A 57,671-nucleotide genomic window follows, 5' to 3' on the forward strand; every position below is an offset into this window, starting at 1 on the left:
GGTATTTTGCGGACGCACCCAGCCCACCACCGGATAACGCTCCAGCATTTGCGGCATATTGAAACGTACCGCCAGCTCCAGATCACGCAAGCTGCGATAGCAAAACACCTGATCAACTTCCTGCTGCAACAGGCGACGGAATTCTTTAAATTTTTCCCGCAGTTCAGGTTTGGCATCCTGCAAGCTGGCATCACGTGAATCCGGATCTTCGTGCATAAACACAATCATCGGTTTCTGCTTGGTGACCGCGTAAATATATTCCAGATGCATATAGCCCACACCCGATACCGACTGCTCGCCATACTGGCTGCCCAGTAACAGCACCACATAGTCGCAGTCATCAATCTGACGACGAGCAAATGCCGTACTCAATGGCGTACGCTGCTCCAAGCCCCAGGAAAAGAAGCCCATTCCCACCAAGGTCTGTGTCAATACCATGCGTTCCGGCTGCATCTCTGAACCGGACGTAGAGATAAATACCTGATAGCGTTTATCGAGCATTGGCTCTCCTTCCTTCCCTCAATAGCTGAAGCGCCCAATGGGCATCAGTATTGTTCCCCAATCAAAAAAATAAGTCATGCTGAAGCAATCATGTTGCTTTCTTTATGGAGCCTGGCTTAGCGAGGCAGATTGGAAATTTTCCAGCGGATCTGCTCAGGCATCAGACGCCCGACAATCGGTTGTAAATGTTCAGCATTTTGACCGCTGACATAACAATGAATCTGCACCTGATCGGCTCGGCTCTGTTCAAATAATAACTCATTTTTCGTTAAAATGCGGGAAGTTTGACGCGCAACGGCAGTTCCTGAGTCAATTAATGTCAATTTCTGACCAAAAATAGACTGAATCGCAGTTTTTAAGAAGGGATAATGGGTACACCCCAGCACCAGATGATCTGCGCCAGCATCCACCACCGGCTGTAACAGTTCGCTTAAAGTGCTTAAACAGGCCGCGCTCATTTGTGCTCCGCTTTCCACAAAAGGCACCAGCTCAAGCGAGGTTAAAGGAATCACTTTGACCTCGGCCGGCAAGGCAAAACGCTGAATCACGTCTTTAATTAGCTGGCCACGAAAGGTCGCCGGTGTCGCCAGCACAGCCACGGTTTTGGTTTTGCTCTGCAGTACCGCCGGTTTTAAGGCTGGGACCAAACCAACAATCGGGAAATCTTCCCCATAATGCGCACGCAGATAATCCAGACTAAAAGCCGAAGCAGTATTGCAGGCCACCACTGCAATTTTACAGCCCTGCCGATACAGCCACTCGATAGCCTGAGCGGTCAGTTCGCGAATCTCCTGATCATCACGCGGACCATAAGGCACATGCGCCGTGTCGGCATAATAAACAATCTGTTCATTGGGCAAATGCTGGGCAATTTCTAGCCCCACCGACAAGCCGCCAATGCCTGAATCAAAAATCCCGATTGGCGCATCCGCCTGCGCTCTGGTCATAGGATGCAACAAAGGAGCAAGGGGATGAATGGCAGTCATGGCGGCGGAATGAGCAGTTTGAAATAGGATGGCTCAAGCTTAAACCTCAGGTGCCTAATTGCAATAGCAAATCACCACTTTTCAGGCTTAAAATTGCATCGCCTTCGGCATTTTCCTGCAAGCTGCCCAGCTCGATCAGATGAAAAAAAGCCGCACGCTGGATCAGGGCATTCAGACCAAAACGCACATGTACATAGGGACGCAACTCCCCTTCATATTCACGCATAAAGATCGGATGCTGCTCATCGACAATCACCAGGTCCTGGGTAGTAGTGGTCAGTTGCAGATAGGTCTTGCCTTCAATATCAACTTGATCTACCTGATTGACAAATAAAGGCTCATCTTCCACCTCAATTTCAATCTGCTCGACCGGGGTTTTTAAATAGAACGTGTGACCTTCTTTCCAGAGTACGGTAGAAAACAGCTCAATTAATGACTGGCGCTTCACCAATTGACCTTCGTGCCACCATTCTCCATTGGCTTTTACCGTTAAATCCATTTTGCCACAATGCTTTGGATGCCAGTGCTCCAAAGGGGGAATTGACCTTTTGTGACCGGGCTGTGCATCTTTTAAGTATTGTGCAATGCCCATTAAATTTTTATCATCAGAAAATGCTACTTTTTTCGTCGGATTTGGTTCATTGTGCTCATTGTTCATCATTGAATACCCTGCTGACGGAAAAATAATATGATTCAGCCAATTGGCTAGACCAAGGTTTAAAACTATACTAGCCCACAATATAAAAGACACGATAGCAAATTTGTGTCTAGGAACTAAGAACACTCATGGCAGCACCGGATTCTGAGATGACGGTTGCCACCTTCTAGTATTATGAGGAGTCCTACATGGAACACATCGAACGTGAATCGATGGAGTTTGACGTAGTTATCGTAGGTGCTGGCCCTGCGGGTCTGTCTGCGGCGATTAAAATCCGTCAACTTGCAATTGAAAATAACCTGAATGATCTGTCCGTTTGTGTCGTAGAAAAAGGCTCCGAAGTCGGTGCGCACATCTTGTCAGGTGCGGTGCTGGAACCACGTGCCATCAATGAGCTGTTCCCGAACTGGAAAGAAGAAGGTGCACCTTTAAATGTACCGGTGACAGAAGACAAAACTTTCTTCCTGCTGTCTGAAACCACTTCGAAAGAAGCACCACACTGGATGGTGCCAAAAACCATGCACAACGATGGCAACTATGTCATTTCGCTTGGTAACGTGGTGCGCTGGTTAGGCCAGAAAGCCGAAGAGCTGGAAGTGTCGATTTTCCCGGGCTTTGCGGCGTCTGAAATCCTGTACCATGAAGATGGCACCGTAAAAGGTATTCAAACCGGTGATATGGGCATTGGTAAAGATGGTGAACCGACCCACAACTTTGCCCCAGGTTATGAACTGCATGCCAAATACACCCTGTTTGCTGAAGGCTGTCGTGGTCACTTAGGCAAACGCCTGATCCAAAAATTTAATCTGGACAAAGATGCCGACCCTCAACACTACGGTATCGGCATTAAAGAGCTGTGGGAAATTGATCCGGCCAAACATAAACCAGGTCTGGTGATGCACGGTGCCGGCTGGCCATTGTCTGAAACCGGTTCTTCAGGCGGCTGGTGGCTCTACCACGCGGAAAATAACCAGGTCACGCTGGGGATGATTGTCGATCTGTCTTATGAAAACCCGCACATGTATCCATTTATGGAAATGCAGCGCTGGAAGACTCATCCTCTGATTAAACAGTATCTGGAAGGCGGTAAACGTATTTCTTATGGTGCGCGTGCCGTAACCAAAGGTGGCTTTAACTCGCTGCCGAAATTCACTTTCCCGGGTGGTTCTTTAATTGGTGATGATGCGGGCTTCCTGAACTTTGCCAAAATCAAAGGCTCTCATACCGCAATGAAATCCGGCATGCTCTGTGGTGAAGCAGTCTTTGAAGCGATTGCTGCCGGTGTCGAAAAAGGTGGTGATCTGGCCATTGCCCGCGTGACTGAAGGTGAAGATTTCTTTGTAAAAGAATTAACGTCTTACACCGAGAAGTTCAACAACAGCTGGCTGAAAGAAGAGCTTTACAACGCGCGTAACTTTGGCCCGGCAATGCATAAGTTTGGTCAATGGTTTGGTGGTGCGTTTAACTTCATCGACCAGAATATCTTTAAAGTACCATTTACCCTGCATGACTTGGTACCTGACTTCAGTGCACTGAAAACCGTAGATGCTGTGAGCTTTAAACCCAACTATCCAAAACCGGATGGTAAGCTGACCTTTGACCGTTTGTCTTCGGTGTTTGTATCCAATACCGTACATGAAGAAAACCAGCCAGCGCACCTGAAACTAACCAATGCGTCGATTCCAGTCGATGTGAACTTGCCTAAATGGGATGAGCCGGCACAGCGCTACTGCCCTGCGGGTGTGTATGAAATTATGGAAAATGATGATGGTTCCAAGCGCTTCCAGATTAACGCAGCCAACTGCGTACACTGCAAGACCTGTGACATTAAAGATCCATCACAGAACATCACCTGGGTAACACCGGAAGGTGGTGGTGGTCCAAACTATCCAAATATGTAATCTCGATTGAGATCAAAATAAACCCGCGTAAGCGGGTTTATTTTTTCTTTCTTAGATAAATCCAACTCAATAATTATAGCTATTTTTGTTATTTAAGTAAAAATATATACTAAAGTTATAGTAAGCCGTTCATGACTGAGTTTATTCTTCCCCATCAAACTGCCAATACACATCTCCCCAATCACTTTCAAAATCAGGGAAAATATCTCCCTGTTTAAAATATTGGCGTGAGTTTTCTTTGGCAAATGTATACCAGTAACCTGCGTGTGGGCAGGGTTCTCCAGCGAGTACAATATCTATTCTTTCTGGTTCTTGAGCTTCGACTTCCACTCGTTTTAATTCAGGCCATGTACTGTCTTTATCAAATCGAGCAATCCATTGTTTCGCACTTACTGCATCAAAACGTGGGTTTGGATCATCTGACCATGCATCTAAGGTCGTAAGTTTTAAGTTATCACAACGTATCGGTTTAATTAGCTCATTTGCCAACACCAATAGATCAGGGACACCTTCTTCAACTGGATAAAGTGAGAGCTCGCCCAAACGGATCCATAGACTATATAGATTAGGATTTTCTGAATCCTCTATTTTAGTTATTTCAATACGTGGATCATTCAGCTTTTCACGAATTTGTTCTTCACTCAGACCTAGTTTCTCTAGCCAATAGGGAGAAAGTAAAAAGCACCAGGTTGGCGTACGAATACCACCACCTAACCCATCACGATCTTCCGCAATAAACATATTTTCATGTGAAAACTCCATCCCAGGATGATCTATATCGAGCCCGTAAAAATAATCCGTAAAAGTCCGCTCAACTGTTTCAAACTCTGGAGATACAAATGCAAATTGCCCTGTATTTCCTATTTCATAGCCACTATAGGCTTGAATTGGGTTAAGCTTTTCTAGACACTGCTTAACAAAATGATGCCACCTAACTGGATTAGATCTATACCATTTATCACCAAAGGTTAATTTAATACTAGAATAACGTTCATTTGAGTCTCTAATTTTAGCGCCTAAGGCCCAACGTGCACTTTGATTAGGAGATTCTGCAGATGTTGCACCAACATAGTAAATAAAATGTTTTTTATAAACCGTTGTCATTTCCGTTAACATTTCGTCACGACTTCTTATCCATGAGCTTGCATTTTTCCAAACTTCTGTATCGCATCGAAATCTTAAATTAAATAGTTTATCAATTATTTCATTTTCAAATTCATTATATATATCAATCACTTTCTCTAAAAAAGCTTGAGGATTTATTTTTTTTTGATCAATATAAAATGAAATATAAGGACAGACTCCGAACTCTTTTTTTTCTTCGCCGTAAATTATTGACGTATCAAGAGGAATATCCTGAACTAACTCTTCTATTTCTTGTTTACTTAAATAGAGTTGTGATGTACTCATTATATTAATTTCCTCTTCTACCTCTTGTATTCCCTTGAGTTTAAGCTTTACTTTGATCCTTTGACGTAGCATCTCCATGTTAACGAAAAATGGCTTTGTTGCATAAATATGTAAGCATCTGATTTAAATAAATTTAATTTTGGATCAAAAAATAATCAAAACCTTTAAAATCATATAGTTATGAAATCTTTGTGCAACAAAGCCCTTCTAAATACCAAATCGTTTCTCCCCAACTATTATTCTCAATCTTCGGAAATACCTCTCCCTGTTCAAAATAACGGGATTGCAATTGATTTTCAGGACTCCACCAATTACCTGTCCGTTGACAAGTCTGACCAGCAAAACCTTTTAAACTTTCAGCTTGAATTGTCTCAGATGGTAATCCTCCCATAAATAACCGAAGTTAAAAGTAGAGGTTAAGCAGCCATGAGAGGTGGCTTTCCTTTGTTTGCTTGGTGTGGTCTTTCATAGTTGTAATGCCACAGCCAACTCGTTGCATAATCTTGTACTTCTTCCAGTGTGTCAAATAGATGCTTGCTTAGCCAGCTATAACGTATAGTCCGATTATAACGTTCAATATACGCATTCTGCTGTGGCTTACCTGGTTGAATATATTCAATACGAATACCTTGTTCAGTTGCCCAGCGTACAAATTCATGACTGATAAACTCCGGGCCATTGTCACACCGAATAACTAACGGCTTTTCTCGCCACTCCAGCAACTGATTCAACGTACGAATAACTCGGATTGTAGGTAATGAGAATCCTGCTTCAATCGCTAAGCCTTCTCGACGGTAGTCATCAATCACATTTAATAATCGGAACTTTCGACCATCGATCAGCTGATCATGCATAAAATCTAATGACCAGACCTGATTTTCTCGGATTGGTTCTTTCAATGGTTCAGGCGCGTGCCGTTTTAGTCTTCTTCTCGGTTTAATACGCAGATTTAGTGCCAACTCACAGTAAATGCGGTAAACCCGCTTGTGATTCCAGCAGTGATTCTCAACATGTCGTAAATATGAGAAGCACAGACCAAATCCCCAATCGGAATTTTCCTCAGTGAGTTCAATGAGCTGTTTAGCAATTAATGCATTGTCATCGCAAAGTTTAGCCTGATAACGGTAGCAGGTTTCACTAATGCCAAATGCAGAGCAAGCTAAACGGATACTAACCGCATGCAGGGCAAAGGCTTGTTGAGCCATCTGACGTCGGCAAGATGGCTTCACCACTTTTTTGACATTGCTTCCTGAACAATCTCTGCCTTTAATCGCTCTTCAGCATACATTTTTTTAGTCTGGTATTTTCTGCTTCCAGCTCTTTCAGTCGAGCCATCAATGAGGTATCCATACCGCCATATTTGGCACGCCATTTATAAAACGTGGCATTACTCATGTAAGCGTCCGCTGAACACACCTTCTGAATTCATCCTATAAGCCTTAATTTAGTCCCCACTTAGAAACAAGTGGGGACTTAAATTTATGACTACAAATAATCAGACATCCATCGCATCTCTTGCGAAAAAACGAAGAACATACAGTGCTGAATTTAAACAGCAGATCGTTCAGGCTTGTAAAGCACCGGACGTTTCAATTGCTTCAGTCGCTTTGCAACATGGATTGAATACAAATCTTGTATCCAAATGGATTCGCTTAATTGATGCTAAGCCAGGGAATGATCGCTCACCACTACCGAATAAACCTGCATTTATTGCCTTATCTTGCTCTGCACCATTAGATCCTACTCCTACTGACATGTTAAAAGTTAAAATTACTTTACCCCACTCAAAAGCAGAAATTGGCTTGAAATGGCAAGTATCAGAAATATCTGCTTTAGCAGAATTACTCAAGGCACTTGCAACATGATCCGCATTGATGAGATCTGGCTCTCTACCCAGCCCATGGATATGCGAGCAGGAATGGATACTGTCATGGCTCAGGTGGTGAGAGCCTTTGGCTACATTAAACCGCATTGTGCTTACCTGTTCTGTAATAAACGTGGCCATCGCATGAAAGTGTTGGTACATGATGGACTGGGCATCTGGCTGTGTGCCCGGCGGCTGGAACAGGGCAAATTTCACTGGGCTCAAGTTCACCAAGGTGAAACCGTGGCCCTCAGCCCGGAACAGTTACAGGCACTGATCCAAGGTTTGCCCTGGCAGCGCATTGGACGACAGCAGGTGGTGACGATGCTTTAAACCAGGCTGTTCCATTCTGCTATTCTCCAAACGTTCTATTTCATTCTTCTCATGACCTCAGGCATACTGCGGTCATGAATACGCTGCCTGACTTAAGCCAACTGACCCATGAACAACTGCTGGAATTCACCAGACAGTTGGCACTGCAGCATCAGTCTCTAGCACAATCAAACCAGCAATTAGATGCCAGAGTTCAACATCTTGAAGTCACCAATCAGCAATTAGATTCTAAAGTTCAACATCTTTCTATTCTCAATCAAAAATACGAGCATGAACTCGCACTATTTAAACAGCACAAATTCGGCAGTAAAAACGAACATCTCACTGCAAAACAAATCCACCTGTGGGATGAAGCGGTTGAAGAAGATATTGCCGCGGTTGATCTAGAACTGGAACGGCTAAATGCAGATAAAACCGATGCAGTGACACAGAAAGCCAAAACCAATAAACCTAAACGTCGACCACTGCCAGATCATCTACACACCATCCGTATTGAGCATGAACCTGCATCAACCCAATGTGCTTGTGGCTGCCAACTCCGTCGTATCGGCGAAGATGTCAGTGAAAAACTGCATTTCAGACCGGCACAGTTCTATAAGGAACAGCATGTGCGTGGTAAATGGGTCTGTGATCAGTGTGACACTCTGACTCAGCAAGCGATGCCCGCCTATGTGATTGATAAAGGCATTGCTTCACCTGAACTGCTCAGCCATGTTTTGGTATCGAAATATGCCGATCATTTGCCGCTGTACCGTCAACGTCTGATCTATCAGCGGGCGGGAATCGAACTTTCTAGATCAACTTTATCTGACTGGATAGGTCGCTGCGGTGTAGAACTGGAACCTCTGGCCAATGCCTTAAAAGAGGTGGTACTACAACAGCAGGTGCTGCATGCAGATGAAACACCGGTCACCATCATGCGGATGGGTGAGAATGATAAAAAACCGAAGAAAGGTTATGTCTGGGCCTATGCCACTACACAGTACAATCCAGTTCAGGCGGTGATCTATGACTTTCAGGATAGTCGTTCAGGCCAGCATGCTGCAGAGTTCTTGAAAGGCTGGCAGGGTTATCTAGTCTGTGATGATTACAGTGGTTATAAAGCACGCTTTAAATCAGGCCAGGTCATTGAGGTGGGCTGCATGGCCCATGCACGTCGTAAATTCCATGAACTGCATGTAACTGGGAAAAGTCAGGTCGCTGAACAGGCATTAGTGCTGATTCAGAAACTGTATGCGATAGAAGCAGAACTCAGGAAAAAGACCGATGGTACAGCGGAAGACCGCCGCGAATACCGACAACAGTATAGTCAACCAGTGATGCAACAACTATATGAATGGCTCAACCAACATCATCTGACAGTGCCATCGAGTTCTCCTACCGCCAAGGCTATCAATTACACTCTGAAGCGTTGGCCAGCCTTAAGCCGTTATCTGGATGATGGCAATCTACCGATATGCAACAATTGGGTAGAGAATCAAATGCGACCTTGGGCCTTAGGGCGCAAGAACTGGCTGTTTGCTGGCTCGCTGCGCAGCGGCCAGCGAGCGGCGAATATCATGACTTTAATCCAGTCAGCAAAGCTGAATGGCTTGGATCCGTATGCCTATTTAAGTGATGCGCTGAAAAGGCTGCCGACGCATAAAGCGACCCAAATAGAAGAATTACTGCCACATCGCTGGAAATCCAACTCAAATTAAAAAATAGGCATGGGGTTCAGCGGACGCTTACTTACTCATGCCATGTTCACGACAAAGGGTGGCTACAGGTGTGCCAGACTCCGCCTGTTTTAAAATGGACATGATCTGGCTGTTAGTAAATTTAGATGTTTTCATGCAGAATCTCCTGCTCGTATCTTAAGAGAAAATTCTACTTTTAGATCCTTTTATTTTTAGGGGGGATTACCATATGAGCTATTCGAATATGTAATGTCTTTTAAAACCCTCGCTAAAGTTTTTTTATTAAACTTCGATAAATACGAAAGTTTCCCCTTGAGCGATATAGTTTTATTCTTCACCATCAAAATACCAATATACTTCACCCCAGTCTTGTTCTGAAAGCATTGGTAAAATGTCACCTCTATCAAAATATTGACGTTCATTTGGTTGGGATGGAGTCGTCCAATAACCTGTTTTTGGACATTTATCCCCACCTTTGATTTTAATTTTTTCTACTGAATCTTGTGTTTGTACTTTTTCTGATTGTGCTTTAGAAAAATCAACTAAATCTTTCGGATAAAATTGATGCTCTCGATAATTTGTATCATCAATATCTAACAACCATGTAACAGCTGCCGCTTCCCATGACCAATAACCAAAATAACTGATACCTGATCTAATATCAGGTTGTGGATGTTGATCATGATAAGGTTCACGACGACTGGCTTCATACCAATCTTCTAAGTACTGCAACATCATCGCTGGACGTTTTTCAGGTGCAGCATCAAAAAGTTTAATGAGCTTACGATAAGGTAAATGACGACGTGCTTCATTTGGTGGTGTACCTCGATCTGTTACAAATGGTGCAATCAATCGCTCAATTAAGCCATCTTTTTCTTGTCCTTCAGGCGTTGCTTCTGTGTAGTCGATAATCGGCATAATCCGATTCATTTGATCTGCATAACCTGTCAGTAAACCAAAGCATATCAATCGTAAAGCAATATACCAATAATCTTCTGTTCCTAAGGAGATATGCCAGACATAACGGCCACCTGCATCAGGGCTTAAATTATAAAGATGACTCGTTTCAGCATATTCTTCTGTCCAATGAAGAAGATATGGATAAAGTTCTTTTATAAAATTTAAATCCCCGCCTGCTGAATATTGTAAAGATATCAAGTTCAGAGCATCTTTCAATCTTTGATGACCAGATGCTATATATCCACCAAATTTAGAATCATTTTTATAATGGCTAAATCCATCAACAACTGTATATAACCCATTAACAAACGTATCAAATCTCTTGTGATACATTTCTTGCTCAAGCAACTTATCTCTAAATAAACTTGTATCTTTTACTTCTAAACTCAACCATTTTTGCCAATCTATTTCTTGATCATCTACTCGTGTTGACATTCTTTTATCTCTCCAACATCTCGTTTGGTAAAACAAATTCTAATTTAATACCGTGTGCAGTTACTGTCCGTGTACACTTAGGTTTATTTAAGCCTTTACATTTTTCATGATGATCGAATTTATCACCAGTAATAGTGACCAAACTTCGATCATATGGACATCGAATTGCGATGGTTTTACCTAGTTTTCTTTCTGTGGATGGTTTGAATTTAACTCGTCGCCAATCTTCTATTTTATCCAATAAATTGTCATGTTTTGATACTATTTTGGCTGAATCTATTTTACTAGCAATCCATAAATGCGACATCTGCACACCATCACTCACAGTCGTCCCCACTGAACGCTTAACCTTATCATCTTGGTCTGATGCCATATAAACATCGAGACCCATTTTCAATGCCATCATGGCGGCTTTTGGTGTCATGAGTGTTCGATGGCTCAATGCATTGGTCGCTTTACTGTCTGTAATACGATACTTATGTGCTAGTCGAGCACTATGCCAAACATGATCAAGCCCGTTATGACCCGTATCGTGATATTCGTACAGCACACCATTATTATTAATTTTAGAGCGACTTTTCATGCGTTTTACATAGTAATAATCCGTAATGTGCTCACCACCTGAACCAAGTTCTTGATTCGATCTTCTTTTTCGCTGTAATTGTTGACGTCGTGTTGAAGTATTTTGACGACCTGGGCTTACATTATTTCCTCCAGTATTTCTTGATACATTGCCATTTTGCTGAGTTCGTGGGGCTGGATTTTGATTTGGTCTACTGGTTGTTGTCGGTGTTCGAGTCGTAATTGGAGCTCTAGCTGTAGTGTTAGGATAAGGAGTTGCTAGTGCCTTTTTATGGGCTGCTTGCATTTCTTTCATAACCATATCAATTTTTTGATTGGCAACTTTCTTCATTTGCTGAAGCTGAGTTACTAATGTTTTTAACTTAGCATTTCCGAGAACAGCTCGTGTCATCCAACTATCAAAAACGCCAATTAAACCATCAATAATTTTATTACTAGTTGTTTGCAGCTCTCTTGTGTATGTATTCCAATTTAAGGTTCTAAACCATTTATCTACATCACCACGTAATGTTTTGCTTGGTATTGCATCCAAAATAGCTCCCATAGCTTTACCTGAACGCAATTGTTTAAAAACAATTTTTAATCCATCACCAGCAATTGGAACAAATGCAACAAGATTAAATACCAAATCAAACCAATTCTCTTTATTATCTGGCTTTTCTGATATTTTAACGACTGAGACAATCACATTCCCGACATCAACGCCTTGACCAACAAAGGGTATACAACCTATCACAACTGCAACAATAATTTGAGCAGGACTGGAGCCACTACCATCAAGTACACCTTTAATCCATTGAGCCGCCGATTCTTCCCCTTTAGCTGTTATTCTCACAGCTTGCGTTGAACCCTTGGCTACGGCAGTATTCATTGTTTATCTCCTAGGTCTAATCTAGAAGTAGAATCATCTGTAAGTAAAATTTCTTCTAAATCATCTGCTATTGCATCGTCTACATCATTTTGTTGTGGTATTAATTGTTCTTCATAATCGCTTACATGATCGTCGTATTCGATATTATTTGACGTGAGCATCTCTTCAATTTCATCAGGGAAATATTCATCTAATAATGCATCAAGTTCCTGTTGATTATATTTTTCAATTAACTGCTCTGCTTCAGTAACACTCATCACTTTTTGATCTTTGAAAGGATTATCAACTTTTTCTCTATCTGGTTTCGCCTCAACACTACTAAAGCCATAGTAGACTTTAGGTTGAGTTTTATCACTAGGAATAGTGACTTTGGCATAACCTTCGGCATCTAGTACTCCTTCTTGAGAAGAACCATCAGCAAAAATCAATTTAAATGGAGCTTGTGCAACAGGTTTTAAGTCATCATAAATGTATTTTAATTCCACTTTATTAGGTAATAATTTAAAGGTAGGTAAAGCTGGAAATTTTGCTGATACATTCTTTCCATTCACAAACTGATGCTGCCCTGCTTTAACCTCAAACTTACCGCCAGTCGTAGGAAAAATCCCCGAAGCATTTATTTTTAATTGCGAACCGCCTGCGGTCAGTACGATTTCTTTCGCACTGGTGATGTCGACATTTGCCTCCGTCGAAATAATCTGCACACCCTTTCTAGCAATCAGATCAGCACCATCCCCTTGGGCCTGAATTTCGACTTTGCCTTTACCGGCATACAAACGTGCCCCCTCTTGTGCTGCAAACAGGCTCAGTTTCTGGCTGGCATGCGCTATCAAAGACTGTTGTGTGCTGAGGTTAATACTTTCTCCTGCACTGTGGCTAATCTGACCATCGGCAGAGAGATGCACATCTTGCTGACTACTTAAGGCAATAGAGTTTGGTGCAGCCAATACCATGATCGCAGACTTAAAGGCATCTGCTTTGGCAGGGTCGTCATTGGCCAGTGTTTCAATAAAAGACTGGAGATTTTCTAAAACCTCTAAAGGATCGGTCTGCTGGTTTTTGGCCACTTCACTTAGGGCAGTACTGTTGTTTAAGCTGCTTTCTAGCTGGCTCTTGGCTTCACTGGCATCGAGATGATTGCCTTCGGCCTGTGCCTGTGGATGGGTGGAAATCAGCAAGCCTTCTCCAGCACGGACTGCACCCCACTGATCGGTTCTCAGTTCAAAACCTTCACCACGACCGTCACTTTCGGCGCTGGCTTTGGGATGGCTCAAGTTCCCCAGGTTCAGTTGAGTCGCACCATGGCTGCTTTGCAGCTGGGCAGAGATCTGCTTCGGAGTATCATCAAAGCGCAGCTGGTTAAAACCACTGCCTTCAATTTCCTGCGAGCGGATGCCGCTGAGTTTTTTGGTGTCGGGTAGTTGGCCTTGTTGGTCGAATTGGGTTGGCGAGCGTTCTGCTTCATGTAGACGCCCCACGACAAATGGCCGATCGATGTTACCGTCAAAGAAATCGATCACCACAATTTCATTAATCCGTGGCAGGAAGCGGGCCCCATAGCCTTCTCCGGCCCAGGGCGTCAGTACATCGACCCAGGCAGAGTCGGTGTCATTGTCATTGCTGCCAGCACCGCCATCATGCTGATGGTCATCACTGCGGGTAAACAGAAAACGGACTTTAATCCTTCCCCATTCATCGACATGGATGCTTTCGCCAGCAGGACCGACTACCCGGGCGCGCTGTGGATGAGCCGCCGGTCGGTGCTGTAGTGGATGGTATTCCGGTACGGTGCGGATATTGCGGCGTTGTAAGGTTAAGGTATTGCCTTGACGTTCATCCGGGTGTTGTTCGTGTTGAAAACTAAAATGGCTATGCCAGTGGCTCTGGCTGAGTAGCTGGTTAATCTGCTGATTGAGGTCTTTGGGTAAGTTGTTCTGGTTATAGAACTGTTTGCCGGTAATTAGAAATTCTTTGTCGGCTGCGCTGTGCTGGTCAATTTCCGGATGTTCATTCAGTTCAAACCAGTAGCCGACCTGGGCATCACGGACGGTGGAATGCGCGCTAAAGTATTTGGATTGCAGGTCGTTGTAGTGACTGAGGTTCTGGTTCAGTTTATCCAGCTGGTTATTAGAGGATGCGGTGGCCTGGTCTTCACCATTTAAATCCTGCATCCAGGCCGGGCTGATCTGCCAGGCTTGTTCCAGGCTTAAGCTGGCATTGTCCTGATTGTGGCTGTGCTGGTGTTTGCTTTGTACAGAACCAGCGCCTTCTTCCTGGCTGAGACTGTCTGACTGCCAGCGTTGCAGATGTACGGCGGTCGGTTGCAGGCTGCGCTGGGCAATCAACTGGGTGATGCTGTCTAATTGTTCGGTGGCACTGGAGCGATGAAAGCGGATACTGCGACGATTTAAGGCGCTGTACTGGTTGTTATCATCAATCAGGCGTAATTTCTGGGCCTGAAGCGGGCTGCTGGAATGTACGACCTGTAACTGGGCTTCATCAATCAGCCAGTTAATGCCTTCACTACGCCAGAGCCGGGTCAAAAAGTCATAGTCGGTTTCGTTGGACTGCATGATAAAAGGACGCACATCCAGTTCCTGGGTCAGTCCGGTTAAATCTAACGTCAGACTGGCGGCAAAGAGCGGGCTTTTGTTTTGCCATTCTTTAAACAGAATCTCGCTGACCTCACGCACGCTTTTACTCATAAACACGCGGCTATTACGGCGTTTATGCCAGAGTGCAGTCGGATCTTCTAGTGTGAGTTTATAGAGCGTGAGTGAGCCATCACTTTGGCCTTGCGCGGCTGCGGTGATAATACCGCTGCTGCGAAACAGCTGGCCCTGGTCAGTGACCTGATCGACGGCAACCTGCGCGCCGATAAACTGTTTTAACGGAATCTGGGCATTGGTCGAAAGACAGATCAGTTCGGCATGTAAACCGTCATTGAGCTGGTGTTCACCGTCGATGCGCTGCAAGAAAACATCGGCATTTAAGGCCGGCTGAGAAAATTGAATATGGAGGGCACGTTTTTGTGGGCTGAGGCCTAATTTTTCTAGTGCTGCAAATATATTGCTTGGCATCATTGTTCTGTAATAAATAGCTAAAAAAAAGTGTGGCTATTTTATACAAAATAACCACATAAAACATCGCTTCAACCCGGCCGCTTGTTTATCAATATGTAACTATCCGATAAAAAGCATAGCCTTTAAAACCGCGGCATTGTGGAGGATGGCCTAGCCTTTTTTGACCAGATAATGAAATTCTTTATTACCGGCAGCATCCAGCACTTCTTCCTGTAACAGCAGCTCATGGCCCAAATGCATACAGAATTTTGGAATATCCCACGAAGTAGAATTATCGGTGGCAAAAATCTCCACCACATCGCCCGATTTAGATTTACGAATAGCTTGATGCAACATCATCACTGGTTCAGGGCAACGCAGACCGCGCGTATTTAGCTGAATGGCAGGGGTAATGGATGAATCAGACATAATAAAACTCGGCGAGATACAATTTTTCTATTCTAACACAAAGCCAGCAAAACCACTGATGCCGCAAGCTGGCTTTATCCGCCTGATAAATCATCAAATTCATTGTTTCAGCGAAAGTCGATAAACAATAGACAACTGTATTTTCTGCGGTATGATTAAATCAAGTTTTTTAGATATAACGAGTCTTTAGGAAGGATCATGCACGAGGAATCAGGCCCATCGTGGGGTATGCGTGGCTTACGTAAATGGTTAGGTACTGCACCGGAAACCCGCGATGAATTGCTAAAATTAGTACAAGATTCACGTCGTTTTTTAGAACCCGATACTGTCGCAATGCTGGAAGGTGTGCTGGATTTGCCGGCCACCAAAATCCGTGAGGTTATGACCCCGCGCACTTCCATGATCAGCTTGCAGGAAGATGATGAGCTGCTGGATATTCTGCATGTACTGGTCGAGTCGGCCCATTCACGCTTTCCAGTCTTTTCTTCAGACCAACCTGACAATGTAGTGGGGATTCTGCTGGCCAAAGACTTGTTGCCCTTTTTGACCGAACCAACGCCGAAGGTTGATATCCGGGCACTGATGCGTCAGCCACTGTTTGTGCCAGAAAGTGCGCGTTCCGATCAGGTCCTGCGTATGCTGAAAAATACCCAGACCCATATTGCCATTGTAATTGATGAATATGGCAGCACTTCAGGACTGGTAACCCTCGAAGATATTCTGGAAGAAATTGTTGGTGAAATTGAAGATGAGCATGATCAGGCCGATGCCGAAGCACAATACATTGTGCCCGATCATGATCCGCAGACCGCCAACACCTGGCTGGTACAGGCACTTACACCAATTGAACACTTTAACAATGTTTTAGATGCTGATTTTTCTGACGATGAAGTAGAAACTGTCGGCGGTTTACTGCTTCAGGAAATTGGATTGGTGAGTGATCTGCAAGGTCAAATTATTGAAATTGGGGATTGGCAGTTTAAGATTCTTGAAGCAGATGCACGCACTATTCATCTGATTCGAGCTGTACGTCAATGAGGACTTATTTCACCAAGCTGTTAGATTCATCCCAACAACACAAACAGCTCCCGCTAGTTTATCCCCTGCTGATTGCCTTAATCGCAGGTGCCATTTTCAGTTTTGCCCTGGCACCGTATTATTACTGGTGGATTGCCCTGCTGTCTCCGGCCTTGCTTTATGCAGTTTTACGTCAGCGCTCTGCCAAACAGGCCTTTTTTATTGGCTGGGCCTACGGTATTGGCCTGTGGTTTGTCGGTGCCTTCTGGCTATATACCTCCATTCATGTCTATGGAGATACCCCGGCCATTTTAAGCGTGCTGATGATTGCGATTATGGCCTTGGCCATGGGGCTATTTACCGCCATTCAAACCTGGCTGTATCGCCGCTTCTTCCCGGAAACACCCCTAACTTTTGCGCCGCTGTGGGTGTTCTTTGAATGGGCCAAAACCTGGGTATTTACCGGTTTCCCGTGGCTATTTGTCGGCTATGCCTTTACTGAGCGTTTTCTGGACAGCTATGCGCCCTTATTCGGGGTGTTCGGAGTGTCGTTTGTGGCCCTTATTCTGGCCTGTGCGCTGGTGGAAATTCTGAATAAACGCATCTTCTGGCTGGTGCCGTCATTGCTGCTCCTGGCCGGCGCTTGGGGTGCTTCCCAGCTCAACTTTGTCAGCGAGAAAGATGAACCGCCGCTGTCCGTATCCTTGATTCAGGGCAATATTCCGCAAGACCTGAAATGGCTGACCGAATATCAACTGAAAACCCTGTTAATCTACAGCGAACTGACCCGCACCGAATGGGGCCGCGACCTGATTGTCTGGCCGGAATCTTCCATTCCAATGTTCCAGACCGATATCGAACCGTTTTTAGCGGCCATGAAAACCGAGGCGGAAAAAACGGGAAGTGCCTGGGTCACCGGCATTCCGTATTGGGACCTGCCTGAATCGCAGCAAAATGGCCAGCCGATGTACTACAACAGTATTATGGCCACCGGTACAGATTCAGAAGGCTTATACAAGAAACAGCGCCTGGTGCCATTTGGTGAATATATTCCTTTATCCGGCCTGTTAAGCTGGGTCTTGCCGGCCTTGCAGAATGATCCATCCATGAGTGGTTTTTCGCGCGGTGCCAAAGAGCAAAAACCGCTGATGATTCATAACTCACCGTTGGGTGCAGCCATCTGTTATGAAGTGGCCTATCCGAATCTGACCCGTCGTAATGCCAGCCAGAGTGATTTTCTGGTGACTGTGTCCAATGATGCCTGGTTTACCGGTACAGCCGGCCCGTGGCAGCATTTACAGATGGTGCAGATGCGTGCCAAAGAAAATGGCCGCTGGTTTATTCGGGCCACCAATACCGGTGTGACCGCCTTTATTGACCATCAGGGCGATATTGTGCAGCAGGCTCCAATTGATCAGGAAGCAGTGCTGCGCGGTGAGTTACCGGCAATGCAGGGCCAGACCTTGTATACTCGCCTTAGTGATTGGCCGGTGCTGATCTTCTCCTTCCTGTTGCTGATTTTGGGCTGGATCTATCGTCCACGTAAGGTCGATGTCAGCTTTAAGTCGAGAAGATAATTCGCCTATGAAGTCCCCCTTTATCAAAGGGGGGTTAAGGGGATTAACTTTATAAATCCCTCCCTTGCGAAGCAGTGCTTCTCACCCTTTGTAAAAGGGAGGCGTAATAAAAAAACCGAGGTTTGCTTTATATCTAGTTAAAATCATATAAAAGTATATAAAATACGATTTTTATGATATTAAACAATAGGTTACCATAAATCTAAGTTTTTATATGTATATAAGAACTTTAAAAAAAATGGCTAGCATATTGCTAGCCATTTTTTTAAATCTCTAACAATATTTTTTTTATTGCAGAAATAAAACCTAACTTAAATAGTGGTCGACCATTTTCATCTTTAATCCCGCCTAATCTTGAAATTTCCCAACCTCGTTTTAAAATATTGTTCTCGTTAATGGGGTAATCCCCCCTAAAAATAAAAGGATCTAAAAGTAGAATTTTCTCTTAAGATACGAGCAGGAGATTCTGCATGAAAACATCTAAATTGTATAAAGCAGAAATAAGATCAATTCCTAATAGAACTTAATAGAATTTAGTGGGTAGATTTTATAATTTATATAATTTTTACTAGTAATAACCTGAATCGCGGATAAGAAATTGACTTGAAAAATAAGAGGACTAGAGCCATCAGTTGAGTTACCACACCAAACTCACAACTCTAGTCCTGATGTTCAATAGTACCGAATTATTCTGCGTAATTGATGATTTTTTTCTTAAATTTGAATCAACTTATTGGGAGTTTCTCAAACAAAACTGTGGTTCCTTAAGAATCAGAACTGCTCAACTCACAATTTCAGAAATCTGCTTTATTGCCATTTGGTACAAATGCTCTCATTTCAATAATTTCAAAGCCTTTTTCACCTGGTTAAAAGAAGATAAAAGCCATTTATTTAAGTACTTGCCTTGCTATCAAAGGATGATTCATCTGATCAATATGCACCAATTGGCCCTACACGCTTTACATGTTGCGCTGATGAAAGACCAAGCTACACAATATTTATGGATTGATTCAACAACTCTGCCAGTTTGTAAAAATCAACGTATTCAGCGTCATAAATCATTAGTCCAAATTGCATCACGTGGTAGAAGCTCAATGGGCTGGTTTTATGGCTGTAAATTACATATTGCGATGAATCAATTTGGTGAAATTGCCTGTTCTGCTTTATCGAATGGACATGTTGCTGACATAAAAATGGTTGAGCAATTGGTTGCTGGTATAGAAGCAAAACTTTACGGGGATCGAGGTTACATTAGCCAAGAATTAAAAATCAGATTGAAAGATCAAGGTATTGATTTGATTACTTATCATCGAAAGAATATGCGGGCTATTCAACTCTGTGCATCAGATGAATATCACCTAAGACAACGCAATAAGATAGAAACATTATTCAGTTTATTGAAGGGGCAATACAATTTAGTGACGAGTAAAGCACGTAGTCTTCATGGATTTCTGAGTGGAATTTACGCCTCACTATGTGCATATCAATTAACCCATCAAAATAAGCCAACAATTCAAATTAAGGAATCATCGGCTTAAGCAGGATCCGGGTTAGTAATAACAATTATTTTGACAAAAAATTAAATACAAAAAGACCCCATGAAGGAGTCTTTTTATATATTTTGTATATTAAGAGGTACTAGTAATAATGCATGCCTCGGTTTTTTTTATTTTGTCTATATTTAAAGCTGGGTCACCAGATAGGACAGCATCGCCGCCAGAGAGAGCATCGGCAAATAACGATAGACTTTTACCACTGCCTGCTCAAAGCAAGAGGCCTGTTCTGGTTCTAGTTTTAAAATAGTGGCTTGTAGCGCCGACCAGAAACTTAAGAGCAAGCACGAGCTCATCAGGCTCAGGGCGAAGAAACCGACCATAATCTGGCTGCTGCCTTCGGTGCTTTGCCAGAGATGCAAAAAGCCCTGACTCAAGGGAAGCAGGCTTAAAATCAGCAGAACAGACTTCAGCATCGTCCAGTGAAACTGGTTAATTTCATCCGACAAGATTAATGCTTTCATACCATCCTCCAGACAAATATGTGCCTTTTGACTTATTATGAACGGTTTTAATGAAATAAATAGATGATATTGCTCCACATTCCCGGGATTATTGTAATCAGTACTGTTGGGAATAATTCTTATTATGAATCTCAAATCTGGAAGATTATCTTAAATCTATATTTATCAAGATATTAGTATATTTTTTATAATTAAGAGCTATTATCACTTCACCTTTAATTGAATAGTCCAATCAGGTGAAGTGATATATTCCATCACGGCATTTATAATCAAGCCGGCTTAAGGCTGATAATAAATATCGGCATCGGTGCCTTCACCGCCCTGCTGACCATCTGCACCAAAAGAATACAGGTCAAAAGCGCGACCTTCAGAGCCTGGAATTACATATTGAATGTCATTGTCCCAGCTGTCTTTTGGATAACCGCCTTTGACATAACCACCTGGCAACCAGTTTTTAGCTGACGCGGGCTGATTGACCAGCGCATCTAAACCACCATCCTGCATGGACGGATAACGGCCATTGTCCAGCTTGTATTGATCCAGCGCACCAGCCACACCTTTTAAGGTAATTGCGGTGGTATCGACTTTGGCTTTTTCACCACGGCCCATCACGTTCGGGACAATCAGCGCCGCCAGCACGCCTAAAATGACAATCACCACCATTACTTCAATGAGGGTAAAACCGGCCTGTTTATTCGAATAGGATTTCCGTTGCATCAGGTTCTCTCTTGAATCTTTCATCATTTGTTATCTTCAATGGGTCTCGATTTAAATCATATTATTCATATTGACAATAGGCAGCATCACCGCAATCACAATCACCAGCACAATACTGGCCATCAGCACCAGCATTAAGGGCTCCAGCAGCGCCAGTAAGGTCGAGATGAGCGTGGTCACCTCCCGATCCTGCATGGTCGATGCGCGCTCCAGCATCCGGTCGAGCTCACCCGATGCTTCACCACTTTTAATCATTTGTACCATCATCGGCGGGAAATAACCACTGCGCTCCAGCTGGGTGCCCAAGTTCCCCCCTTCGGTGACTTTCTCGGCCGCCAGATTGACCGAATCACGGATCACCCAGTTACTGCTGACCGCAGCGCCAATTTTTAAGGCATCAACCAATGGCACACCGGACTGGGTCAGAATCGACAGGGTGCTGGCAAAACGTGCTGCGTTTATACCACGTGACAGTTTACCAAATAGTGGCAGTTTGAGGGTTAAACGATCAAATGCATAATGGCCGGCCGAGGTTTTTAAAAAGCGGACCAACAGGAAGATGCCCAGAATCGTCCCGACCAGCAAAAAGGGCCAGGCCAGACGGATAAAATCACTGGCTTGCATTAACGCCACGGTAATCCACGGCAAGGCGCCTTTGTCCTGATCAAAGGTTTTGACAATATCCGGCACCACATAGGTCATCAGCCCCATCACAATGGCAAAAGACATCAGCATTAAAATAATTGGATAAATCATCGCGCCTTGCACTTTTTTCTGCATGGCAAAGCGGTTTTCGGTGTAGTCCGACAGCTGGTCCAGAATTAAATCCAGATGTCCAGAACGTTCCCCGGCGGCAATGGTGGCAATATATAAATCCGGAAAATGCCCCGACTGCTGTAAGGCATTGGCCAGTGAATATCCTTCTAAAACCTTGGAGCGTACCGACAGCAATAAATTCTGCACATGGACTTTTTCACTTTGCTTGGCCACGGCGCGCAAGGCTTCTTCCAGCGGAATGGCTGCGGCCACCAGTACCGACAGCTGCCGGGTCATTAAGGCCAGATCATAAGCGGTCATTTTTTTCTGGAACCAGCGCTGGGCCTGATGCTTCTGTTTTTGTTCTACCGGATCAACGCTAATCGGGATAAGGGCCTTGTCACGCAATTGCTGACGAATCTGCCGTGCAGAATCCCCTTCTAAAACCCCTTTTTGCTGCTTTCCTGATGCATCAAGGGCTGTAAACTGATATGCAGGCATTGTAATGCTCTAATTTTCCAAAAAATTATTCAACGCAGTTGCGTCTCACCACCAAAATCATTCATATTCTGAGATATAAATTATTTGCTCACTCTATCATAACTCCAGATCGAGCACGACGACATTTTCATCAGGAAGCAGACCCGCTGTTATGCCAAATTCGCCCGTTCATCCCGCCCCCATCTACCGTGTTCGTGTAGCTGTTCCGGTCTATCTGTATGACGGGTTTGACTATATGCTCAGTGCGGCTGAATATCAGCAGGCTGCCGTTGGCGCGCGGGTGCTGGTGTCCTTTGGCCGGCAGAATCTGGTGGGCATCATTATTGAAAAACTCCCGCCCGATCATCCGCTTGACCCCAAGATTAAACTGAAAGCCATTAGCGAGCTGCTCGACCAGCAGCCGATTCTAGATCAGAAAGTTTTAACTTTGTTGACATGGTCGGCGCAGTATTATCAGTTTCCGATTGGCGAAGTGATGCATAGCGCCCTGCCCAGCCTGTTACGTCAGGGACGCCCGTATAATTTACTGGCACGAATGTGGAAACTGCTGGATGATCAGGCCGAAGCCAAACTGAAGCGCTCCGAGAAGCAGCAGGAGGCTTATAAAGTCCTGAAGCTGCATCCGAGCGGGACCTCAGAAAATATCCTGAATCTGGCCGGTATTGAAACTGCAACCTTAAAAGCGCTGGAAAAAAAGCAGATTTGCTATTGCGATCTGGAGCAGCAGGATTTTAGCCCGGTGCCAATGACGCTGGCGCAAATGCCGTTAACCCCGAACAGTGACCAGAAACGGGCCATTGAAACCGTACTGAAAGCGCAGCATCGTTATCAGGCCTTTTTACTCGATGGTCTGACCGGTAGTGGTAAAACCGAAGTCTATCTGCAGATCATGCAGGAAGTGCTAAAACAGGGTAAACAGGTATTGGTGCTGGTGCCGGAAATTGGCCTGACTCCTCAAACCATTAGCCGCTTCCAGTCACGTTTTCACTGTCATATTGCGCTGCTGCATTCCGGTTTAAATGACAGCAAACGTCTGCAGGCCTGGCAGGCCGCCCAGACTGGCAAGGCTTCGATTATTCTTGGTACACGCTCGGCAATTTATACCCCGCTGCCCAATCTGGGGCTGATTATTCTGGATGAAGAACACGACCTGTCATTTAAACAGCAGGAAGGCTTTCGTTACCATGCCCGCGATGTGGCCTTATACCGTGCTCATTTAGAACACTGCCCGGTGATTCTCGGTTCGGCCACGCCCAGCATTGACAGCTATGCCTTAACGGAACAGGGTAAAATGATCCGTCTGGAACTGAACCAGCGTGCCGGCCCGGCACTGATGCCGAAAATTCACATCATTGATTTAAAAGTTGCGCAAAAGCAGCAAGGTCTAAGCCTGCTGCTGATTCAGGAAATCAAAAAACGCCTGCAGAAAAAAGAACAGGTGCTGATTTTCTTAAACCGCCGTGGTTATGCACCGGTGCTGGTCTGTGACAGCTGCGGCTGGCAGGCACAATGCCCACACTGTGATGCCAACTTTACCCTGCATCATAGTCCATATACCCATCTGCATTGTCATCATTGTGGCACCATTCAACGCAAGCCGGAGCAATGCCCGCAGTGCCAGCATAATGAACTGAAAACCCTGGGCATGGGCACAGCCAAGGTTGAAGAAAACCTGCAACAGCTGTTCCCGGATTACGATGTAGTGCGGGTGGACCGCGATTCCACCAGCCGCGTCGGCAGCTGGCAAAAAATTTATGACCGCATTCAAACCAGCCAGCCGCTGATTCTGCTCGGCACCCAAATGCTGGCCAAAGGCCACCATTTTCCTTATGTGACTCTAGTGGCGATTTTGGATATTGATGCCGGCCTGTTAAGTGTTGATATCCGGGCGCCAGAGCGGACTGCGCAGCTGATTGTGCAGGTGGCCGGTCGTGCCGGCCGCGGTGAACATAAAGGCGATGTCTATTTACAGACCCTGCGTCCTGATCATCCGCTGCTGAGCACCCTGGTCGAGCAGGATTATCGTGCCTTTGCCCGGCAAACCTTAAAAGAACGTCAGGCCGCCCTGCTGCCCCCGTTTCGCTATACCGCCCTGATTCGCTGCGAATCCAAAAGTCAGGAGCAGAACCAGCAGTTTTTACAGCAACATGCCCAGTGGCTGCGAGAAAATTCTGAACAGTTAATTGATATCTGGGGACCGATTCCGGCGCCAATGGAACGCAAGGCCGGCCGCTATCAGGCGCATCTGGTGCTGTTGTCGCAAGATCGCGCCCGTTTACATTTTTATCTACGTGCATGGTGGCAAAATATGTTGCATCACAAGCCATCAAATATGAAACTTAGCTTAGATATAGACCCTCAGGAATTCAGTTAACCACTGACTTTGGCTGCAGCCTGAGGGCACCATAACTCCTAGGATTGTCGATGTCGTTACTGCTGCAAATCACCCTGTTTCTGGGTGCCTCTTTATTACTGGTTCCGCTGCTCAAGCGTTTTGGGATTGCCACCGTACTCGGCTATCTGTTTACCGGTATTTTATTGGGCCCGAGTGTGTTCAATATCGCCAGCGACCCGGAAGCCATTCAGGAACTGGCTGAATTTGGCGTCATTTTACTGATGTTCATTATTGGTCTGGAACTCAGACCCCAGCGGCTCTGGCAAATGCGTCAGTCGATTTTTGTCATGGGCAGCGCGCAGGTGGCCGTCACTGGCCTGTTACTGGCGATTCTGGTGTTTTTCAGTTTGCAGCAGCAGATTGCCGCCAGCCTGATTATTGGTTTTGCCCTGGCCCTGTCCTCAACCGCCTTTGTGCTGCAACTCTTGAATGAAAAACAGCAACTGAACAGCAGTTATGGCCAGCAGTCTTTTTCAATTCTGCTATTTCAGGATATCGCCGCCATTCCATTAATTGCAATTATTCCCTTGCTGGCCGGTACTGAATCGACCCATCACGGGCTGGCCTATTTCGCCGCGATTTTAGCCACCTTTAGCGGGCTGTTTTTATTTAGCCGTTATCTCATGCGCCCGTTTTTCCGTTTTGTTGCCAAAACCGGCGCGCATGAGCTGATTACCGCGGTCGGCCTGTTTATTGTGCTGGCCGTGGTCTGCCTGATGGATGTCTTGGGGATTAGCACCACGCTTGGCGCCTTCCTGACCGGGGTGCTACTGGCCGATTCCGAATTCCGACATGAACTGGAAGCCAGTATTGCACCGTTTAAAGGACTATTGCTCGGCCTGTTTTTCATGACCGTGGGGATGACCACTCAGATGTCCCTGCTGATCGACAGTCCACTGTTCATTCTCGGCGGCGCCTTAGTACTGCTGTTGGTGAAATTTATTTCCCTGACCGCAATTGCCCGGTATTTTAAATATTCCTGGCAAAACAGTTTGCTACTGGCCACCTGTCTGGCGCAAGGCGGTGAATTTGCCTTTGTGGTGTTACAGGTTGCCTTAACAGAAAAAGTGGTGGCACAGGCCATTTTAGAGCCGATTACCCTGATGGTGACCCTGTCGATGGTGCTAACCCCGGTGCTGTACTGGTTCATGACCAGCCAGGTGATTCCGCGTCTGAATCAGGACAAGACGCCGGAATATGACCAGATTCCCGATGCGCATCCAGCGCTGATTATTGCCGGTTTTGGCCGGGTTGGGCAGATTATTGCACGGGTGGCCTATTTGCAGCACCTACCCTATACCGCCATTGACAGCAACCTGGATAAAGTCGATTTTGTGCGCAATTATGGCGGTAAAGTCTATTATGGCGATGCCACCCAGCCCGATATTTTACGTGCCGCCGGGATTGAACATGCCAAGACCTTTATTCTGGCTATTGATGATATTGAAGACTCGATGAATGTGGCTCGGCATATCCGCCTGAATTATCCACAGCTCAAACTGCTGGTACGTGCCCGTGACCGTCATCATGTGCATTTGTTGCGGGATTTAGGCGTTGAACACATCTGGCGTGAAACCTATTTATCTTCCCTAGGCATGGCCTATTGCGCGCTACGCGACCAGGGTATTGCTGAAGAAGATGCTTACAAGAGTATCGAATTGTTTCGCAGTTATGATGAAAAATTACTGGCCCAGCAGCAGAATATTTATACCGATGAGCAAAAAATCTATGAAACTCATCGCAATGCACTGGCCGAACTGGAGCACCTGTTCGAGAATGATGCCCAGGTCCGAGAAAGCCCGACCGGTGTAGATTTAAAGCGTTCACTACAAAACCATCATATTGATGTAACACGTAATGAATCAAACTGACTTGTGATTTACAATATCATCACCATTAATGCAGGGTTATGGAGAATTTTATGTCTGATTTACGCCAACGCTTTTTTATTGAAGATAGCCCTGTCCGCGGTGAGATTGTTCATCTTGAAGAAGCCCTGCAAACCATTTTGGCCCAACGTGACTATGCGCCTGCCATTCAGGTCCTTTTGGGAGAAATGCTCAGTGCCACCGCTTTGCTGGCCAGTACCTTAAAAATTAAAGGTCGGATCAGCCTGCAAATTCAGGCTAGTGGCACCTTTAAATGGGCAATGGCCGAATGTAATCATCTGGGTGAAATTCGTGCTTTGGCAGATTATGAACCAGATCCACATTTCCAGCAGGCTGAAGACAGCAGCACGGTACTTAAAACCCTGGTCAATCCGGTGCTGTTTATTAATATTGAACCGGAATTTGGTGAGCGTTATCAGGGTATTGTGCCTTTAGACAAGCCAAACCTGGCCGGCTGCCTGATGCAGTACTATGATTTATCTGCACAAATTCCAACCCGCATTGTACTGGCCAGCAATGACCAGCGTTCTGGCGGTTTGCTGATTCAGCTGTTACCGCGAAATAGCGAAGAAGAACAGCAACGTGTAGATGAAGATTTATGGCCACGTCTGACCATGCTGACAGAAACCTTGAAAACCAGCGAACTGACCGATCTGGAAGTTCAGGAAGTGCTGTACCGTCTGTACAACGAAGAAGAAGTACGTCTGCCAGAAGTTGAACATCTTAAATTTGGCTGTACCTGTTCCAAAGAACGCTGTGCTACGGCACTAACCCAGATTGGGGCCAATGCAGTACGCGAAACCTTGGAACATCAAAACCCGATTGTTATGGATTGCCAGTTCTGTAATGCACGTTATCAGTTTACTGCAGAAGAAGCACTCGGCCTGTTTGGTGAACACCTAAGCTAAGCCGCACAATTTAAAATGACCAAGAGATCAAACCAGAGAACGGTTTGGTCTCTTTTTTTATATTTAGTTTCATACGTTTATTCAAGCTTTTTGCGCTGTAGATATAGCTTCAAATAGCGCACGCTTTTTACTGAACTCAGCATCAATCTCGCTCAAGCTGTTACTCATCTTTTTTAAGCGACTGGATTACGACAAACCATACCGCTTTATTCATCTACCGCAAGCACATATTCTGTTTATAACCTGACTGATGAATTCAAGCGCACGCAATAGCTTAAACTACTTAGCAGTTTCATATCTTATTGTGATCGTTTTCACTTATTATCTCATTGATTTAACAGTATTTTCTTCTATAGAATTAGGTACTTTACTCTAATTTTAATAACGCGCATTGCGTTGTGGGATAATAATCATGAAAAAGGGATTTACAGGGATTGTTGCTGGATTGCTTTTGGCAACAGTTTCAGGCGTATCTTTCGCAGAGAATGATCCATTGGTGGGGAAATGGAAATCAATTGATGACCGTACCAGTTATTCCCGTGCCGATGTCGAAATCCGTAAAAAGCCAGATGGCACCTATGAAGGTATTATTGTTGAAACCCGCAACATTCCGGGCGCAGAAAAAATGAATATTTGCCACCAATGTCCGGGTCAACTTAAAAACAAACCGTTTATCGGCTTGCCATTTATCTGGGGCTTTAGGCAGGATCCAAAAAACCCGTTACAGTTTGTGCAAGGCAGTGTACTCGACCCGATTGGCGGCAAAGTCTATAAAGGCAAGGCACGCCTAAGTGCCAACGGTAAACGCCTGACCTTACGCGGCTATGTCGGTGTTTCCGTGATTGGTCGTAGCGTGACCTGGATTAAATACTGATTCTTCAACAGGTTTACAAGAGGCTTCTACGGAAGCCTTCATTTTATCTTAATGATATGGACATAATTTGAAACAATATAGTTGCTCTACCCTCTGTCCGTCCCTCTCGAAAGCCTGAATAATGAATAAAATTTAAACAGTTTATTTAAACTGGAGATTAGCCAAAAGTAGGCCTGCTGAGCGTCCTTGGTGCCAGCAAAATGGCGAAAAAGCAAGCAAGGCTACGTTTCAAGCACAAAGGAATACCAAACAAAACAGCCAAATGCTGAAATATGGTTTTAAATAAAATTAATCCTTCAGATAAAACAACAAGAGCGCAGCGCATAGACCCGAAATTACGTTAGAACAACCCATGCATCTGCTCTTCCTTGTTTTAACAAGTTCAAGCTAAAAGGAGTAAGCCATGACCACGATCCAATATCGCGAAAACTCCCAGTCTGGTCGCCCACAAGCTGAAATTATAGATGAGCGCGTATCTTTTGATTTAGAGCATTTTGCTGAAGCTTGTGGTCAAAGCCCGGAATGGGTATTACAGCTTTTAGAATATGACATTCTCCCTTCACGTCCGGAAGAACGGATTCACCAGTTTTTTGGGGAAGATGTCTCTCGTGCCCGCCAGGCCTATCGCCTGCAACGTGATTTTAATGCCAGCTTTTCTGCCGTCGCCATGATGCTCGACCTGATTGATGAGCTGCAAAATTTGCGCAAAGAAGTCAAACATCTGCATTTAAGACAAAGCTAGGCACCACGCCATTTACTCTCTACAGGGAAATCTGCGTATTTCCCTCTCTTTATTTTTGGGAAAATAGACGGTCGCAATGAAAACAAAAGAATGCAACAAAAAGGTCAAACTCATGTTCCCGGAGTTTCGGGAATTAATGCAACAACTGCGCGAAGACAACCCACATTTTGCACGCCTGTTTGAAGATCATGAACATCTGGACCGGAAAATCAGCCAGCTCGAGCTTGATCCGGTTCATCAGATTAATGATGATATCGAGGCGCTGAAACGCAAAAAATTAAAACTGAAAGATCAGATTTATCAGCTTTTGCAGCAGGCCCAGCAAAATCCTTCATCTTCACCTTAACCGGTTTTTATTGCAGTGCGATGAAATCTGCACGCTGCCCGAAAGAAAGCAGATGCTTTCTTTCGGGCAGGCAAATGAAGGCTGCATTATTTTGGTTTAAGCTGAGAATCTCGAAGAGCGTTCTGACCTTCCGGCAGTAATGGCTTGCCAGGCACATAATCCAGAAACCAGAACAGGTCCATCCGGGTCCGATCCGGCCGCTGCGAAAGCATGTCCAGCACACTTTTTTCACCGCGTCCCACCATATGCCGCCGATAAAAATAATACAGCAGCAACAAGGTGGTAATAAGCATGGTGCCAAGCATCACCCAGAAAGCATAGGGTGAATCCAGCCCCGGAATCATCACGAAATTCATGCCGTAAATTCCGGTTAACAGGGTTAAGGGTGCAAACACCGCGGTAATAATCGCCAGAATCCGCATATTTTCATTGGTCTGGTTGGCAATGGCAGAAAAATGCAGGTCAATGGCCGCCTGAATGGCACTTCTTAAACGCAAGGTATGTTTCTGGATGCGGGCCACATGGCTGCTTAAGTCATCTACCCGCACCAGCATGATTTCCTGTTTTTCACTGCGTTTCTTGCCTTTTAAATGCAGATAGTTTTCGACAATTTCATCGCGCAGTTCCTGCAAGGTATCAATCTGTTCTTCACACAGATTTTCCACATGCTGAAATGCCATATTTTCCTGTAGCAACTGATGCCACTGGTTAAAACGGCGATGGCCCTGCAACAGCTCACGCTGCCAAAACTCGACCCGGCGGGTTAAAGGATGACGCAGGTTTAAATAGTCATCGACCATACTGTTCAGTAAACGTAAGGCCAAATCTAGAGGCGAGGTCGCCAGTTTTTTTGGTTTATTCTGCTCTTCAGCCGGCCGGCTTAAAATGGTATCTAAACGGGCAATATAATTTTCGATGGCTTTATTGCCCTGCTCACTCACCGTAATAAGCACCTGCGGGGTCAGAATAAAACTGACCGGTGTGGTGCTTAAGCCAAACACATGCTCATGCGCTTCGTCATTAAAGTTATGAATCTGGTCATCCGGAGTAATCAGTTTGCGGAAAATCAGCAGGTCATAATCTTCCAGACTGTCGAAATTACAGGGATGTTCCAGATTTAAAATATCTCGCAGATGATATTCATTCAGCCACAGCTGGGTGTGCTGCAGTACCTGTTGCTGCCACTGTTCCGGATGCTGGCATACATCTTCCCGGGTATAGTCCAGCCAGATAAATTCTGCCTCGGCGGCCGGCCCCCGATGCAGAAATAACTGTTGTGTGGTGTCATGGAGGGAAAAATAATACTGTTGCATCCACGTGCATCCACATTCCTGTCATTTTATTTTGCGATCATGCCATAAAAAAGCCCGCTTCATAAAGCGGGCTTTTTCAATTCATCAGGGCCTGAAATTAAGCCTGATCAATGTCTTTCATGGTTAACTTGATACGACCACGGTTGTCGACATCGGCAACCTGGACTTTCACTTCCTGGCCTTCTTTCAGTACGTCAGTCACGTTAGCTACACGCTCATTTGAAATTTGAGAAATGTGCAGCAGACCATCTGTACCCGGCATGATGTTTACGAAGGCACCGAATTCAACAATACGAATTACTTTACCGGCGTAGATTTTGCCTGGTTCAACTTCAGCAGTTAAAGCCTGAATTTTGGCAATAGCCGCTTGTGCAGCTGCTTTGGTTTCACCAAAGACGCGAACGGTACCGTTGTCTTCAATATCAATTGCCGCTTTGGTTTCTTCAGTGATTTGACGAATGGTTGCACCGCCTTTACCAATCACGTCACGGATTTTGTCCGGGTTGATGGTAATGACCTGGAAGGTAGGCGCATGCATTGAAATTTCTGGACGTGCACGTGAAATCACTTTGTTCATTTCGTTCAGGATGTGCATACGACCGGTATAAGCCTGGTTCAATGCCACTTCCATGATCTCTTCAGTGATCCCTTCGATTTTGATGTCCATTTGCAGCGCAGTAATACCGTTGGCAGAACCGGCAACTTTAAAGTCCATGTCGCCCAGGTGGTCTTCGTCACCCAGGATGTCAGAAAGCACTGCGAAACGCTCGCCTTCTTTGACCAGACCCATCGCAATACCCGCAACTGGTGCTTTTAGTGGAACACCGGCATCCATCAGTGACAGAGATGCACCACATACAGACGCCATAGAAGATGAACCGTTCGATTCAGTAATGTCCGATACAATACGGATTACGTACGGGAAGCGGTCAGCAGCTGGAAGAACCGCTTGTACACCACGACGTGCCAGACGACCGTGACCGATTTCACGACGTTTAGGACCAGACTCACGACCCGTTTCACCAACCGAGTAAGCCGGGAAGTTGTAGTGCAACATGAAGTTGTCAGTTTTGGTTCCAGCCAGGGTATCAACCATTAATGCATCACGGGTGTTACCAAGAGTCGTTGTTACCAACGCCTGTGTTTCACCACGGGTGAACAGCGCAGAACCGTGAGCACGATCAAGAACGCCCACCTGTACATCTAACGCACGTACAGTTTTGGTGTCACGACCATCAATACGCGGCTTACCAGACAGGATGTTGTCACGTACAGTGCGGTATTTCAGATCTTCAAACAGTTCATTCAGGTCATCTGCGATGCCATCTACATCTTCTTCAGGTACGAACTGCGCAACCGCCTCTGCTTGCAATGCATCCAAAGCAGCATAACGGTCTTGTTTGATTGCAATGGTATAGGCTTCAGAGATTTTCGCTTCAAACGCTTCTTTTAATTTCGCGCGAAGGTCTTCATTTTTCTCTGGTGCAGTCCAGGTTGACTCAGTTGCGCCAGCCGCTGCTGCAAATTCATTAATCGCCTGAATCGCAATTTGCATTTCGTCATGACCGAATAACACTGCGCCCAGCATCTGGTCTTCAGACAGTTCTTTCGCTTCAGATTCAACCATCAGTACTGCAGCTTCTGTACCTGCAACCACGAGGTCAAGGTCAGACTGTGCCAGCTGTTCGTGGTTCGGGTTCAGGATGTATTCACCGTTGATTAAACCCACACGTGCTGCACCAATTGGGCCACGGAACGGTGTACCCGCAATTGCCAGTGCTGCTGAAGTACCTAACATGGCAGCAATATCCGCTTCCATGGTTTTGTCAGAAGAGACAACTGTTGCTGTTACCTGGATTTCGTTGTAATAACCTTCCGGGAACAATGGACGAATTGGACGATCAATAAGACGTGAAATTAAAGTTTCTGCCTCAGACGCACGGCCTTCACGTTTGCCATAACCACCCGGAATACGGCCAGCAGCGTATTGCTTTTCTTGATAGTTTACGGTTAGTGGGAAAAAGTCCTGACCGGCTTTTGCTGTTGGCTGTGCAACTACCGCCACCAGTACCGATACACCACCCATGGTGATTAAAACCGAGTTGGCCTGACGTGCAACACGACCGGTTTCCAGTACCACGTTGTACTGACCATATTGGAATTCTTTACGAATAATATTAAACATTGACATGTATTTTTGTTTCCTGATTTTATTCTAGTGGAGACCCCTAAGGTTTGGCATTCACGACGCAGGTTCAAGTAAATGACAAAGCTTAGAAGCCGACCTCACTAGAAATATAGGTTTTTTAAACACAAAGAAGGAGCGAAACAATCGCCCCTTCTTAATTACCCGGTCAACGCCGGGTACACTTTAGTTTTCAGACATACAGCGCAACGCATGCAATAACCCGAAAATAAAAGTCTAAATCGAATTAACGACGTAAACCTAAAGCACCGATCAACGCAACATAACGACCGTGATCTTTACCGTTTAAGTAGTCTAATAATTTACGACGTTGGTTAACCATACGGATCAGACCGCGACGGCTATGGTGGTCGTGTTTGTGCTCTTTGAAGTGACCTTGTAAGTCATTGATTTGAGCAGTTAAAAGAGCTACTTGAACTTCTGGTGAACCAGTGTCGTTTTCAGCACGAGCAAATTTAGCGATGATCTCTGCGCGATCTGCGTTTGTTAAAGCCATTCGATTTCTCCGAGATGCTTATAAAATACCTTGATAAAAATCAAACCGATGTCAAGCATCTGTCTGACTGCCGTGCATCACTACAGCAAGTGCATTATTTTAAGACAAAACCGCTTAAATTGCAAAACACAACGCGAAAAAGCCATGAATTATCCGATGCGATGTCACATGAATGATGCAGCGTCTACCCGGAGGATTGATTCTATTCTTGACATCCTCACCCACCTGAAAGGAGGGTGATTCCTACTGCTAGACGCTTATGCCCAAGCGCAAGTATGTTCTTGGCGGAGTTTAAATCGCGTTGATTTACACTTCCGCATTCACATTCCCATACTCTTATTCGCAAATCTGCTCTATCTTTCGGACTGCTTGCGGTGATTGCACCGCAGCTCGAACAGGTTTGGGTTGTGAATCTCTCGTTGACTTCCTCAAACATGACCCCTGCGTTCTCGCATTTATACTTGAGCATGGTTTTGAGCGCTGAAAATCCTGTATCTAAAACAGATTTCGCCATTTTAGTTTTTACAAGTTTGTTCGCACTTAGATCACCAACGACAATCAGTGCATTGTCTTTCACCAGCTGGGTGCTAGCCTTGTGCAAATGGTCTTTACGACAGTTTGCAATCTTGGCGTGTAATGCACGGACACGCTTTTTATTTCTCGCTCTCTGAGCAATACCGAGCTTTTGCTCGTATTTTCGATAGAACTTGGGATTACTGATGACTGTGCCATCGGAACAGGTAGCAATATCTTTTAAGCCTAGATCAATACCCACGGCTTTTGTGGCGGTAGGTTTGTCTTGTTTGGGTGAATCAACTACTAAGCAGACATACCAACGTCCACGACTATCCTCTACAAATGAGCCTGTTTGAATGCTGTATTTCGATAGTCCGTAACTATCCCATAGCTTGAATTGATGCTTGCCATACTGAACGTATCCATCGGCGTATTTAATAGCGACCTTTTTAAAGGGTATCCAACCTAGTGATCTTCTTGCTGATTTCTTATTACTGACACGCCATGTCAATTTTGATTTTTTGAACTGTTTTCTGCGAGTGACCAATTCTTCTGTTACAGCCTGAATGGTTTGGCTATGAAGATTACATTCCTTTGATGCGCCTTTCGTGTATTTAGCAATATCGTATGCTGAAAAGAATTGTTGTTTGCGCTGTAGGTGTTTGAAACACAAATCATTGACATAGTTCCAGACAAAATTAACTTCAGATGCCAATTGGTCTAGCACCTTACAATGTTTGTCTTTTATACGTAATTTAAGTGTTTTCATGGGCTTATATTAGCTCATATTAGGCTTGAAATATTGTTTTTTAGCAATTAAACGACATTTCATGTCGTGTCGCTTATATCTCTGACCTGAAAGACAGAGGTTTACGCTCCATTTGATAAAACACCGAGTAGAAGTCCAAGATGATCAAACGCAAATAAGCCAAGATGGAATAAAAATAGCCCGAGAATAAATTCCCGGGCTATTTTTTGCGCTGTAGTTTCTTCTTTTTTCGTTGTTCTAATTTTATTTATTGTGATGTATAGCGAGGCTTTGGCCTTCTTCTAATCAACATTCCCTGTTTTAATTGGCTTTCCTTATGTGATAGATTTTGCCACAAGCCCTTGGGGAAAGAAGCAGATAATTACCTCTCTCCTTGTACGTTTTCGCTTACGTCGATGAATGACGCTTCATTTTTTTGATTTTGAACTGCCAATAAAAAAGCCCTGTAGTCTCTCCCAAAACTACAAGGCTTAGCGGCTGTAAGTTTCCTCTTTTTTTCACCTACTTCAATGTAAGCTCGCTGTCTCTCGACTTTCTTATTCTGGTTTTGCGATTTTCCTCAACTTTCCGTGTTGAGCTTTTGTGTGAAGTCATCTTCTCAAAAACTCAGGCAAAGCTCTATGCGCAAATTTCTCGAATCGTTGTAAGCATTTTCTTACAACGGCCGGGTTTATTTATGCCAACTTTATAATGACAAATGTTCATTTACTTTTTCTAACACACCACTGTTACGGCTGGTTTTCACGGTTAAGGCCTGTACCAGCGCCTGCCGGTCGGCCAGTAAACTCACCACCGATTTGGCCCGGGTAATGGCGGTATAGATCAGTTCCTTGCTCAGCAGATTCTGCGCGGCCTGATCCAGCACCACCGCCACATGCTGAAACTCCGAACCTTGAGATTTATGAATGGTCAGAGCAAATGCGGTTTCAATATTTTTTGGCAAGCGTGTGGCTGGCACCCATTTATCCAGACTCGGGAAATACACTTCAAACTGCCGGTTGCCCTCACGCAGACGTTGCAGACACAGGCCAATATCACCGTTGGACAGGCCGAGCTGATAGTCGTTATAGGTCATCATTACCGGCCGGCCGACATACCAGTCGCCCTGCTTGGCCACGTCCAGAACCAGTTGCTGTAACAAACGCTGCTCAATCTGCATGTTCAGCTGTTGCAAGCCCAAGCCACCATGCCGAATTGCAGTCAGAATCCGATACTGGTCAAAGGCTTTCACCACCTGCGCCACCACCGCGTCCGGATCATCGGCCTGTAAATACTGTTTTAGGCTGTGCACATAGCCCTGATAGCCCAGCATCAGTTTGTCATAATAGCCCTGCCCGGCTATGGGATCCGGGGCTTCATCGGGTAAATATTCCAGTTGCAGTACATCGACCATGTCCTGCGTTAAAGTTACGGCCTGTAATTCGCCCGGCTGCACCAGCTGTGCGGCAAACTGCTGCAAGATTTGCGCGGCCGGCTGTTCAGCCGTTTGCTGCTGAATAAAGCGGGCCATTTCACCAATTAAGGCACCGGCTTTAAAACGGCGACTGGTGACCAGATGCACATGATTATCTGCCAGTGCCGGCACCTGCTGTAAATCGGCCAGTACCGAACCAACATCGACCGACGCCAGCTGCTGCGCATCTCCCAGTAAAATCACCCGGGTCTGTTCAGCAATGGCATTGAACAGCATACTGGCCAGATTCAGGTCCAGCATGGAAGCTTCATCAATCACAATCAGGTCATAAGGCAACGGCTGCCGGGCATGAAAACGTGGCTGCTGCCGGTTGCCAAGGCCCAAAAGCCGGTGGATGGTAATCGGGGTCAGGCGTTTGAGATCGTCACTGACCAGATTGGCAATTTTCGGATCATCAAAGGAATTCTGTAGCGCTTCTTTCATACGCTGCGCGGCTTTTCCGGTCGGGGCCGCCATGGCAATCCGGATCTCCGGCAAGGCTTGGTTCAGCACGGCAATAATCCGCGCCAAAGTATAGGTTTTACCGGTGCCCGGGCCACCCGTAATCAGGTTAAAGGCGGTAGTCGCGGTCATTTTTAAGGCCTGCTGCTGGTGCTGGTCTTCCAGTAAATGCAGATAGTCCGACACATCTACCGCCGTAACAACTTGCTGTTTTAAGCGTGCCACCTGCTGTGCCAGCGCCGACTCCAGCGCCCAATATCGGTACAGGTATAAATGCTGCTGGTCATAAATAAACGGCGCCACCGAACCCGGTTCAGAACCGGAGCCGACCAGATTGGCCAACGCTGCCACCTGTTCGGCAGAGGCGGCTATACAGCTGTCACCATTGAGAGTGGCTTCCAGCAACTGTGCGATGATTTTAGCGGAATCTTCTCGCTTTTCCGCCTGAAAAAAAGGCGCCTGTAAAAGATAGTTACTCCAAAGCGCAAACCATGCCGGGCTTTGTGTTTCAGGCGTTGCTGTTAAAACTGTCCGCTGGTTGTCCACACCATTATCCTCAAAGTTATCCACATGCTAAATCATTCTTTCTTTAAATTTTATTAAATGATTTAGGCAATTTTCCCCAGTTGATCGACAGTTGGATTCCCCAACAGTGCATCCAGTCGCAAAATAAACTCGACCGGCGGTTTCCAATGGTACACGCCCTGCCCGGCCTGACCGTTCATGCCACGCAAATACAAATAGCTGGCTCCACCTAAATGTTGATAAATATCGTAACTTTCCAGATGGACTTTCAGGTAGCGATGCAGGGCCACCAGATACAGACCGGCCTGCAGCCAGTAACTGGACTGTGACATGCTGGCCTGCACCGAGGCCGCCTGATAATGCGACTGATCGGCGCCTAAAAAGTTACTTTTATAATCGGCAATATGGTAACGGTGGCCATCAAAATACACCAGGTCAATCGAACCGGTTAAATAGCGCGCCGAATTGGCATCATGAAAATCCAGCATCTGAATGCCATATTCATCAAACAGCTGATGAATCCGCTTGATCGCCAAGACCTGATCGGACAAGGACAGATAAAACGGAAATTCTGCCAGATGCTGCTCGGGTGCCAGCTGTTTTAACTGAAAGCCCGGATGCAGCGGTGTACTCAGCACATCCAGCAGCCATGCCGACAGCCAGCTCAGCAAGATTTCCTCCGTATGTTCCGGATATTCCTGACTAAACTTGTCCTGCAGCTCCTGCCACAAAGAAGGATAATCATTTTTAAAACGGCGCTGGATTTCCAGCGGCCAGTCCTGCTGATCCTGAAAATCAATGTGTTCAAAAATCTCATGCAGGAAATTACCGGCCAGCGTACCCATCGGGAACTGGCGTTTAATCCAGGCAATCGGCTGATTCAGGATGTCGACATCAGCCACCGCTACTGGCTGATGCAGTTCATCAGAGGCACTGCTGTGCTGCTCAATATGAGCCGCCAGCGCATCAATCGCCTGTTTACGGCTTAAATGCTGGGCCAGAGCACTGAAACTGGTTTTACTGCGCGGATAGAAACGCTGCTGCGGGAAAGTCTTTGCCGTTAATGGTAGCGTCTGCTCATGCTGCTGCAGCTTCAGCTTTGGCGGCTTTTCAGTCAGCAATGCTTCATCGCCACAATGCGGATGCTGGAAAACGTCACTGCCCTGACCGCGCCAGAAAGCCAGACCGGAACAGGATTTGCCGCTCTGATCCTGCAAAATGGCATAGACCCGATGGCTGGCCCGGGTCAGCGCCACATACCACAGACGGCGTTGCTCAGCTTCGGCCCGAAGCTGATGCTGCTGTTGATCCTCTGCACTGAGCAAGGCTGCTGCATTTACCGCAATCAGACGCTGCTGCTCGGTTTGACCGGTCAGCGGATTGACCGCCTGAATGGTCGAGAAATTCAGGGTTTTGTTGACCTCGCGAAAGTCCTTATCAGCCCCCAGCAAAAACACCACTTTAAATTCCAGCCCTTTGGACTGGTGGATGGTCATCAACTGTACCCCGGCGGCATTGGACAGTTTTCGCTCCAGTTCCCACTCGCGTTCACTTGGCGCCTGCAACTGTTTTAAATACCACTGATACAGGGTTTGTGCGCCCTGATAATGTTCGCTGTGCTGGCTAAGCAGTTCGCTTAAATGGCGAAGATTGACCACCACCCGTTCATTGTCACGGCTGTGATGGGCGACCAGATTCTCCCAGACCTGAAACAGGTTCAGGGCATATTGCCAGGCACTTAAAAAGCCTTTTTCAAACCAGATGCTGCGGATGCAGTCAAAATCATCCATAAACTGGCTCAGGCCGGCCGGATGGGCTTCCAGTTCCAGTAAGCGCTGTAAATTAAAATTCAGCAGGCGGCTTAACAAGGCCCGTTTGACTTTGGCTTCATCATAAGGATGCATAATTGCGGTCAGCACCGCCCCCACATCTTTGGCGATCTGGCTGTCAAACACACTGCGTTTGGATGGACGGTTCACCCGAATCCCGAGCCGCTCCAGCTCGTACTGCACCTTGTCCAGCCCGTCATGGTTTTTGGACAGCACCGCAATATCATCTTCAATTAGCGGGCTGCGCTCCTGACCATTGTGCAGATAGATTTGCTGCTGCGCCGCCTGATTTAAAAGCTCCCGGATTTTCCAGGCCACCTGCAATGCTTCATTATTTTTGTCTTCTAGCATTAACCAGCGCAAGGGCTGCCGGTTCTCCCCTTGCCCGTCAATTAAGGCCGGATGGGGGCGAGGTCCGGCTTCTACCAGGCTATATTGCACCTCTTCACCAAAATCTATTTGGCGCTGGAACAAGGCGTCCACCACTTCCACCAGAGCCGGAATAGAACGATGATTGTATTTCAGGCTATACAGGCGCCCCTGTTTGGCCTGCACATCGGCCCGGGCCTTGTTATAGGTCAGCATATCACCGCCGCGGAAACCGTAAATGGCCTGTTTTGGATCACCCACCATAATCATGCAGCCCTGCTGATAATAGCGGGCATGACGCCAGATACTGGCCAGCATACTGTCCTGATCCTGGTTTGTATCCTGAAATTCATCGACCAGAATCAACGGATATTTACTGTGCACAAACTGGGCAAAACGCAGTCCCTGCTCGCCCTGCAAGGCTTCCGACAGGCTGCGGATCTGCTGGGCAAAGGTGGTTTCACCTTTTTGCTGCAACACCTGTGGCAGGCGTTTTTTCACTTCGCGGCTTAAATAGTATTTGAGATAGGCATCCAGCAGCTCTAAATCCAGTTGCAGCTGCTGCAACTGCTGGCAGAAGGCTTTTAGCCGTTGAATCACCGCATGCTGTTCAAATTGCGTCAGCACCTCGTCCGGGCATTTGTTCAGCACTTTTTTGGTGGATAAATCGGTACACAGCTTTAAGGTTTTTTCAAAATGTGGTGCAAACAAGGCATAGCCGCGTTGCTGGGACAACGCCTTTAGTAATGCCGGCAAAGCCTCGCATAAGGTGTGTTGCATCAGCTGATTGGTGCGCCACTTTTTCCCGACCAGTGCAGCGTACTGGCCCTGCGCCAGATAATAGTCGCTCAGGCTGTCGACATCGGCCAGATCCAGCTGTAACAGCTCATCAATGGCTGCTTCAAACTGGTTTAAATCCAGTTCTGGCGCCGGTACTTCACGAAACTGGGCCGAAGCAAAGTTCAGGGTATTTTCAACAATACCCACATAGGCATCGACATGCTTGAGTTTCTGCTGCAACAGCAGATAATTCACCACCTGCTGTGGCTGGGCCTGCAGCCATTGCCGCAGCACATCATGAATCAGCTGATGCACATAACTTTTGGCATCATCGGTAATATCGGCGCGTTCAATCTTGCCACATTCAAAACTGAATTCTCGCAATAGCTTCTGGCTAAAACTGTCTAAGGTACCCACAAACAGTTCATCCAGCTGGTCAATCACCAGCTTGAGCCGATCACGGGCAAAGTCCGGTTTGGCAGCATAATCCGCCAGCACTTTTTGTAACAGCGGATCAGATTCAGTCTGGGCCTTGGCTTGCAGTTCAGCTTCGGTATAAGACTGGCACTGTTCAAAATAACGCAGGGTTTCAACCAGACGTGCGCGAATCCGGCTTTTCAGCTCGGCCGCGGCAGCGCGGGTAAAGGTGGTCGCCACCACCTGATGGGGTAAATAGGCTTCCAGAAAAATCCGTACAATCAGGCTGGATAAGGTATAGGTCTTGCCGGTGCCAGCCGAGGCTTCAATCCAGTGCAGCCCCTTGAACTGCATGTCAGTAATGGGCTGGAAAGATAGCGGCGAAGAATGTGGAGTAGCGGCCATCATTTACTCCTCAAGCGTCTGCTGATGCCAGAAAATCGGCTGGTATAAATCATAGGAAAACTGTTCACAGGCATGCGCCAATAATAAACTGGCATCCTGCTCCTGCAAAATAAACTGCCAGTCACGATGATGCTTGCAGGCTTCGTTGTCGGCCACCGAAAAGGCACTAAACTGGCCCGAATCATTCCAGTCCTTATACAGCCCCTCCAGATCTTTCAGCTGCATACGCTGTTCAGCATCGGGTTCCCATTCATGCTGCTTGCCTTTTTCTGCCACTTTCAGCAGCAAGGCCGATGGCAGCACCAAAGGCTGGCGCTGGCCATAGTCCCAGGCCTTAAACCAGTGTTCTAGCCACTGTCTGGCTTGATTGGAACTGACCCCTTCACAGCAGACGGTGTCATCACTAAATACCACAATCCGCTGATGCTGCTGGCCGCCATCACCCAGATTCAGATAGGCCAGCCAGAGCAGATATTCCAGCCAGAGTGCGGTACGGCGTTTGGCACGCGCACTGGACGCTTCCAGACTGACCCAGCGCTCGCCCCCCTGTTTTGGCAGGGTCAGGCGGATGTGCAAGTCAGGACGCACTTTCCAGACCTGTCGGGTGACAGTCGTTTCACTCGGTGCATAGTGTTGCAAGCGGGCCTGTAGCTGCTGCTGTTCGACCAGGCTCATGGTCCAGCTGCCTTCACGAATCTTGCCAATTGGCAGACGGTCTTGTAACAGTGCCGGATCAGGCGTGTTGTGCTGCTGTTTCAGAAAATCGCGGATGGTATAACGGCCCAAACCATCCAGCAATAACGGCTCAGCCTGATCGCTGCGCTGTTCCGGACGTAGGTTTTCCACCCCGACACTTTTTAAATACAGCCGCGCCGGGAAAATCATGTCCTGAATCCATTGCTGGCTGTCCAGCACCTGCAAATCCTGAGTCAATAAAGGATAAGGCTGATTGGCCCAGTGACTGCGCTGCCCACCCGGCTGACGGATCTGCTGTGCCACTGCATACCACTGGTCCTGAAAGCGGATGATCTCGCTGGATTCAAACCCGAGCGGATCAAACGGCTGTAAACGGTGCACATAGTACAGCTGACGTAACTGCTCCGGCACCTCAATCCCGTCAATATTCACGGTCTGGTTCAGTGCGGACTCGGGCTGCGGCGCGGCAACAATCAGCGCCAGATGCTGAATCAGCTCCTGCAAGATACTGGATGGATCACGCACCTGCCCGTCATTGACATCAAAGCCGTTATAAAACAGCCAGACCTTGTCCTGCGCCAATAGCAGTGCATCCAAAAATGCACCCTGATCATCTTCCAGACGCGAGCGGTCACCCAGTTGCGGTTTCAGCAACTGCATTAAATCGAATGGCAGCTGCACATTACGATTCGGGAATTTGCCACTGTCCAGATTCAGCATCACCACCAGTTTATACGGCAGTGGACGCAGCTGGCCCAGCTGGCAAAAGGTAATCTGGCCGCTTGGTTCAGCCTGTTCCAGTTGCGCCGCCAGCTGTGCTTCAATTTCTTCCAATATATACGGCAAAGGCAGACTTAAGGCCGCCATTGCATGCCGGTCCTGCTCATCATAATAGCTGGCCAAAGTCAGCATACGGTATTGCTTTTTAATGATCTTATAAACCGTTTCCAGCGCGGTGACACCGGCTGCGCTAAACTCGTCAATGTCTTGCATCAGACGTTTTAGCCACTGTTCGGCCCGCGTGTTCTCGCCGCGTTCATGCGCAATCATCCAGTGCCGGCGCTCGGCCAGGTCCTGATAAATCTGGATCAGTTTGGCAATCAGTTCAAAATCGGCTGGCATTACCTCGGCAAAACATAGGGTGTCCTGAAACAGGGTATGTTCCGGAATGGCCAGCCCCAGCGCCAGACGATCCAGCGCAAATTTAAAACTGAAGCGATAATCCTGATCATCGGCACTCAGGCTGCGCTGCAAATGCTCGGCATCAAAACCGCGTTTAAAACCGGCGGCACTAAGCAGCTCCAGCAAACGCTCCAGCTGGGTAATGTCCAGCTCATAACGCTGCAAACTGGCCGCTAGTCCCAGCCAGTCAGCAAATTCATCCAGACTAAAGCGGCCCTGTAACAGACGAATCCGGCCGGCCACGGCGCGCCAGGCATTGCTGACATCCAGCTGGCTGACCCCGGCAATCTGAATTGGCAAATATACGCTGTGCTGGGCCAGCCGGCTGCTGTCATGTGAGGGATTGCCCAGATCACGCGCACTCGGTGGCGGCGCAAAGACACTGCGGATTAAAGGTTCGATCTCTTTTAAATTCGGACTCAAAACCAGAATATCGCTTGGCCGGCGCGGCTGCTCTTTCGTGCCTTGCGACAGCCAGTGCAGCAGCTGGTCTTTTAACACTTCCAGCTGACGCAGACTGGAATGGCAGACATGAATCTGGATGGAATCATCATGCTGCTCTAAAGCATATTGATGCGCGGCCGGTTCATTTAAATACAGGATATCGGCCTGCAGCTTGCCCAATAAGCTGGGCTGATAGTCATCAATAAACAGATCGGCCCAGACGCCTTCTTCACCGGAAGATAAGGCAGAGAGTAAGGAGAAATGATCGCGTGCCTGCTTGCCCAGACGGGTCAGCAAGGGATGACGCGACTCGCGGTTCTGGGCATTAAAATGCAGGGTAAACTGTTCGAAAAACTGGGCAATCTCGGCATCATTGGCCTGTGGATGCTGCGCCAGAAAACGCTGTTTCACCCGCGCATCATAACGTGCCTTCCAGTTCGGATCGACACTGTCGGCCCAGTATTCCTGTGAAGGGTTATAATGCAGGATAAAAATTTCAATGTACTGACCTAAACGGCGCAGGAACTGTAACTGCTGCGGCGGCAAGTCCAGCAAGGTAAATACCACCAGCTGTTTCGGTAATTTGCGTAGCGCCTTGCCCGGCTGCTCCGGACTGCCCAGCGCCTGCCAGAACAGCTGGTCAATCTGCTGCATCTGCTCAAAATCTTCATGAAAAACTGCCTGCCACAGCCAGCGCTGCCACGCCTCCAGTTCTTCTGCCTGCTGCAGCATAAAGCCCGACACTTCGCTGTCGGTTTTAAAGAACATCTGCTCCAGATCAAGGGCCTGATCACGGCCCCATTGCATCAGCCAGTTGGTCGGACAGCGGCACTGCTCGCCACAGCCTTTCTGGCAATGCCCGCGATAAGTCATATAGTGGCTAAACAGTTTGGATACCTGTTCGGCCACCCAGTACAGCATGCTCTGTTTTTTCAGCTGGCGTTCCAGCGGCTGTTCCAGCCGGTCAGCACTGGCATAAATGCGTTGGATAATCGGAAACAGCGCATGGCTGCTTGCTAGCGGATTCTGTTCCGGCTGAATAAATTCTTTTAGTGCCTGAAATACGCGCCATTTAATGATAATTCGTGGAATATTGGCCTGACGGACCAAGTCTTTCTGATCATGCAGCACCCATTGATAGGCACTCCACTGGAAACCGCGAATCCGGTGATGAAACTCGGTATTGGCACAGATGCTTTGATGTTCAGCCAGACGCTGGGTTAACCAGGCTTCTACCGCCGGTGACGGCACAATAAAGTGCTGGGTTTTTAACACCTCCAGCGGATGCGCTGCAGGTTTACGGACTGTCTTCAGCATCGCCTCGACCAGTACATCGACACGCTGACTTTGAATGACATGAATCCCCATAACGCTCCACCCTGTTAAACTTTTGCCATGATATCTACAAAACCATAAAGATTCATTACTATACTTTTGCAGTTGCCTATGTCATTTTTAGCTCATGGTTCGATTCAAAAATGCTTTGAAATACGTACCTTAATAGTGCTTCAATAAAAAAATCGATACACCGCTTAAGGTATTTAATATTATGAAAATAGACAAGATTCCCAACTCGATTGACCCCAATTTAAATTTAGAGCAAGTTCGTGCTGACTGCCTGGAGCTGGTCAAAAAACGGGCCTACGTGTCCGCAGGCGCAGCGGTCATTCCGGTTCCATTTTTAGATGTCGTGATTGACGTCGGTATTTTGTCACAACTGATTCCTGAAATTAATGCCCGTTTTGGTCTGTCGCCGGAACAGGTCAGTGTCTATGACCCCGAAACCAAGCAGATTCACTGGCAGGAACTGCGTAAACGCGGTATTGAATTTTCTGGTCTGGTGGTGGCACGTACCGCCGTCAAAAAATCATTGAACAATGTTGCCGCGAAAGTGATCACGAAGCAAGTCACCAAATTTATTCCTTTAGGTGGACAGCTGGTGGCGGCCAGCCTGGGCTATTTTGTCATGAAAAAAGTCGCCGAAGCGCATGTGGAAGAAAGCTATAAAATTGCCAAAGGCATCCAGCAGAAACAGACCCAGGTGGTCAATGGCTAAACCTGCTGCCCCACTCTGATGCCGGTCCAGTGACCGGCATTTTTATGGCGGATTCATGTATGTTTGCTGCCGGCTTAATCGGCTTTCAGCTGTTTCAAGATGGTTTTTAGCACTTCAATCCGGGCACTGTTTTTATCATTGGTGGCAATAATATGCCACGGCGCATCCTCGGTGCTGGTATGGGCAAACATATCGGCTGCGGCATTTAAATAATCATCCCAGCGGTTCCGGTTCCGCCAGTCTTCCTCGGTAATTTTAAAGCGTTTATGCGCAGTCTGCTCACGCGCTTTAAAACGCTGTTCCTGCTCATCTTTGCTAATCGCCAGCCAGAACTTGATAATCACGGTCTGATGTTCGGTTAAATCCTGTTCAAAGCGGTTAATTTCCGCATACGCGCGTTGCCATTCCAGGTCACTGGCAAAACCTTCAATCCGTTCCACCAGTACCCGACCATACCAGGAACGGTCAAAAATACAGATTTTTTCTTCCGGTTGCAGCTTGGTCCAAAAGCGCCATAAATAAGGCCGGCGTAATTCATATTTTTCCGGTGCGCCAATGGTATAAATTTCGTATTCACGCGGATCCAGCTTTTTCACAATCCGTTTAATTGCGCCACCTTTGCCAGCGGCATCCATGCCTTCAAACACAATTACCACGTTGCGGTCATCAAAACGCAAGGCATCGGCCACTTTGCGGCTGAGTTTTTTGAGTTCGGCTTTATAGTCGCCCTCATCCAGCGCGGCATTGTCCGGATTGAGCAAGGCCTCGGGAATCGGCGCCTGCTGCCAGCTCTGCTCAACAGTTTTCGGATGCTCCGGGCAATCTTTAAAAGCCTGTAATACATGCTGGGCAAACTGCTGGTCACGCAGCTGCTCATCTTCACCATCAATAATAATCCAGTCATCGGTAAAACGCTGACGTAGCTTTTGCAAGGTGTCGTACTGTTTTTTATTACGCCAGTCGAGGCCGTTCATCTTGTGCCAGCGCACTTCGCTCGGCTCCATCTCGTTCAGGCGCTTTTGCAGGGTTTTCCAGGACAGGTCAAACCAGATCTTGACCACATCGACCTGGTTATTTTTTAAATCCTGTTCAAAGGCCCGAAAACGGTGCACATACTCATCAAACAGGCTGTCATCAAAGGGCTTCGAGACATGGGTGGCGCTGCTGAGCAGATCGCTATACCAGTTGCCAAACAGAATCATGATCTGCCCTTCGGGCGGAATAAAACGCGCATAGGGCTGCCAGAAACTGGTTTTGAAATCAAACAGGTGTGCAGCATCGGCCTTCACATGCAAATAACGTGGATCAACCCATTCACGCAGCTGTTTCACTGCCTCGCCTTTGCCGGCCAGCTCAATGCCGCTGACCAGAATCACCAGACTTTTGGCATTGCTCTGACCGCGGCTGTCTTTTAGGGCATATTGCGCTTCAATCAGCTCGACAGACAGCTGATCTTCATCCATTAACTGAAATTCTGTTTGCGGGTTCTGCTCGGTCATAGGCACACACTCTTGTTTTATTGTTCCGTTCAGTATAACCAGCCTGCTGGCCGGGCGGCTGATGATTTTGTATAGCGCGTCTGTCTGATTTTGTCTATTTCTAGTGCAAACTGACCCGATGATCCTGAATCTGTCACCAATTTGTCATGGCCTGTGCATGTAACTGGCTTTAGAATGCCGCTTAAGTCAAAACAATTGAGACGCTCCATGTCCAAACTTGCGGTTTTAGATGACCTTTTAGAACTTTATAATCAATTTGAATATCATCGCCAGCCGGAAATTTTCACACGTTTGCAGGAAGTGCAGCTGTGGCAGAAACAGCGCATGCAACGTACCCATGCCCCGCATTTTGCCGAAAAAAATAATGTACTGATGGCCGAATATTTTCTGAACCGTTTATACGGCGGCCCCGATTTTGATGCACTGGCCGGACAGATTGCGCGCCTGACCAAATACGCACATAAAGCAGAAAAACTGATTCCGGAAAATGCCATTAAAACCGGCACCTCCGGGGTGGCCCTGGCCATTTTAGCGGTGCAGCTGGATGAACAGGTTGCCATTCAGCTGTTAAAGGATTATCCGGCGCAGACGCCATTGACCGACGAGATGATGCGCCTGACCTATTTAAAGCTCGATCAGGGCAGCGCGCGTTTAAAACAGCTGGACATGCTGGATGAACTGGGCAAAAGCCTGGACAAATACATGCGCTCCTTTATGGTTTATACCGCCTTTAAAATGTGTAAAGGCGCCGCGCATAAATATAATTTCGATATCATGTACGAGTTTATGCAAGATGGTTTTGTGGCCATGAAACCGCTGAAATCTGCAGAAAAATTTGTCCGCGAATTTACCGCAGTTGAACGCCAGATTATTGACAAAGTGCATCGGGGAGATCCGCAGCCCTTTCAATAAAGCCACATAATTTTTTGCATGTGATGGCCAAAATTTGGTACAAAAACAGCAGTAAAACGAATATGCATTCACGTTCATCAGGATAACAATTCAATTTTCTGTATTTTATTCCTGACAATTGCAGGCCGATGACTGTACAACGCCTAAGAATCTGTCATCATGCTTGCACTGCCACATCAACCCGATTTTCATGTTAGGAGTGACACTATGTCTAATGAAGAGCAAAAGCCTACCCATCCAGAAACGGCAACCAACACAGACAAAGTGAGCCCATTCTTAACCTCGCCATTACCGGAAGGTGCACCACAAGGTCAACAGCAGTCTCTAGAACAGCGCCTAACCGATACTCCGGTAACGGGCAGCATTCCAAAATACAACCTGCCACGTGGCGCCAATACCGGTAATGTCGGCGCGACCACGCACTTTGGCTACCAGACCGTAAACAGCGAAGAAAAAGCCCAGAAAGTGGCGGAAGTGTTCCATTCGGTGGCCAGCAAATACGACATCATGAATGACCTGATGTCTTTTGGTATTCACCGTTTATGGAAACGCTTTGCGATTAACATGTCGGGTGTGCGTCGTGGCCAGCACGTACTGGATATTGCGGGCGGTACCGGCGACCTAGCCAAAGTTTTTAGCCGTGAAGTTGGTCCAAGCGGCCATGTGGTCCTTTCAGATATTAATGAATCGATGCTGAATGTCGGTCGTGACCGTCTGATTGATGCCGGCTGTACCAATGTCGATTTCGTCCTGGCCAATGCTGAAACACTTGAACCTTTTGCTGACAACAGCTTTGACCTGGTGACCATTTCTTTCGGTTTACGTAATGTGACCGATAAAGATGCTGCACTGCAAGCCATGTACCGCGTGCTTAAGCCAGGCGGCCGTTTACTGATTCTGGAATTCTCAAAACCGGTATTTGAACCGTTCTCGAAACTGTACGACCTGTACTCGTTCACTGCACTGCCAATCATGGGCAAACTGGTGGCGAATGATTCTGAAAGCTATAAATATCTGGCGGAATCAATCCGTATGCACCCAGACCAGCGCACCCTGAAAGGCATGATGGAAAATGCCGGCTTCCAGAACTGTGACTACCACAACCTGACCGGTGGTATTGTGGCGGTGCACCGCGGTTTTAAACTCTAATTCCGAAAAGGACACTGCTATGTGGTCGATTCTGGCCTTAGGTGCCGTTGAACGATGCATCCATCATGTCATTAATCTGGATGCGATTACCCGCATCCAGCTGAACCAGCTACAGGGCAAAACCCTGCGCGTGGTGATGGATGCGCCGCAACTGTCGGTAGATGTATTTTTTGATGAAAACAAGGTGCGTCTGGAGCCGACCGTTACCGGACAGGCAACCCAACCGTCTATTTTCGAGCAGCGCCCGTTTGAGCGCGAACAGCAGCTCAGTGAAGCCACCGCCACCTTGCAGGTCAAGAATGTGGTGGAACTGCTGAAACTGCTGCTGGCCGATGATGTCGGCACCATTCCGGTACAAGGCGACTATAAGCTGCTACAGGACATCCAGCGTATTATCGAGCAGGCCGAACCCGATCTGGCCGCGCATCTGTCGCCATGGGTTGGCCCGACACTGGCACATGAGCTGGGTAAAATCCAGCTGGCGCCCAACCAGCTGAAAAAAACCTTGCAAAGCCAGCTGTTTTTCGCCGAAGATGCCCTGAAAGAAGATTCCGGCCTGTTTGCACCGCGCTGGCAAATGGATGATCTGCAACAGGATACCCGCATCCTGAACCAGAATATCGACCGCGTAGAAGCCAAGATTCAACAGCTCCGCAAGCAGCTTGAAGACACTCCAGATTCACACGACTAGGTAAAGAGATTTATGATTCCGCACGTTTCACGTTTAATCGAACTTTGGCGTATTGCTGCGCACTATAGACTCGACACGTTGTTCCCTGCGGAAGAATTACCAGAAAAAGCCCGCCATATTCTGAGTCTGATCCGGATGCATCCGGCGGCCTGGTCCAGTAAGGAACGTAAAAATCCGCTCAAGCTGAAACAGGCCCTGGAAGATATGGGACCACTGGCGATTAAACTCGGTCAGCTGTTATCGACCCGTCGTGACCTGATTCCACCTGAAGTATTACAGCAGCTGGTCTTATTGCAGGACCGGGTCAAACCCTTTGGTTCCGATGTCGCGCAAATGCGGATTCAGGAATCCTTAAAGGCCGATGTCAACACCCTGTTCGCGCGTTTTGATGAACAGCCGCTGGCAGCCGCTTCAATTGCCCAAGTACATACTGCTGCCCTGCACGATGGCCGTGAAGTGGTGGTCAAAGTCACCCGACCGAATATCCGCCAGCAGATTCTGCAGGATTTTGAAATTCTGGAATGGCTGGGCCATTTTCTGGAAAAACGTCTTGAAGCGGCACGCGCGCTGCATTTATCCGAAATTATTCAGGACTATCGCCAGATCATCCTGAAAGAACTCGATCTGACCTTAGAAGCCGACAACACCCGCCGTATGCGCCATTACTTCACCGGTTCCAGCATGATGTATGTGCCGGAAGTGTATATGGACAGCAAAGATGTGATGGTGGCCGAGCGGATTACCGGGGTGCCAATTTCCGATGTGGCCACCTTTGACCGCCTGGGTATGGACCGCGCCGACCTGGCGCAAAAAGGCCTGACCATCTTCTTTACCCAAGTGTTCCGCGACAACTTCTTCCATGCAGACATGCACCCGGGCAATGTGTTTGTAGAAACTATCAATCCGCAAAACCCACGCTTTATTGCACTGGACTGCGCGATTATGGGTGAGCTGTCCAAGCACGACCAGATGACCGTGGCGCGCATGTTACTGGCGGTCATGAACAGCGACTTTATGCAGCTGATCCAGATTGTGCATCAGGCTGGCTGGATTCCACCGGGCACCGATCAGGATGCTTTGGCACGTGAAATGCGCCGCACGGTAGGACCGATGGTCTCCAAACCCATGCATGAGCTGGACTTTGCCGGTATTCTGATTGAAGTGATGGATATTGCCCGCCGTTTCCATCTGGAAATTCCTCCACAGTTGATGCTGCTGCTCAAAACGCTGGTGCATGTTGAAGGGCTGGGCACCGATCTGTATCCGGAACTGGACATCTGGAGTCTGGCCAAACCAATCCTCACCGATTGGGTCAAGGCACAAATGAATCCGCAGAAAAACCTGAAAGAGCTGGGACAAAAAATTCCGGACCTACTGTTGGGTGCGCAGGATTTACCGACCCTGATGATCGACAGCTTAAACGGCCTGAAAAACCAGTCGGCCTGGCATGCCAAACAGCTGAATGAACTGCAAAGTATGCGTCTGCAAATGGAACATCAGCAAAAACGCAGCTGGATCTTTGGCAGTGTGATGGCAATTCTGCTGTCGATTGCGATTATTTCACCGTGGTTTGTCTCAGTCATTCTGATTGTGCTGGCCAGTATTCTGGCAATCTGGCGCGTGGCCAAATAAGGCGAAATAGGCGAAGTCGCCTCAATCCTTATATTCCCATTAGTTAAACCCGTCACATGACCGGTTTTTGATACCACGCCACTGCAGACAACATGCCGGATGACTGAGCAGTCAGAGAGTGAACATTCCTGCCCTTGTGAGCCTTGGTCACTGACCTAAAATACAGACAACTGTTTATTTTTCTGCCTGACCATGATCCAGATTCTGCAAAAACATCCACCTGCCCTCACCCTTCGTGCCGGTCATTTGGCCCGGCAGCTGATTGCCGAGCAGGGCCTACAACCCGATCAGGTCGATATGATTCCGGGCGCTGCCGGTGGTCCAAAAGGCATTGGTATTCAGGGACTGGATCAGGCCATTTTTGGCGAGTTTTTGCCGCAGTCGGCACAGCGCCGTACCCTGATTGGTTCTTCAATTGGCAGCTGGCGTTTTGCCAGCATTCTGGCCTGGGGCGCCAAAGCCGGCACTGAACGGCTAGCCGACTTATATACCAATCTGAGCTTTCATAAAAAAATGTCACGGCAGGACGTTAGTCATGTCTGCCGCGATATGCTGTTAAATCTGGTCGATGGCAAGGCACAGCAGCTAGTTGATCATCCGGATTATCATCTGACCGTGCTTTCGGTAAAAGCGCAGCATATTTTCCAGAGTGACCGCGCACTGGCCCTACTGGCCTCGATAGCCGGTATTGTCAGCGGCAATGCACTGGCGCGCAAACACAACCGCCTGTTTATGCAGCGCGTGATCAGCCAGCCGGCTCAAGGCAACCAGTTTCAGGTGCAGGATGATTTCTTTACCCATTATCATGCGCTAACGCCGGACAATGTCACCAGCTGGCTGATGGCTTCGGCCTCAATTCCGGGCGTGATGTCCGCAATTCGGGATATTCCGGAAGCGCCGGGCAGCTACCGCGATGGCGGCCTGATTGACTATCATATTGACCTGCCGTTTCAGAGTCAGGGACTGGTGCTGTATCCGCATTTTACCGATAGCATTACCCCAGGCTGGTTCGACAAAATGCTGAAACACCGCAAAGCCAACCCGGACAATCATGCACGGACCCTGCTGATTTCACCATCAGCCGAATATTTACAGTCTTTACCCTTGGGCCGCCTACCCGACCGCAAAGACTTTAATTTAAAAGGCATGGATCAGGCACAGCGCATTCAGCTGTGGAAACAATGTATTGCGGAAAGTCAGCGTCTGGGCGATGAGTTTTTAGAACTGGTCGAAAAGCAGTGTTTGCCAGAGGTGTTACAGCCGCTTTAAACCGAGAGATGAATGAGCGTGATGGTGGCAACATCCTGAGCGAAAATAGGCAAAGATTTTTTCCTGCAAGCCGGTCAGATACCGTACACTATAGCGTTTGCGCACTGGCGTAAATCTCGTTTTTCTGAACAAATTTTGGTGACATACTCATGAATAACTTGCAATGGCTCGATGAAGTAAAATTTAACGAACAGGGATTAGTGCCAGCCATTGCACAGCATCATCAAACCGGTCGGGTGTTGATGGTGGCCTGGATGAACCGCGAAGCGCTGGCCTTAACCGCAGAAAAAAATCAGGCGGTGTATTTTTCCCGTTCGCGCAACAAACTCTGGCACAAAGGTGAAGAATCCGGTCATTTCCAGACCGTGCATGAAATCCGTCTGGACTGTGATGCCGACGTGATTATCCTGCAAATTGAACAGCATGGCGGCATTGCCTGCCATACCGGCCGTGAATCCTGCTTCTATCGCAAACTGACCCCGAATGGCTGGGAAATTGTCGATGCGCAGCTGAAAGACCCGAATGCGATTTATGGCGAGAAGTCCAGCAATCCGCACACCTTGGCCATGAATGCCTCCACTGCACAATCTGAACAGGTCGAAATTCTGAGTTATTTGGGCAAAATGATGGCTGAACGTAAAGCCGCCGATCCGGATTCTTCGTATGTGGCCAAGCTGTATCACAAAGGCCTGAACAAGATTCTGGAAAAAGTTGGTGAAGAAAGCGTAGAAACTATTCTGGCAGCCAAGGAATATCAGGCTGCAGCCTATGAAGACAATAAAAATGACCTGATCTATGAAGTCGCTGATTTATGGTTCCACAGTCTGGTCATGCTCGGCTATTTCAATCTGGACCCGCAACTGATTCTGAATGAGCTGGCGCGCCGTCAGGGCTTATCCGGTCTGGTGGAAAAAGCCAACCGTACTCAGGCTTAAGCTGTCGCCCTGTGTCTGAGCTGAAGAAACCGACCGCCACCTATGAGCAGGCCACTGCCATTGATAACGCACGTCTGGGCAAATCCTTCAAGGTGATTGCCTATGCCGGCACAGGGAAAACCACCACCTTGCAGATGATCAGTGAAGCCATGCTGGAGCGGCGTGGCATGTATCTGGCCTTTAACAAATCCATTGCCGCAGAAGCGCAACACAAGTTTCATCGCAATGTCGATTGTCGCACCTTTCACTCGCTGGCCTTTCGTAGTGTTCCACGTGGAGTCACCGACAAACTGCGCCTGCCGCGCCTGAGTCCAAGCTTTATTGCCAAGGAATATCGTCTCGAGCCGATTACCCTGCGCCGGATGATGGGCGGCCGCTATGAAAAATACGTGCTGATGCCTTCACGGCTGGCCAGTCTGGTGGCCAATGCGGTCGGCTATTTCTGCTCGACCAGCTCACAATATCCGGCACCACGCCATATTCAAGCACCGAACTGGCTACACCCTGATGATGCCGAGCTGCTGCAAAAACATTTGTATCCGGCAGTAGAGCGGCGCTGGCTGGAATCGATTGATCCAAACCATCAGGCCGGAATCGGTCATGATATTTACCTGAAACTGTGGGCACTGTCGGAACCGAATATTCCGGCCGATTATGTGCTGTTTGATGAAGCCCAAGATGCCGACCCGCTAATGCTGGGGATTCTGCTCAAGCAGCGTAACACCCAGGTGATTTATGTGGGCGATGCCCATCAGCAAATTTATGCCTGGCGCGGTGCCATCAACGCCATGCAGCAACTGCCTTTGCCGGAGTCGCGCTTAACCACCTCATTCCGTTTTGGTCCGGACATCGCCATGACCGCCAATGCCATTCTCGGCGGTTTAAATGAAACTGTGCCGCTGCTCGGCAACCCGGATTTACATTCCAAAGTGGTGAACAAGCCGCATACCAAACAGCGTGATGCGATTTTATGCCGCACCAATGCCCGGGCGATGGAATTGCTGCTGGCCGGTCTGGTACATGGTGACAAGGTCAGCCTGCAGGCCGATCATGTCAAACTGAACCGCTTTGTCGATGCCGCCAGTATGCTGAAACAGGGCCGCCGCGTCACCGATGTGCCGGAACTGGCCTGGTTTAACTCCTGGCACGATGTACATGAATATTGCGAAACCAATGAAGGCAGCGACATTAAGCCGCTGGTAAAACTGGTGGATGATCATGGTACCGATTCGCTGAAAAAGGCGCTGGCCAAAATCACCCCGATTGGCCAGGCGGACTATATTATTTCGACCGCGCACAAAGCCAAAGGGCTGGAATGGGACCGCGTGCATCTGGAAGATGACTATCAGTTCAAGGTCAATGAACGCGATCATAAAATTAGTGATGAAGAGTTACGATTACTGTACGTGGCCTGCACACGTGCTAAAGTAAGCTTAAATATCCATCATATTTACGATCTGGTGCAACAGCTGAAACAGCAGATGCCGGTGTCCTTGCGTAAGGCGGTGGGTTAAAGCATGCAGGTGACCCATGAAAATTCAGTCTGTCCAGTTCAAGCACATCACCCACTTTACCGACCTTCAGCTGCAACTGCATCCGCAGCAACAGCCTGTGGCCTTAATTCTAGGCAATCAGAGTTCCGGTAAAACCTCGCTACTGCGCTTTACCTATCAGGCACTGACCTGGTTTGCGGCCCGTTATAAAGATTTACGCACCTCCGGACTGGTCATGCTCGATCAGGACATTATGCACACCCGGCTGCAGTCCAAAATTGACCTGTGCGTGTGCTTTCCCAAAGACATTGGCAGCCTGCCGGAAAGCAGCGATACCCAGCAGCAGGACCGTCAGTGCTGCGACTGGCAGCTGTATAAAACCCTGAACAGCAACGGCGTCGGGGTCAGTAAGGCTGAAACCCAGAAACTGGAAAAAATGGTCAGCCTGTACCAGCAGGCCGTAAAACAGGACCCGCTACAAGGCCTGCCATTAATTGCCTATTACCCAGCCGAGCGTTTTGTCAATGAAGTCAATCTGCTGAGTAAAAACAATCCGCTGATTTTTCAGGCCGTACATGCCTATGAAATTTCGGCCATCCCCTTCACCACCTTTACACGCTTCTTTGAGTGGTTCCGGGAAATTTCCGATATTGAAAATGCCCAGAGTGCCCAGCTGATTGAACAGTTATTACATCCGCAGCATCCCAACGCAGAACCTCCACGGCGTGACAAACTGATGCAGGCACATGCCCAGATGCACGCACCCAGCCTGCAGGCCCTGCGCGACGCACTACAAATTGTGCTACCGGAACTGAGCCAGATTTATCTGCAATATCATCCGAAACTGCAATTAATGGTCACCTATCAGGGTAAAACCCAGCTCTATCAGCAGCTGTCCAACAGTATCCGCAACTGGATTGCACTGGTCGGCGATATTGTGCGGCGTTTATGTCTGCTCAATCCTTATAGCCTGTACCCCACCTTGGAAGGCGATGGCATTCTGCTGATTGATCAGGTCGATCATCAGCTTGATCAGGATATGGCCTCGGTGATTCTGGCACGTTTGCATCAGGCCTTTCCGGCACTGCAGATTATTGCCACCGGTAACCGCACGGCACTCTTGGAAAATGCCGAAAACTATCAATGTTTAAGGCTGGATCAGCAGCAATTACATCCAATCCATCTGCAACCGGTGCAGGAACAGTTCGACGCCATTTATGCCCAGTTTATGCAGACTGAAGCCAGCAGCAGCGATGAAAGCCTGAGTGAAGCGGTACAGGAACCCACCAGTGTGGATGACCTCTATCAGCAGATTCAGCAGCAACTGAGTGCCGAACAGCAGGAAGCCTTGCTGAAACGGCTGCAAAATGATGATGACACCTCGACCCCGCATCCGCTGCCTTGAATATGAGGAATATCGGAAAATCAGCCGAAAAAATCCGGTCTGATCTAACAATTTCATCCTGAAAAAAGTTCGGCGGCGTATAATATCTGCCGTGTGCGCAAAAACAAATTGATGTTGTTTTATTCATGTAATAAAATCAATCAGATTTATATTTTTATAGTAAAATCCGATTTGCTATAAGTTTCTCAAGTTGCGCAACACAACTTGTTTATTTAGCCATAATTCTATTTTTCGGCTTTCAAGATTGAGTATTTTGGACTGCTCCTTGCATTCCTGTAATCCTTGAAAGATAAGATTCACCCTTAGGTTTTGAACCTATCAAGACAATGGATACGAGTGTGCTATCGATTATTATATTGCTACCGCTGGTACTTGGCACAACCCTTGTCTCGTGGCTGAAGAAATTTTCGCGCGGGGTAACGGCTTTAGGGGCGATAGGAGTCAGTTTAAGCAGTCTGATCCTGTTACTGACTCAAGCAAAGGATGTCTTTAATGGCGCCACCATCATTCAGTCATGGTCGTGGCTACCCCAGTTAGGGATTGATTTAAGCTTTCGCCTGGATGCTTTAGGTTTATTATTTTCTTTGCTGATTACCGGTATCGGTACCCTCATCTTTATTTATGCTTATTATTATTTAAGCCCCAAAAACTCCCTCAGCAAACTGTATCTCCTGCTCATGCTGTTTATGGCAGCCATGCTCGGGATTTCATTGTCGAATAACCTGATTATCCTGCTGGTGTTCTGGGAACTGACCAGTATTTCCTCGTTCCTGCTGGTCGGTTACTGGAGCAATTATCAAGCAGCTCAACGCGGTTCACGTATGGCCCTGACCATTACCGGGATGGGCGGCCTGGCCATGCTCGGTGGTTTTGTTCTGCTCGGACAGATCACCGGCACCTATGAGCTGGACCAGATTCTGACCATGACCGATCAGATTCAGAGCCATGCGCTGTTTGTACCTAGTTTATTGCTGATTTTACTCGGCGCCTTTACCAAAAGTGCCCAGTTCCCGTTCCATTTCTGGTTGCCGAATGCCATGGCAGCGCCAACACCGGTATCGGCCTATCTGCACTCCGCGACCATGGTGAAAGCCGGGATTTTCCTGCTGGCGCGTCTACTGCCAATTTTTGCCGGCGCGGCGCTGTACCATAATCTGGTGACCTTTGTTGGTCTGTTTACCCTGTGTATCGCGGCTTTCTTTGCCATTTTCAAAGAAGATCTGAAAGGTCTGCTGGCCTATTCCACCATCAGCCACTTGGGCCTGATTGTCTGCCTGCTCGGGATTGGTTCTCCGCTGGCCGTGGCTGCAGCCATTTTCCATATTATTAACCACGCCACCTTTAAAGCGGCGCTGTTC

Annotated in this window: 42 protein-coding genes and 3 pseudogenes (2 of these 45 running past the window's edge); 23 read left to right on the forward strand and 22 right to left on the reverse strand. The window is 47.2% G+C overall.

Annotated elements, in window-relative coordinates; all coding sequences use genetic code 11:
• The 3 genes from P253_RS11855 to P253_RS11865 all read right to left on the reverse strand — a co-directional run.
• Positions 1 to 501, reverse strand: partial view of a DUF4062 domain-containing protein gene (locus tag P253_RS11855; protein ID WP_016659621.1) — the 5' end (the start) only. Its footprint begins 528 nt before the window's first position; 501 of the gene's 1,029 nt are visible here — the first part of the coding sequence; its start codon is at positions 499 to 501; the stop codon falls past the left edge of the window.
• A gap of 116 nt (positions 502 to 617) precedes the next feature.
• The gene (gene murI / locus P253_RS11860; RefSeq protein ID WP_016659622.1) at positions 618 to 1,487 is read right to left on the reverse strand and encodes a glutamate racemase; all 870 of its coding nucleotides are present in this window, start codon (positions 1,485 to 1,487) and stop codon (positions 618 to 620) included.
• A 46-nt stretch (positions 1,488 to 1,533) separates the two neighbouring features.
• Complete coding sequence (locus tag P253_RS11865) at positions 1,534 to 2,145, reverse strand: DUF1285 domain-containing protein (RefSeq protein ID WP_035363548.1); 612 nt, start codon at positions 2,143 to 2,145, stop codon at positions 1,534 to 1,536.
• A gap of 188 nt (positions 2,146 to 2,333) precedes the next feature.
• Here P253_RS11865 and P253_RS11870 point away from each other — a divergent pair, with 188 nt between their 5' ends.
• Positions 2,334 to 4,046 (forward strand): electron transfer flavoprotein-ubiquinone oxidoreductase, encoded by a 1,713-nt coding sequence (locus P253_RS11870; protein ID WP_016659624.1) that lies wholly within the window; start codon positions 2,334 to 2,336, stop codon positions 4,044 to 4,046.
• A gap of 141 nt (positions 4,047 to 4,187) precedes the next feature.
• Here P253_RS11870 and P253_RS11875 read toward each other — a convergent pair whose 3' ends face one another.
• The 3 genes and pseudogenes from P253_RS11875 to P253_RS11880 all read right to left on the reverse strand — a co-directional run.
• Positions 4,188 to 5,456 carry a type VI immunity family protein gene (locus P253_RS11875; protein ID WP_016659625.1) on the reverse strand — a complete coding sequence of 423 codons (1,269 nt, stop codon included), beginning with the start codon at positions 5,454 to 5,456 and terminating at the stop codon, positions 4,188 to 4,190.
• A 178-nt stretch (positions 5,457 to 5,634) separates the two neighbouring features.
• A pseudogene (locus tag P253_RS16015) lies at positions 5,635 to 5,841 on the reverse strand (hypothetical protein); the annotation flags it as partial.
• Positions 5,842 to 5,872: 31 nt separating this feature from the next.
• A pseudogene (locus tag P253_RS11880) lies at positions 5,873 to 6,851 on the reverse strand (IS3 family transposase); the annotation flags it as partial.
• 86 nt (positions 6,852 to 6,937) lie between these two features.
• Between P253_RS11880 and tnpA the strand changes: the two are divergent.
• The 3 genes from tnpA to tnpC all read left to right on the forward strand — a co-directional run bounded on the left by tnpA (position 6,938) and on the right by tnpC (position 9,353).
• Positions 6,938 to 7,321, forward strand: a complete 384-nt coding sequence (gene tnpA, locus P253_RS11890) for an IS66-like element accessory protein TnpA (protein ID WP_016659046.1) — start codon at positions 6,938 to 6,940, stop codon at positions 7,319 to 7,321.
• A complete protein-coding gene (gene tnpB / locus P253_RS11895) occupies positions 7,318 to 7,653 on the forward strand; it encodes an IS66 family insertion sequence element accessory protein TnpB (RefSeq protein ID WP_016659045.1) in 336 nt (111 codons plus the stop codon). Before tnpA ends, tnpB begins: the two co-directional genes overlap by 4 nt.
• A 74-nt stretch (positions 7,654 to 7,727) precedes the next feature.
• Positions 7,728 to 9,353, forward strand: coding sequence for an IS66 family transposase (gene tnpC, locus P253_RS11900; RefSeq protein WP_016659044.1), 1,626 nt, complete (start codon positions 7,728 to 7,730; stop codon positions 9,351 to 9,353).
• Positions 9,354 to 9,386: 33 nt separating this feature from the next.
• Here the strand turns inward: tnpC and P253_RS15555 are convergent.
• The 5 genes and pseudogenes from P253_RS15555 to tusA all read right to left on the reverse strand — a co-directional run.
• Positions 9,387 to 9,488: pseudogene (locus P253_RS15555) on the reverse strand (transposase); the annotation flags it as partial.
• A 171-nt stretch (positions 9,489 to 9,659) separates the two neighbouring features.
• The gene (locus tag P253_RS11905; protein ID WP_023274424.1) at positions 9,660 to 10,727 is read right to left on the reverse strand and encodes a PoNe immunity protein domain-containing protein; all 1,068 of its coding nucleotides are present in this window, start codon (positions 10,725 to 10,727) and stop codon (positions 9,660 to 9,662) included.
• Between the two features lie 4 nt (positions 10,728 to 10,731).
• Positions 10,732 to 12,180, reverse strand: coding sequence for a hypothetical protein (locus P253_RS11910; protein WP_016659632.1), 1,449 nt, complete (start codon positions 12,178 to 12,180; stop codon positions 10,732 to 10,734).
• A complete protein-coding gene (locus tag P253_RS11915; protein ID WP_016659633.1) occupies positions 12,177 to 15,263 on the reverse strand; it encodes a type VI secretion system Vgr family protein in 3,087 nt (1,028 codons plus the stop codon). The genes P253_RS11910 and P253_RS11915 overlap by 4 nt, the downstream gene beginning before the upstream one ends.
• A gap of 150 nt (positions 15,264 to 15,413) precedes the next feature.
• On the reverse strand, positions 15,414 to 15,671 hold the full coding sequence (gene tusA / locus P253_RS11920) for a sulfurtransferase TusA (protein ID WP_005181880.1): 258 nt from the start codon (positions 15,669 to 15,671) through the stop codon (positions 15,414 to 15,416).
• A 198-nt stretch (positions 15,672 to 15,869) separates the two neighbouring features.
• Between tusA and P253_RS11925 the strand changes: the two genes are divergently transcribed.
• The 3 genes from P253_RS11925 (at position 15,870) to P253_RS11935 (ending at position 19,803) form a co-directional block, all read left to right on the forward strand.
• Positions 15,870 to 16,709, forward strand: coding sequence for an HlyC/CorC family transporter (locus P253_RS11925; protein ID WP_005181878.1), 840 nt, complete (start codon positions 15,870 to 15,872; stop codon positions 16,707 to 16,709).
• Positions 16,706 to 18,265, forward strand: coding sequence for an apolipoprotein N-acyltransferase (gene lnt / locus P253_RS11930; RefSeq protein WP_016659634.1), 1,560 nt, complete (start codon positions 16,706 to 16,708; stop codon positions 18,263 to 18,265). The genes P253_RS11925 and lnt overlap by 4 nt, the downstream gene beginning before the upstream one ends.
• A gap of 668 nt (positions 18,266 to 18,933) precedes the next feature.
• Positions 18,934 to 19,803 carry an IS982-like element ISAcsp2 family transposase gene (locus P253_RS11935; RefSeq protein ID WP_035363502.1) on the forward strand — a complete coding sequence of 290 codons (870 nt, stop codon included), beginning with the start codon at positions 18,934 to 18,936 and terminating at the stop codon, positions 19,801 to 19,803.
• Between the two features lie 143 nt (positions 19,804 to 19,946).
• Here the strand turns inward: P253_RS11935 and P253_RS11940 are convergent, their stop codons facing one another.
• The 3 genes from P253_RS11940 to gspF form a co-directional block, all read right to left on the reverse strand.
• Positions 19,947 to 20,282, reverse strand: a complete 336-nt coding sequence (locus P253_RS11940) for a hypothetical protein (protein WP_016659636.1) — start codon at positions 20,280 to 20,282, stop codon at positions 19,947 to 19,949.
• Positions 20,283 to 20,561: 279 nt separating this feature from the next.
• Positions 20,562 to 20,999 (reverse strand): type II secretion system major pseudopilin GspG, encoded by a 438-nt coding sequence (gene gspG, locus P253_RS11945; RefSeq protein ID WP_005181871.1) that lies wholly within the window; start codon positions 20,997 to 20,999, stop codon positions 20,562 to 20,564.
• 51 nt (positions 21,000 to 21,050) lie between these two features.
• Positions 21,051 to 22,256, reverse strand: coding sequence for a type II secretion system inner membrane protein GspF (gene gspF / locus P253_RS11950; protein WP_005181870.1), 1,206 nt, complete (start codon positions 22,254 to 22,256; stop codon positions 21,051 to 21,053).
• A 151-nt stretch (positions 22,257 to 22,407) separates the two neighbouring features.
• Between gspF and P253_RS11955 the strand changes: the two genes are divergently transcribed.
• From P253_RS11955 to P253_RS11980, 6 genes are all read left to right on the forward strand, one after another.
• The gene (locus P253_RS11955) at positions 22,408 to 24,630 is read left to right on the forward strand and encodes a primosomal protein N' (protein WP_005181868.1); all 2,223 of its coding nucleotides are present in this window, start codon (positions 22,408 to 22,410) and stop codon (positions 24,628 to 24,630) included.
• Between the two features lie 50 nt (positions 24,631 to 24,680).
• Complete coding sequence (locus tag P253_RS11960) at positions 24,681 to 26,522, forward strand: monovalent cation:proton antiporter-2 (CPA2) family protein (protein WP_016659637.1); 1,842 nt, start codon at positions 24,681 to 24,683, stop codon at positions 26,520 to 26,522.
• A gap of 50 nt (positions 26,523 to 26,572) precedes the next feature.
• The gene (gene hslO / locus P253_RS11965) at positions 26,573 to 27,448 is read left to right on the forward strand and encodes an Hsp33 family molecular chaperone HslO (protein ID WP_005181862.1); all 876 of its coding nucleotides are present in this window, start codon (positions 26,573 to 26,575) and stop codon (positions 27,446 to 27,448) included.
• 412 nt (positions 27,449 to 27,860) lie between these two features.
• A complete protein-coding gene (locus P253_RS11970; RefSeq protein WP_016659638.1) occupies positions 27,861 to 28,322 on the forward strand; it encodes a DUF2147 domain-containing protein in 462 nt (153 codons plus the stop codon).
• A gap of 403 nt (positions 28,323 to 28,725) precedes the next feature.
• A complete protein-coding gene (locus P253_RS11975) occupies positions 28,726 to 29,064 on the forward strand; it encodes a chaperone modulator CbpM (protein ID WP_005181858.1) in 339 nt (112 codons plus the stop codon).
• A 76-nt stretch (positions 29,065 to 29,140) separates the two neighbouring features.
• The gene (locus P253_RS11980) at positions 29,141 to 29,410 is read left to right on the forward strand and encodes an HP1242/YdcH family protein (RefSeq protein WP_034598128.1); all 270 of its coding nucleotides are present in this window, start codon (positions 29,141 to 29,143) and stop codon (positions 29,408 to 29,410) included.
• Positions 29,411 to 29,496: 86 nt separating this feature from the next.
• On the opposite strand, the gene P253_RS11985 is transcribed toward P253_RS11980, so the two are convergent.
• The 7 genes from P253_RS11985 to P253_RS12015 form a co-directional block, all read right to left on the reverse strand.
• Positions 29,497 to 30,723 carry a magnesium transporter CorA family protein gene (locus P253_RS11985; RefSeq protein ID WP_016659639.1) on the reverse strand — a complete coding sequence of 409 codons (1,227 nt, stop codon included), beginning with the start codon at positions 30,721 to 30,723 and terminating at the stop codon, positions 29,497 to 29,499.
• Between the two features lie 97 nt (positions 30,724 to 30,820).
• Complete coding sequence (gene pnp, locus P253_RS11990) at positions 30,821 to 32,908, reverse strand: polyribonucleotide nucleotidyltransferase (protein WP_171065134.1); 2,088 nt, start codon at positions 32,906 to 32,908, stop codon at positions 30,821 to 30,823.
• Positions 32,909 to 33,155: 247 nt separating this feature from the next.
• A complete protein-coding gene (rpsO, locus tag P253_RS11995) occupies positions 33,156 to 33,425 on the reverse strand; it encodes a 30S ribosomal protein S15 (RefSeq protein ID WP_004637724.1) in 270 nt (89 codons plus the stop codon).
• A gap of 217 nt (positions 33,426 to 33,642) precedes the next feature.
• Positions 33,643 to 34,710 carry an RNA-guided endonuclease InsQ/TnpB family protein gene (locus P253_RS12000; protein WP_016659640.1) on the reverse strand — a complete coding sequence of 356 codons (1,068 nt, stop codon included), beginning with the start codon at positions 34,708 to 34,710 and terminating at the stop codon, positions 33,643 to 33,645.
• 685 nt (positions 34,711 to 35,395) lie between these two features.
• The gene (gene recD, locus P253_RS12005) at positions 35,396 to 37,171 is read right to left on the reverse strand and encodes an exodeoxyribonuclease V subunit alpha (RefSeq protein WP_016659641.1); all 1,776 of its coding nucleotides are present in this window, start codon (positions 37,169 to 37,171) and stop codon (positions 35,396 to 35,398) included.
• Between the two features lie 62 nt (positions 37,172 to 37,233).
• A complete protein-coding gene (locus tag P253_RS12010; protein ID WP_016659642.1) occupies positions 37,234 to 40,950 on the reverse strand; it encodes a UvrD-helicase domain-containing protein in 3,717 nt (1,238 codons plus the stop codon).
• A gap of 3 nt (positions 40,951 to 40,953) precedes the next feature.
• On the reverse strand, positions 40,954 to 44,640 hold the full coding sequence (locus P253_RS12015; RefSeq protein ID WP_016659643.1) for an exodeoxyribonuclease V subunit gamma: 3,687 nt from the start codon (positions 44,638 to 44,640) through the stop codon (positions 40,954 to 40,956).
• Between the two features lie 181 nt (positions 44,641 to 44,821).
• On the opposite strand from P253_RS12015, the gene P253_RS12020 reads away from it, so the two are divergent.
• Positions 44,822 to 45,328 (forward strand): hypothetical protein, encoded by a 507-nt coding sequence (locus P253_RS12020; RefSeq protein ID WP_005181834.1) that lies wholly within the window; start codon positions 44,822 to 44,824, stop codon positions 45,326 to 45,328.
• A gap of 74 nt (positions 45,329 to 45,402) precedes the next feature.
• Here P253_RS12020 and pap read toward each other — a convergent pair whose 3' ends face one another.
• A complete protein-coding gene (pap, locus tag P253_RS12025) occupies positions 45,403 to 46,827 on the reverse strand; it encodes a polyphosphate:AMP phosphotransferase (RefSeq protein ID WP_016659644.1) in 1,425 nt (474 codons plus the stop codon).
• Between the two features lie 207 nt (positions 46,828 to 47,034).
• On the opposite strand from pap, the gene P253_RS12030 reads away from it, so the two are divergent.
• From P253_RS12030 to P253_RS12070, 9 genes are all read left to right on the forward strand, one after another.
• Positions 47,035 to 47,739, forward strand: coding sequence for a DUF8198 family protein (locus P253_RS12030; protein WP_016659645.1), 705 nt, complete (start codon positions 47,035 to 47,037; stop codon positions 47,737 to 47,739).
• Between the two features lie 207 nt (positions 47,740 to 47,946).
• Positions 47,947 to 48,888 carry a bifunctional demethylmenaquinone methyltransferase/2-methoxy-6-polyprenyl-1,4-benzoquinol methylase UbiE gene (gene ubiE, locus P253_RS12035; protein ID WP_005181822.1) on the forward strand — a complete coding sequence of 314 codons (942 nt, stop codon included), beginning with the start codon at positions 47,947 to 47,949 and terminating at the stop codon, positions 48,886 to 48,888.
• A gap of 19 nt (positions 48,889 to 48,907) precedes the next feature.
• Entirely contained in the window at positions 48,908 to 49,579 is a 672-nt protein-coding gene (locus P253_RS12040) for a ubiquinone biosynthesis accessory factor UbiJ (RefSeq protein ID WP_016659646.1), read from the forward strand.
• 12 nt (positions 49,580 to 49,591) lie between these two features.
• A complete protein-coding gene (locus P253_RS12045; protein WP_016659647.1) occupies positions 49,592 to 51,211 on the forward strand; it encodes an ABC1 kinase family protein in 1,620 nt (539 codons plus the stop codon).
• A gap of 192 nt (positions 51,212 to 51,403) precedes the next feature.
• Positions 51,404 to 52,480, forward strand: coding sequence for a patatin-like phospholipase domain-containing protein (locus tag P253_RS12050; protein WP_016659648.1), 1,077 nt, complete (start codon positions 51,404 to 51,406; stop codon positions 52,478 to 52,480).
• 149 nt (positions 52,481 to 52,629) lie between these two features.
• Positions 52,630 to 53,415: a bifunctional phosphoribosyl-AMP cyclohydrolase/phosphoribosyl-ATP diphosphatase HisIE gene (gene hisIE / locus P253_RS12055; RefSeq protein ID WP_005181811.1), complete on the forward strand. Its 786-nt coding sequence runs from the start codon at positions 52,630 to 52,632 to the stop codon at positions 53,413 to 53,415.
• 11 nt (positions 53,416 to 53,426) lie between these two features.
• On the forward strand, positions 53,427 to 54,929 hold the full coding sequence (locus P253_RS12060; protein ID WP_016659649.1) for an AAA family ATPase: 1,503 nt from the start codon (positions 53,427 to 53,429) through the stop codon (positions 54,927 to 54,929).
• A 16-nt stretch (positions 54,930 to 54,945) separates the two neighbouring features.
• The gene (locus tag P253_RS12065) at positions 54,946 to 56,313 is read left to right on the forward strand and encodes a PH domain-containing protein (protein WP_016659650.1); all 1,368 of its coding nucleotides are present in this window, start codon (positions 54,946 to 54,948) and stop codon (positions 56,311 to 56,313) included.
• 326 nt (positions 56,314 to 56,639) lie between these two features.
• Positions 56,640 to 57,671, forward strand: partial view of a monovalent cation/H+ antiporter subunit A gene (locus P253_RS12070; protein ID WP_016659651.1) — the start only. Its footprint extends 1,806 nt past the window's final position; 1,032 of the gene's 2,838 nt are visible here — the first part of the coding sequence; it begins with the start codon at positions 56,640 to 56,642; its stop codon lies beyond the right edge, outside the window.

The sequence above is a fragment of the Acinetobacter indicus CIP 110367 genome (assembly GCF_000488255.1).
Taxonomy (GTDB): Bacteria; Pseudomonadota; Gammaproteobacteria; order Pseudomonadales; family Moraxellaceae; genus Acinetobacter; species Acinetobacter indicus.

Coding starts and splice junctions, on each gene's coding strand:
- tnpA (WP_016659046.1), top strand. CDS start 6,938: ATGACTACAAATAATCAGACATCCATCGCATCTCTTGCGAAAAAACGA.
- P253_RS11870 (WP_016659624.1), top strand. CDS start 2,334: ATGGAACACATCGAACGTGAATCGATGGAGTTTGACGTAGTTATCGTA.
- P253_RS11865 (WP_035363548.1), bottom strand. CDS start 2,145: ATGAACAATGAGCACAATGAACCAAATCCGACGAAAAAAGTAGCATTT.
- P253_RS11960 (WP_016659637.1), top strand. CDS start 24,681: ATGTCGTTACTGCTGCAAATCACCCTGTTTCTGGGTGCCTCTTTATTA.
- hslO (WP_005181862.1), top strand. CDS start 26,573: ATGTCTGATTTACGCCAACGCTTTTTTATTGAAGATAGCCCTGTCCGC.
- P253_RS11985 (WP_016659639.1), bottom strand. CDS start 30,723: ATGCAACAGTATTATTTTTCCCTCCATGACACCACACAACAGTTATTT.
- gspF (WP_005181870.1), bottom strand. CDS start 22,256: ATGCCTGCATATCAGTTTACAGCCCTTGATGCATCAGGAAAGCAGCAA.
- P253_RS12050 (WP_016659648.1), top strand. CDS start 51,404: ATGATCCAGATTCTGCAAAAACATCCACCTGCCCTCACCCTTCGTGCC.
- P253_RS11875 (WP_016659625.1), bottom strand. CDS start 5,456: ATGAGTACATCACAACTCTATTTAAGTAAACAAGAAATAGAAGAGTTA.
- P253_RS12065 (WP_016659650.1), top strand. CDS start 54,946: ATGAAAATTCAGTCTGTCCAGTTCAAGCACATCACCCACTTTACCGAC.
- hisIE (WP_005181811.1), top strand. CDS start 52,630: ATGAATAACTTGCAATGGCTCGATGAAGTAAAATTTAACGAACAGGGA.
- gspG (WP_005181871.1), bottom strand. CDS start 20,999: ATGCAACGGAAATCCTATTCGAATAAACAGGCCGGTTTTACCCTCATT.
- P253_RS12020 (WP_005181834.1), top strand. CDS start 44,822: ATGAAAATAGACAAGATTCCCAACTCGATTGACCCCAATTTAAATTTA.
- P253_RS11940 (WP_016659636.1), bottom strand. CDS start 20,282: ATGAAAGCATTAATCTTGTCGGATGAAATTAACCAGTTTCACTGGACG.
- P253_RS12000 (WP_016659640.1), bottom strand. CDS start 34,710: ATGAAAACACTTAAATTACGTATAAAAGACAAACATTGTAAGGTGCTA.
- tusA (WP_005181880.1), bottom strand. CDS start 15,671: ATGTCTGATTCATCCATTACCCCTGCCATTCAGCTAAATACGCGCGGT.
- rpsO (WP_004637724.1), bottom strand. CDS start 33,425: ATGGCTTTAACAAACGCAGATCGCGCAGAGATCATCGCTAAATTTGCT.
- pnp (WP_171065134.1), bottom strand. CDS start 32,908: ATGTTTAATATTATTCGTAAAGAATTCCAATATGGTCAGTACAACGTG.
- murI (WP_016659622.1), bottom strand. CDS start 1,487: ATGACTGCCATTCATCCCCTTGCTCCTTTGTTGCATCCTATGACCAGA.
- P253_RS11970 (WP_016659638.1), top strand. CDS start 27,861: ATGAAAAAGGGATTTACAGGGATTGTTGCTGGATTGCTTTTGGCAACA.
- P253_RS12010 (WP_016659642.1), bottom strand. CDS start 40,950: ATGGCCGCTACTCCACATTCTTCGCCGCTATCTTTCCAGCCCATTACT.
- P253_RS11915 (WP_016659633.1), bottom strand. CDS start 15,263: ATGATGCCAAGCAATATATTTGCAGCACTAGAAAAATTAGGCCTCAGC.
- P253_RS12040 (WP_016659646.1), top strand. CDS start 48,908: ATGTGGTCGATTCTGGCCTTAGGTGCCGTTGAACGATGCATCCATCAT.
- P253_RS12045 (WP_016659647.1), top strand. CDS start 49,592: ATGATTCCGCACGTTTCACGTTTAATCGAACTTTGGCGTATTGCTGCG.
- P253_RS11925 (WP_005181878.1), top strand. CDS start 15,870: ATGCACGAGGAATCAGGCCCATCGTGGGGTATGCGTGGCTTACGTAAA.
- P253_RS11935 (WP_035363502.1), top strand. CDS start 18,934: ATGTTCAATAGTACCGAATTATTCTGCGTAATTGATGATTTTTTTCTT.
- ubiE (WP_005181822.1), top strand. CDS start 47,947: ATGTCTAATGAAGAGCAAAAGCCTACCCATCCAGAAACGGCAACCAAC.
- P253_RS12030 (WP_016659645.1), top strand. CDS start 47,035: ATGTCCAAACTTGCGGTTTTAGATGACCTTTTAGAACTTTATAATCAA.
- P253_RS11955 (WP_005181868.1), top strand. CDS start 22,408: ATGCCAAATTCGCCCGTTCATCCCGCCCCCATCTACCGTGTTCGTGTA.
- P253_RS11910 (WP_016659632.1), bottom strand. CDS start 12,180: ATGAATACTGCCGTAGCCAAGGGTTCAACGCAAGCTGTGAGAATAACA.
- pap (WP_016659644.1), bottom strand. CDS start 46,827: ATGACCGAGCAGAACCCGCAAACAGAATTTCAGTTAATGGATGAAGAT.
- P253_RS12015 (WP_016659643.1), bottom strand. CDS start 44,640: ATGGGGATTCATGTCATTCAAAGTCAGCGTGTCGATGTACTGGTCGAG.
- P253_RS11905 (WP_023274424.1), bottom strand. CDS start 10,727: ATGTCAACACGAGTAGATGATCAAGAAATAGATTGGCAAAAATGGTTG.
- P253_RS11975 (WP_005181858.1), top strand. CDS start 28,726: ATGACCACGATCCAATATCGCGAAAACTCCCAGTCTGGTCGCCCACAA.
- P253_RS11980 (WP_034598128.1), top strand. CDS start 29,141: ATGAAAACAAAAGAATGCAACAAAAAGGTCAAACTCATGTTCCCGGAG.
- tnpC (WP_016659044.1), top strand. CDS start 7,728: ATGAATACGCTGCCTGACTTAAGCCAACTGACCCATGAACAACTGCTG.
- tnpB (WP_016659045.1), top strand. CDS start 7,318: ATGATCCGCATTGATGAGATCTGGCTCTCTACCCAGCCCATGGATATG.
- lnt (WP_016659634.1), top strand. CDS start 16,706: ATGAGGACTTATTTCACCAAGCTGTTAGATTCATCCCAACAACACAAA.